The sequence below is a fragment of the Mycobacterium sp. PSTR-4-N genome, from assembly GCF_022348085.1.
Taxonomy (GTDB): domain Bacteria; phylum Actinomycetota; class Actinomycetes; order Mycobacteriales; family Mycobacteriaceae; genus Mycobacterium.
This window is the reverse complement of sequence record NZ_JAKRFN010000001.1, coordinates 625,434-681,622: the sequence shown is the minus strand read 5'-3', so window position 1 is coordinate 681,622 and position 56,189 is coordinate 625,434. Positions and strand designations below refer to the sequence as shown.

56 protein-coding genes and 1 pseudogene (2 of these 57 cut by a window edge) are annotated in these 56,189 nt (G+C 69.1%); 39 read left to right on the top strand and 18 right to left on the bottom strand.

Annotated features, from left to right (window positions below):
- From MHN84_RS03260 to MHN84_RS03235, 6 genes are all read right to left on the bottom strand, one after another.
- Window positions 1–435 carry the 5' portion of a dTDP-4-dehydrorhamnose 3,5-epimerase family protein gene (locus MHN84_RS03260; protein WP_241203174.1) on the bottom strand. The gene continues 174 nt to the left of window position 1, outside the view, so the window shows 435 of its 609 coding nt (coding positions 1–435); the start codon lies at window positions 433–435; its stop codon lies off the left edge, out of view.
- Window positions 432–1,427 (bottom strand): dTDP-glucose 4,6-dehydratase, encoded by a 996-nt coding sequence (gene rfbB / locus MHN84_RS03255; RefSeq protein WP_241203173.1) that lies wholly within the window; start codon window positions 1,425–1,427, stop codon window positions 432–434. Before rfbB ends, MHN84_RS03260 begins: the two co-directional genes overlap by 4 nt.
- Window positions 1,428–1,452: 25 nt before the next feature.
- On the bottom strand, window positions 1,453–2,313 hold the full coding sequence (locus MHN84_RS03250; RefSeq protein WP_241203172.1) for an LLM class F420-dependent oxidoreductase: 861 nt from the start codon (window positions 2,311–2,313) through the stop codon (window positions 1,453–1,455).
- Between the two features lie 45 nt (window positions 2,314–2,358).
- On the bottom strand, window positions 2,359–3,846 hold the full coding sequence (locus MHN84_RS03245) for an ATP-binding protein (RefSeq protein ID WP_241203171.1): 1,488 nt from the start codon (window positions 3,844–3,846) through the stop codon (window positions 2,359–2,361).
- Between the two features lie 76 nt (window positions 3,847–3,922).
- On the bottom strand, window positions 3,923–5,587 hold the full coding sequence (locus tag MHN84_RS03240; RefSeq protein ID WP_241203170.1) for an FAD-dependent oxidoreductase: 1,665 nt from the start codon (window positions 5,585–5,587) through the stop codon (window positions 3,923–3,925).
- 57 nt (window positions 5,588–5,644) lie between these two features.
- Window positions 5,645–6,322, bottom strand: a complete 678-nt coding sequence (locus tag MHN84_RS03235; RefSeq protein WP_241203213.1) for a hypothetical protein — start codon at window positions 6,320–6,322, stop codon at window positions 5,645–5,647.
- A gap of 208 nt (window positions 6,323–6,530) precedes the next feature.
- Between MHN84_RS03235 and MHN84_RS03230 the strand changes: the two genes are divergently transcribed.
- The 7 genes from MHN84_RS03230 to MHN84_RS03200 all read left to right on the top strand — a co-directional run bounded on the left by MHN84_RS03230 (window position 6,531) and on the right by MHN84_RS03200 (window position 13,197).
- Complete coding sequence (locus MHN84_RS03230; RefSeq protein ID WP_241203169.1) at window positions 6,531–7,208, top strand: SRPBCC family protein; 678 nt, start codon at window positions 6,531–6,533, stop codon at window positions 7,206–7,208.
- A 43-nt stretch (window positions 7,209–7,251) separates the two neighbouring features.
- Window positions 7,252–8,094, top strand: a complete 843-nt coding sequence (locus tag MHN84_RS03225; protein ID WP_241203168.1) for a universal stress protein — start codon at window positions 7,252–7,254, stop codon at window positions 8,092–8,094.
- Window positions 8,095–8,131: 37 nt separating this feature from the next.
- Window positions 8,132–8,392 (top strand): hypothetical protein, encoded by a 261-nt coding sequence (locus tag MHN84_RS03220; protein WP_241203167.1) that lies wholly within the window; start codon window positions 8,132–8,134, stop codon window positions 8,390–8,392.
- 79 nt (window positions 8,393–8,471) lie between these two features.
- Entirely contained in the window at window positions 8,472–9,482 is a 1,011-nt protein-coding gene (locus MHN84_RS03215) for a zinc-binding alcohol dehydrogenase family protein (RefSeq protein WP_241203166.1), read from the top strand.
- Window positions 9,483–9,574: 92 nt separating this feature from the next.
- Window positions 9,575–10,336, top strand: a complete 762-nt coding sequence (locus MHN84_RS03210; protein WP_255729892.1) for a sulfite exporter TauE/SafE family protein — start codon at window positions 9,575–9,577, stop codon at window positions 10,334–10,336.
- A gap of 34 nt (window positions 10,337–10,370) precedes the next feature.
- Window positions 10,371–11,717, top strand: coding sequence for a rhodanese-like domain-containing protein (locus tag MHN84_RS03205; protein ID WP_241203164.1), 1,347 nt, complete (start codon window positions 10,371–10,373; stop codon window positions 11,715–11,717).
- A gap of 64 nt (window positions 11,718–11,781) precedes the next feature.
- Window positions 11,782–13,197: a CHASE3 domain-containing protein gene (locus MHN84_RS03200; RefSeq protein WP_241203163.1), complete on the top strand. Its 1,416-nt coding sequence runs from the start codon at window positions 11,782–11,784 to the stop codon at window positions 13,195–13,197.
- 6 nt (window positions 13,198–13,203) lie between these two features.
- On the opposite strand, the gene MHN84_RS03195 is transcribed toward MHN84_RS03200, so the two are convergent.
- Both MHN84_RS03195 and MHN84_RS03190 read right to left on the bottom strand, forming a co-directional pair.
- Window positions 13,204–14,838 carry a cation:proton antiporter gene (locus MHN84_RS03195; protein ID WP_241203162.1) on the bottom strand — a complete coding sequence of 545 codons (1,635 nt, stop codon included), beginning with the start codon at window positions 14,836–14,838 and terminating at the stop codon, window positions 13,204–13,206.
- A 9-nt stretch (window positions 14,839–14,847) separates the two neighbouring features.
- Window positions 14,848–15,720: a universal stress protein gene (locus MHN84_RS03190; RefSeq protein WP_241203161.1), complete on the bottom strand. Its 873-nt coding sequence runs from the start codon at window positions 15,718–15,720 to the stop codon at window positions 14,848–14,850.
- A gap of 147 nt (window positions 15,721–15,867) precedes the next feature.
- Here MHN84_RS03190 and MHN84_RS03185 point away from each other — a divergent pair, with 147 nt between their 5' ends.
- From MHN84_RS03185 to truA, 9 genes are all read left to right on the top strand, one after another.
- Entirely contained in the window at window positions 15,868–16,518 is a 651-nt protein-coding gene (locus MHN84_RS03185; RefSeq protein ID WP_241203160.1) for a response regulator transcription factor, read from the top strand.
- A 210-nt stretch (window positions 16,519–16,728) separates the two neighbouring features.
- The gene (gene infA / locus MHN84_RS03180; protein ID WP_003418601.1) at window positions 16,729–16,950 is read left to right on the top strand and encodes a translation initiation factor IF-1; all 222 of its coding nucleotides are present in this window, start codon (window positions 16,729–16,731) and stop codon (window positions 16,948–16,950) included.
- A gap of 34 nt (window positions 16,951–16,984) precedes the next feature.
- Entirely contained in the window at window positions 16,985–17,098 is a 114-nt protein-coding gene (rpmJ, locus tag MHN84_RS03175) for a 50S ribosomal protein L36 (RefSeq protein WP_003879483.1), read from the top strand.
- Between the two features lie 155 nt (window positions 17,099–17,253).
- Window positions 17,254–17,628, top strand: coding sequence for a 30S ribosomal protein S13 (rpsM, locus tag MHN84_RS03170; protein WP_046362731.1), 375 nt, complete (start codon window positions 17,254–17,256; stop codon window positions 17,626–17,628).
- A 6-nt stretch (window positions 17,629–17,634) separates the two neighbouring features.
- Window positions 17,635–18,048, top strand: a complete 414-nt coding sequence (gene rpsK / locus MHN84_RS03165; RefSeq protein WP_043405918.1) for a 30S ribosomal protein S11 — start codon at window positions 17,635–17,637, stop codon at window positions 18,046–18,048.
- A 22-nt stretch (window positions 18,049–18,070) separates the two neighbouring features.
- On the top strand, window positions 18,071–18,676 hold the full coding sequence (gene rpsD, locus MHN84_RS03160; protein WP_241203159.1) for a 30S ribosomal protein S4: 606 nt from the start codon (window positions 18,071–18,073) through the stop codon (window positions 18,674–18,676).
- Window positions 18,677–18,756: 80 nt separating this feature from the next.
- Window positions 18,757–19,821 (top strand): DNA-directed RNA polymerase subunit alpha, encoded by a 1,065-nt coding sequence (locus MHN84_RS03155; protein WP_241203158.1) that lies wholly within the window; start codon window positions 18,757–18,759, stop codon window positions 19,819–19,821.
- A 74-nt stretch (window positions 19,822–19,895) separates the two neighbouring features.
- Complete coding sequence (rplQ, locus tag MHN84_RS03150; RefSeq protein WP_241203157.1) at window positions 19,896–20,483, top strand: 50S ribosomal protein L17; 588 nt, start codon at window positions 19,896–19,898, stop codon at window positions 20,481–20,483.
- Entirely contained in the window at window positions 20,458–21,381 is a 924-nt protein-coding gene (gene truA, locus MHN84_RS03145) for a tRNA pseudouridine(38-40) synthase TruA (protein ID WP_255729756.1), read from the top strand. Before rplQ ends, truA begins: the two co-directional genes overlap by 26 nt.
- Here the strand turns inward: truA and MHN84_RS03140 are convergent.
- Genes MHN84_RS03140 through MHN84_RS03125 form a run of 4 tightly spaced genes read right to left on the bottom strand, consistent with a single transcriptional unit; the run spans window position 21,378 to window position 24,423 of the window.
- Window positions 21,378–22,007, bottom strand: coding sequence for a cutinase family protein (locus MHN84_RS03140; protein WP_241203212.1), 630 nt, complete (start codon window positions 22,005–22,007; stop codon window positions 21,378–21,380). The genes truA and MHN84_RS03140 overlap by 4 nt on opposite strands.
- A 41-nt stretch (window positions 22,008–22,048) precedes the next feature.
- Window positions 22,049–22,714: a cutinase family protein gene (locus tag MHN84_RS03135; protein WP_241203155.1), complete on the bottom strand. Its 666-nt coding sequence runs from the start codon at window positions 22,712–22,714 to the stop codon at window positions 22,049–22,051.
- 24 nt (window positions 22,715–22,738) lie between these two features.
- Window positions 22,739–23,395, bottom strand: a complete 657-nt coding sequence (locus MHN84_RS03130; protein WP_241203154.1) for a cutinase family protein — start codon at window positions 23,393–23,395, stop codon at window positions 22,739–22,741.
- Window positions 23,395–24,423 carry a DMT family transporter gene (locus MHN84_RS03125; RefSeq protein ID WP_241203153.1) on the bottom strand — a complete coding sequence of 343 codons (1,029 nt, stop codon included), beginning with the start codon at window positions 24,421–24,423 and terminating at the stop codon, window positions 23,395–23,397. The genes MHN84_RS03130 and MHN84_RS03125 overlap by 1 nt, the downstream gene beginning before the upstream one ends.
- Before the next feature lie 88 nt (window positions 24,424–24,511).
- Between MHN84_RS03125 and MHN84_RS03120 the strand changes: the two genes are divergently transcribed.
- Window positions 24,512–25,063 (top strand): CGNR zinc finger domain-containing protein, encoded by a 552-nt coding sequence (locus MHN84_RS03120; protein WP_241203152.1) that lies wholly within the window; start codon window positions 24,512–24,514, stop codon window positions 25,061–25,063.
- A gap of 45 nt (window positions 25,064–25,108) precedes the next feature.
- A complete protein-coding gene (gene eccB, locus MHN84_RS03115) occupies window positions 25,109–26,476 on the top strand; it encodes a type VII secretion protein EccB (protein WP_241203151.1) in 1,368 nt (455 codons plus the stop codon).
- Here the strand turns inward: eccB and mycP are convergent.
- Entirely contained in the window at window positions 26,441–27,745 is a 1,305-nt protein-coding gene (gene mycP / locus MHN84_RS03110) for a type VII secretion-associated serine protease mycosin (protein ID WP_241203150.1), read from the bottom strand. The two genes, eccB and mycP, sit on opposite strands and share 36 nt — an antisense overlap.
- On the bottom strand, window positions 27,745–29,055 hold the full coding sequence (eccD, locus tag MHN84_RS03105; protein ID WP_241203149.1) for a type VII secretion integral membrane protein EccD: 1,311 nt from the start codon (window positions 29,053–29,055) through the stop codon (window positions 27,745–27,747). Before eccD ends, mycP begins: the two co-directional genes overlap by 1 nt.
- Window positions 29,056–29,150: 95 nt before the next feature.
- On the opposite strand from eccD, the gene eccCa reads away from it, so the two are divergent.
- The 15 genes and pseudogenes from eccCa (at window position 29,151) to MHN84_RS03030 (ending at window position 46,616) form a co-directional block, all read left to right on the top strand.
- On the top strand, window positions 29,151–32,654 hold the full coding sequence (gene eccCa / locus MHN84_RS03100) for a type VII secretion protein EccCa (RefSeq protein ID WP_241203148.1): 3,504 nt from the start codon (window positions 29,151–29,153) through the stop codon (window positions 32,652–32,654).
- Window positions 32,651–33,694: a type VII secretion-associated protein gene (locus MHN84_RS03095; protein ID WP_241203147.1), complete on the top strand. Its 1,044-nt coding sequence runs from the start codon at window positions 32,651–32,653 to the stop codon at window positions 33,692–33,694. The genes eccCa and MHN84_RS03095 overlap by 4 nt, the downstream gene beginning before the upstream one ends.
- A gap of 77 nt (window positions 33,695–33,771) precedes the next feature.
- The gene (locus MHN84_RS03090) at window positions 33,772–34,104 is read left to right on the top strand and encodes a WXG100 family type VII secretion target (protein ID WP_241203146.1); all 333 of its coding nucleotides are present in this window, start codon (window positions 33,772–33,774) and stop codon (window positions 34,102–34,104) included.
- Window positions 34,105–34,115: 11 nt separating this feature from the next.
- Window positions 34,116–34,412 carry a WXG100 family type VII secretion target gene (locus tag MHN84_RS03085; RefSeq protein ID WP_241203145.1) on the top strand — a complete coding sequence of 99 codons (297 nt, stop codon included), beginning with the start codon at window positions 34,116–34,118 and terminating at the stop codon, window positions 34,410–34,412.
- Window positions 34,413–34,552: 140 nt separating this feature from the next.
- On the top strand, window positions 34,553–35,851 hold the full coding sequence (locus MHN84_RS03080; RefSeq protein WP_241203144.1) for a GAF domain-containing protein: 1,299 nt from the start codon (window positions 34,553–34,555) through the stop codon (window positions 35,849–35,851).
- A 104-nt stretch (window positions 35,852–35,955) separates the two neighbouring features.
- Window positions 35,956–37,479: an aldehyde dehydrogenase gene (gene adh / locus MHN84_RS03075; RefSeq protein WP_241203143.1), complete on the top strand. Its 1,524-nt coding sequence runs from the start codon at window positions 35,956–35,958 to the stop codon at window positions 37,477–37,479.
- A 173-nt stretch (window positions 37,480–37,652) separates the two neighbouring features.
- Entirely contained in the window at window positions 37,653–39,068 is a 1,416-nt protein-coding gene (locus MHN84_RS03070) for an ethanolamine ammonia-lyase subunit EutB (RefSeq protein WP_241203142.1), read from the top strand.
- Window positions 39,065–39,829, top strand: a complete 765-nt coding sequence (eutC, locus tag MHN84_RS03065; protein ID WP_241203141.1) for an ethanolamine ammonia-lyase subunit EutC — start codon at window positions 39,065–39,067, stop codon at window positions 39,827–39,829. Before MHN84_RS03070 ends, eutC begins: the two co-directional genes overlap by 4 nt.
- 49 nt (window positions 39,830–39,878) lie before the next feature.
- On the top strand, window positions 39,879–40,907 hold the full coding sequence (adhP, locus tag MHN84_RS03060; RefSeq protein ID WP_241203140.1) for an alcohol dehydrogenase AdhP: 1,029 nt from the start codon (window positions 39,879–39,881) through the stop codon (window positions 40,905–40,907).
- A gap of 80 nt (window positions 40,908–40,987) precedes the next feature.
- Window positions 40,988–42,381, top strand: a pseudogene (gene eat, locus MHN84_RS03055) (ethanolamine permease).
- Between the two features lie 162 nt (window positions 42,382–42,543).
- Window positions 42,544–42,987: a 50S ribosomal protein L13 gene (gene rplM / locus MHN84_RS03050; RefSeq protein WP_241203139.1), complete on the top strand. Its 444-nt coding sequence runs from the start codon at window positions 42,544–42,546 to the stop codon at window positions 42,985–42,987.
- A gap of 41 nt (window positions 42,988–43,028) precedes the next feature.
- Complete coding sequence (gene rpsI / locus MHN84_RS03045) at window positions 43,029–43,457, top strand: 30S ribosomal protein S9 (RefSeq protein ID WP_241203211.1); 429 nt, start codon at window positions 43,029–43,031, stop codon at window positions 43,455–43,457.
- A gap of 115 nt (window positions 43,458–43,572) precedes the next feature.
- Window positions 43,573–44,910, top strand: coding sequence for a phosphoglucosamine mutase (glmM, locus tag MHN84_RS03040; protein WP_241203138.1), 1,338 nt, complete (start codon window positions 43,573–43,575; stop codon window positions 44,908–44,910).
- Window positions 44,911–44,952: 42 nt separating this feature from the next.
- Window positions 44,953–45,249 carry a type VII secretion target gene (locus tag MHN84_RS03035; RefSeq protein ID WP_241203137.1) on the top strand — a complete coding sequence of 99 codons (297 nt, stop codon included), beginning with the start codon at window positions 44,953–44,955 and terminating at the stop codon, window positions 45,247–45,249.
- On the top strand, window positions 45,249–46,616 hold the full coding sequence (locus MHN84_RS03030) for a hypothetical protein (RefSeq protein ID WP_241203136.1): 1,368 nt from the start codon (window positions 45,249–45,251) through the stop codon (window positions 46,614–46,616). Before MHN84_RS03035 ends, MHN84_RS03030 begins: the two co-directional genes overlap by 1 nt.
- On the opposite strand, the gene MHN84_RS03025 is transcribed toward MHN84_RS03030, so the two are convergent.
- A complete protein-coding gene (locus MHN84_RS03025; protein WP_241203135.1) occupies window positions 46,594–47,733 on the bottom strand; it encodes an acyl-CoA dehydrogenase family protein in 1,140 nt (379 codons plus the stop codon). The genes MHN84_RS03030 and MHN84_RS03025 overlap by 23 nt on opposite strands.
- 44 nt (window positions 47,734–47,777) lie before the next feature.
- On the opposite strand from MHN84_RS03025, the gene MHN84_RS03020 reads away from it, so the two are divergent.
- Window positions 47,778–48,353, top strand: coding sequence for a TetR/AcrR family transcriptional regulator (locus MHN84_RS03020; RefSeq protein WP_241203134.1), 576 nt, complete (start codon window positions 47,778–47,780; stop codon window positions 48,351–48,353).
- Here the strand turns inward: MHN84_RS03020 and MHN84_RS03015 are convergent, their stop codons facing one another.
- The 3 genes from MHN84_RS03015 to MHN84_RS03005 are packed head-to-tail and all read right to left on the bottom strand — an operon-like array spanning window position 48,354 to window position 50,684.
- On the bottom strand, window positions 48,354–48,776 hold the full coding sequence (locus MHN84_RS03015) for a PPOX class F420-dependent oxidoreductase (RefSeq protein ID WP_241203133.1): 423 nt from the start codon (window positions 48,774–48,776) through the stop codon (window positions 48,354–48,356).
- Complete coding sequence (locus MHN84_RS03010; protein WP_241203132.1) at window positions 48,773–49,810, bottom strand: LLM class F420-dependent oxidoreductase; 1,038 nt, start codon at window positions 49,808–49,810, stop codon at window positions 48,773–48,775. The genes MHN84_RS03015 and MHN84_RS03010 overlap by 4 nt, the downstream gene beginning before the upstream one ends.
- A 19-nt stretch (window positions 49,811–49,829) precedes the next feature.
- Window positions 49,830–50,684 (bottom strand): dienelactone hydrolase family protein, encoded by an 855-nt coding sequence (locus tag MHN84_RS03005; protein WP_241203131.1) that lies wholly within the window; start codon window positions 50,682–50,684, stop codon window positions 49,830–49,832.
- A gap of 67 nt (window positions 50,685–50,751) precedes the next feature.
- Between MHN84_RS03005 and glmS the strand changes: the two genes are divergently transcribed.
- The 5 genes from glmS to alr all read left to right on the top strand — a co-directional run.
- On the top strand, window positions 50,752–52,617 hold the full coding sequence (gene glmS / locus MHN84_RS03000; protein WP_241203130.1) for a glutamine--fructose-6-phosphate transaminase (isomerizing): 1,866 nt from the start codon (window positions 50,752–50,754) through the stop codon (window positions 52,615–52,617).
- A gap of 247 nt (window positions 52,618–52,864) precedes the next feature.
- Entirely contained in the window at window positions 52,865–53,236 is a 372-nt protein-coding gene (locus tag MHN84_RS02995; RefSeq protein WP_241203129.1) for an STAS domain-containing protein, read from the top strand.
- A gap of 22 nt (window positions 53,237–53,258) precedes the next feature.
- Window positions 53,259–54,662 (top strand): NAD(P)H-hydrate dehydratase, encoded by a 1,404-nt coding sequence (locus tag MHN84_RS02990; RefSeq protein ID WP_241203128.1) that lies wholly within the window; start codon window positions 53,259–53,261, stop codon window positions 54,660–54,662.
- A 10-nt stretch (window positions 54,663–54,672) separates the two neighbouring features.
- The gene (locus MHN84_RS02985) at window positions 54,673–56,058 is read left to right on the top strand and encodes a glutamate decarboxylase (RefSeq protein WP_241203127.1); all 1,386 of its coding nucleotides are present in this window, start codon (window positions 54,673–54,675) and stop codon (window positions 56,056–56,058) included.
- Between the two features lie 36 nt (window positions 56,059–56,094).
- On the top strand, window positions 56,095–56,189 hold the beginning of the coding sequence (alr, locus tag MHN84_RS02980) for an alanine racemase (protein WP_241203126.1). It continues 1,057 nt past the right edge of the window; 95 of the gene's 1,152 nt are visible here — the first part of the coding sequence; it begins with the start codon at window positions 56,095–56,097; its stop codon lies off the right edge, out of view.

The following is a 56,189-nucleotide window of genomic DNA, read 5'->3' as shown; positions in this document are numbered from 1 at the left end:
GGTGTGCTCGCGGGCAGGGTCGTAGCCGGCCGAGCACAGATAGGTGACAATCGAATTGTTTTGCAGCGCAAGGAAAGCGTGGCCCAGACCCTCGGACAGGTACACCGCGCGATGGGTTTGGTCGTCCAGCGTCACCGCATCCCACGTCCCAAAGCTGGCCGAACCGACCCTGATGTCCACGACGACGTCGACGACAGCGCCGCTCATGCAGGTCACGTACTTGGCCTGGCTCGGCGGCAGTTGCGCGAAATGCAGGCCGCGCAACACCCCGGGCGAGGACACCGAGCAGTTCGCCTGCCTTAGATTGAGCGAATGCCCCGTCATCGCAGTGAACGAGGTGTCGGTGAACCATTCGAAGAACGCGCCGCGGGAGTCACCGTGCACCGTCGGCGTCAGCTCCCACGCGCCGGGAACCGAGAGCTCGCGCACCTTCATCCTTCGCGCACCAGGTAACGCGCTTCGACCGCATCTTTCAACGGCGCCCACCACGACTCGTTGTCGCGGTACCACGCGATCGTCTCGCGCAGCCCCGCCTCGAAATCCGTGTGCCTTGGCGCCCAACCCAATTCGTCACGCAGCGGCCCGGGGTCGATCGCGTACCGCAGGTCGTGGCCCGCCCGATCGGTGACATGGTCGAAATCGTCGTCGGCCCGGTCCATGAGCCGAAGGATCGTGCGCAACACCGTGAGGTTGTCGCGCTCACCGTTCGCGCCGATCAAATAGGTGCGGCCGATCTCACCGTCGGTGAGGATGCGCCACACCGCGCTGTTGTGGTCCTCGACGTGAATCCAGTCCCGGACATTGGCTCCGGCGCCGTACAGCCGTGGCCGCCGCCCGGTCAGGATGTTGGTGATCTGCCGCGGAATGAACTTCTCGACGTGCTGATACGGCCCGTAGTTGTTCGAGCAGTTCGACAGCGTCGCGGCCACGTCGTACGACCGCACCCACGCACGTACCAGCATGTCGGACGATGCCTTGGTCGACGAGTACGGGCTCGACGGGTTGTACGGCGTGGACTCGGTGAACCTGATCGGATCGCCCAGCGGCAGGTCGCCGTACACCTCGTCGGTCGAGATGTGGTGCAGCCGAACGTTGTTGGCGCGCACCGCTTCGAGCACCGTGAACGTGCCCAACACATTGGTGTGCACGAATGGCGCCGGATCGGCGAGCGCGTTGTCGACGTGCGTCTCGGCGGCGAAGTGCACCACCGCGTCGGACTCGGCCACCAGGCGGCCGACCAGGTCCGCGTCGGTGATGTCGCCCTCGACCAGGCGGATGTCGCCCGCCACGGGTGCGAGCGACTCGCGGCTCCCGGCGTAGGTGAGTGCGTCGAGCACAGTGACGTGCACGTCGTCGCGCTCACGCACCGTGGCTTGGACGAAATTTGCACCGATGAAGCCGGCGCCCCCCGTGACCAGCAATCGCATGGTCGTCGACTCTATCGGGCGGGGATCAGCCCTGCTGAAGACCCAGGGGACGGGCCAGCTCTTCGAGAGTCGACATCAACTCGTCGCCGCCGCCGAGCACCTGGATCGCCACGTGGTCCGCCCCGGCCTGCAGGTGCTCGTCGAGGCGCGCCGCGATCTCATCGGGGGAGCCGTAGGCGACCACCGCGTCGATGAAGCGGTCGCTGCCCGGACGCTCCAGGTCCTCGTCGGTGAAGCCCAATCGCTTCCAGTTGTTGACGTAGTTGCTCAACCCGAGATAGAAGTCCACGGTCTGGCGCCCGACCTCCCGGGCGGTGGCCGGGTCATCGGTGAGCACGACCTTGTGCTCGGGCGCCAGGAGCACCGTCGGGCCGAGCAACTCGCGGGACTGACCGGTGTGCACCGGGGTGGTCAGGTACGGGTGCGCGCCGGCGCTGCGCTGGGCGGACAGTTTCAGCACCTTCGGGCCGAGCGCGGCGAGCACGCGGCGGCTGGTGGGCACCTTCGCGGCGTCGAGCACGTCGAGGTAGTCCACGAGCGCCTGGTACGGCTTGGTGTACTGCTGCTGATGCTCGGGATGGCCCACGCCGACGCCGAGCAGGAACCGGCCGGGGAACGCCTCCTCGATGCGGTGGTAGGACTTGGCCACCTCGTTGGCGTCGGCCGTCCAGATGTTCACGATGCCGGTGGCGACCTGCAACGTCTCGGTCTTCTCGAGGATCGGCTCGACGAATTCGAGGTCCGCGGCGGGCGACGCCCCCACCCACACGGTGCCGTAGCCGAGTTTCTCGATGTCGACGGCCTGCTCCGGGCTGACCGGCTGGCCGGTCCACACCCCGTATCGACCCAGCGCGGGCTTCAGTGACGGGCCTTCGGATTCGGGCACTCGGTTCCCCTTCAAGTCGGTCGTGGCACGTTCTCGCTCAGGTCACTACCCGGTCGCGGGCTCGGTCATGCCGGTGGCAGCCGTTTCGGCAGGCGCCGGCGCCTCCAGCGGCAGGCAGACGATGAACCGGGTGTCGCCGGGCCGCGACTGCACCGACAGATTGCCGTGGTGCTTCTCGACGACGATCCGCCAGGCCAGGTCCAGTCCGAGCCCGGTGCCCTCACCGAACGGCTTGGTGGTGAAGAACGGGGTGAAGATGCGGTCCACGATGTCCTCGGGGATGCCGGGCCCGTCGTCGCAGATCTCCACGCGCACCGTCGACTCGTTCTCGCGCATCGTCCGGATCGTCAGGTTGCCGTGGCCGTTCATCGCCTGGATCGCGTTGTCGATGATGTTGGTCCACACCTGGTTCAGGTCGCCCGGGTAGCAGAGCAGCTCGGGCAGGGTCTTGTCCTTGTCCCAGTGCAGCTCGACCGGCTTGTCCTTGCCCAGCTTGTCGCCGAAGATCGTCTTGACCGTGCTGAACAGGAGCTCGTGGATGTTCGCGCTCTGGTATTCCGCGCGATCCATCTGCGAGTACTGCTTGGCGCCGGCCAGCAGCGCCGAGATGCGCTTGCTCGCCTCGGCGATCTGGTTCATCAGCAGCTCGGTGTCGATCGTGTACTTCAGCCAGCCGATCGCGCCCGGGAGCGTCGCCGAGCAGTCGACGTCGTCGATGGTGGCCTCGACACGCTCCAGCCAGTCGACGTCCAGGCCGGCCTCCACGAACGTCGGCGCGTAATCCCACGCGCTGCCGATGCCGTGCTCCTCGAGCCAGTCGCCGATCTGGTCCTCGCGGTCGGAGGTCTCCAGCGCCGTCAGCTCCTGGGACTTCGACTTGGCCACCTGCTCGGCCACCTCATCCTGGATGCTGATCAGCACTTTGAGTGCGGCCGGGGTGAACTTGCCGTCGGCGAGCATCGCGAGCTTGTGCCGCATCTTGCCGACACCTTCGCGCAGGTCGGCGACCGCGCGGGCGGTGGCACCCGCCGGATTGTTGAGCTGATGGGTCAACCCCGCCGACAACTGACCCAGCGCCAGCAGCTTCTCCCGCTGCCCCAGGATCTGGCGCTGCCGTAGGCCACCGACCATGTGCCCTTCCAGCAGATGCACGGCCATCGGGAATTCTTTCTGCATGAACTCCGCGAACGCGTTGGCGTCGAGGACGAAGAACTTCGACGGGCGGGTCACCCGTACCGACGCCTGATAGACGTGTTCCTCGCCGGGGATGTAGGCCGACCACGCGCCGCAGTACACGCCGCGCTGCGACGTGCGGTTGGTCTCGATGTCGACCCCACCCGAGCGCTTCGACATCACCAGTTCGCCCTCGATCAGGACGTAGAAGCACGTCGCGGGGTCGCCTTCGGTGTGGATGGGGCCCGGTTCGAAGGTCGCGATGTGGCCGTTGGCGCACAGCGTCGACAGCTGCTCGTCGTTCAGGTGCTCGAACAGGAACAGCGTGCGCAACTCGTCGGGAAGGCACTTCTCGCCCATGTCAGGTTCCTCCTGGTGTCCCGATCGGCAGTGACCATATGAAACGCCTGCTGCCCGGAGTTGATTCCACGAACGCCTATGTTTCGGCCAGATACCGGTGCACCAGCATGACCGCCATCGACCCTTCCCCGACCGCCGCGGCGACCCGTTTGGCCGACTCGGAGCGCACGTCGCCCGCGACGAACACCCCCGGCACGCTGGTTTCCAGGTGATGCGGCGGGCGGTCCAGCGTCCAGCCGCTGATGTCGCGCAGGTCCGGGCCGGCCACGATGAAGCCGTGGTCGTCGCGCACGACGACACCGTCGAGCCAGTCGGTGCGGGGTTCGGCGCCGATGAAGATGAACATGCGGCCGCAGGCGAACTCCTCGCGTTCGCCGGTCTCGCGATGCTCGAGGCAGATGCCCTCCAGATGCCCGTCGCCCTTGACCGCGTGGACGACGGTGTTCGGCATCTCCTTGATGTTGTCCTGTGCCCTGATCTGCTGGATCAGGTAGTGCGACATGGAATCCTCGAGGGTGCGGCGGCTGACGATCGTCACCGACTTCGCGGTCCGGGACAGATACATCGCCGCCTGACCCGCCGAGTTCGCACCGCCGATGACGTACACCTCGTCGTCGTCACACTCCGAGGCCACCGAGGTCGTCGCGCCGTAGTACACACCGGCCCCGGTCAACGTCTCGCACCCGTCGGCAGGCAACTGCCGGTACTCGACCCCCATCGCGAGGATGACCGCGCGGGTGCCGATGGCCCGGCCGTCGGAGAGGTGCACGGTGCGGGCGTTGCCGTCCACCTCGAGGGCGACGACCTCGGCGGCGGTGATCAGCTCGGCGTCGAACTTCTCGGCCTGACGGCGGGCACGCTCGGCGAGTTGGGCACCGGACAGACCGTCGGGGAATCCGAGATAGTTCTCGATGCGTGAGCTCTGCCCGGCCTGCCCTCCGGTGGCGGTGCGTTCGATCAGCACGGTCTTGAGTCCTTCGGAGGCGCCGTAGACCGCGGCCGCCAGCCCGGCCGGGCCGCCGCCGATCACCACCAGGTCGTAGAAGTCGCCGGACGGCGTGGTCGTCAGCCCCAACGTCGCGGCCAGCTCGGCATCGGTCGGGTCGACCAGCGTCTCGCCCTGCTCGGTGATCACCACCGGCAGCGTCAACCCGTCCTGGCCGGCCGCGTCGAGCAGCGCGGCACCCTTGGGCTCGTCGGACCGGAACCAGGTGTAGAAGAGCCGATTGCGGGCCAGGAATTCGCGCACCTCGGAGGACCGGGCGCTCCACGGGTGCCCGATGATCTTGGTGTGGGGGATGGCCCGTTCGCCGGTGGCACGCCACGCGTCGATCAGCGCGTCGATCACCGGGTAGAGCTTCTCCTCCGGCGGATCCCAGGGCTTGAGCAGGTAGTGGTCCAGATCCACGACGTTGATCGCGTCGATCGCGGCGTGCGTGTCGGCGTACGCGGTGAGCAGCACGCGTCGCGCCATCGGGAAGATGTCCATCGCCGCTTCGAGGAATTCGATGCCGCTCATCTGCGGCATCCGGTAGTCGGCGACGAACACTGCGACGGTCTCGCCGCGCAGCTTCAGTTCGTTGAGGGTCTCCAGGGCGTCGGGGCCTGATTCGGCTCGCACGATGCGGAACTTCTCGCCGTAGTGGCGGCGCAGGTCGCGCGCGACCGCGCGGGAGACCGCGGGGTCGTCGTCGACTGTCAGAATCACGGGTTTACGGGGCGCAGTGGCCGGGCCTGTCATCGCCTCCAATTATGCGCGGGCTGTCCAGCCGATATGCGCTCAGTCCGATGCGTCCACCTAGGGCACGGGATGCGCGGTGCGTATCCCCTCGACGATCTGTGCGCGGCGAGTGCGCTCGGCGCGTGCGGCGATACCGCGCATCATCTTCTGCTCCATCACGAAGTGGGGGATGTCGAACCAGAAGTGGCCGACCGCCTCGCCGCTGCCGCGCACCAGGAGTCGCGTCCAGGTCTGCTCGGGCCGCAGTACGAAAGACCAACTGCCCAAAGCTTTCTCGCCGCGCTCGAGCCGTTGGTTGTCGGCAGGGGAAACCAGCACCAAATATGATTGCGGTTCGACCGCCGCGACGATCATGGATGCCCGGCGCCCGTAGCGCCGCGCCAGCCAGACGGTGTCACCGACATCGAGCCGCTGCCACTCCGGATGGATCGTGTCAGCGTTGTGGATGTCGGCACCGACCGCGCGCTCGAGCAGTGAGTAGCTGTAGAACCCGCCGCGGTTCTCGCCGAGTTGAACCAGCCACGCCCACACATCGGCCGGCCGGGCGTCGATCGTCACTGCTCGCGTCGTCCGCAGCGCATCGGGGTCGACCAGCTCGTCACCGGGTAGCACCGCCGTCATCTCCTCCCGGCGCGCGCCCCAGGTGTGTATCCAGGGGGCCACGTGGTGGCGATAGAGGGCGGCGACGCCGATCGCGGCCATCGCGTCGGTGAGAAGAGGCCGTTGTTTGCCCATCGTCGGTGTCCTCGGTTGTGCAGTCATGGCGCCCCCTTCCGAACGTGGATGTCCTGCGTGACTCCAGCGGATCACCGAGCAGCAACCACGCACCAGGGTCCGAAGTCCCCGGACACGGTGGTCGATGTGCCGATCGGTCGGGCGCGGGAGTCGCGCGAAAGGACCACCGGCCCTAGTGGATTGCCTGACGGCGAAGCACGCTGAAGCCATGACGCACAGACTGGTGCCGATGCTCGGCGCGGTGGGAGTGCTGTACGCGGCCCGCCGCTATTTCCGTGATTGGGGCACGACCAAGGCCGAGTCCCAGGACGTCCTGCCCGGTGACGAACGGGTGCGGCCGCCGATGCTGCGGACCACCGAGGCGGTCTCGATCGACGCCCCCGCCGAGCAGGTGTGGCCGTGGCTCGTGCAGATGGGCCAGGACCGTGGCGGCTTGTACGGTTTCGAAGCGATCGAGAAAGTCCTCGGGCTGCGGTACCGCAACGCCGATCGAATCCATCCGGAATGGCAGCACATCGCCGCCGACGACGAGATCCGACTGGCGCCGAAGCGGTGGATGAACCTGCCCGACGGTGTCACCGCTCGCGTCGTCACCGTCATCGACGGCCGCGCCATCGTGCTGCGCATCGATGCGCTACGCAGCGTCTGGGATGTGGTGTGGTCGTTCCACCTCGTGCCGCGCGGCGACGACCAGTGCCGTCTGCTGTTGAGATCGCGGCTCGCCCTGCGACATCCGGGCGAGGTGGCGGTTGCGGAGCTGATGGGACCGGCGCGCGCGGTGCTGACGCGCGGCATGCTCGTGGGGATCAAGAGGCGGGTCGAATGTCAGCGTCAAGCCGAGGCGGCCGCTGCGGCGGCCAGCGCGAGCCTGCACCACACCGGCTGATCAGGCCGACGTAGCCATCGCAGCAGACCCCCAGGAGACGACGATGTCCGCACGCCCCTCTTCGCGTGGTGTGCTCGTGGGTGTCGACGGTTCGGCGTCGGCCACCGCGGCGCTGCGCTGGGCTGTCGCCGAAGCACGTGTGCGCGCAACCACTCTGTGCGTCGTCCATGTCGCAGCGGACACCGACGACGTCCTCGACGAGGCAGTGGCGATCGCGACGACTGACACCGTCGACGAGGCACCGCACGTCACCGGCGTCCGGCTGGCCGGGTCACCGGCGGGGGTGCTCGCTCGGCAGTCGCAGGATGCGGAAATGGTGGTGGTGGGCCGGCACGGGGACGCGACGCGGCTTCACCGCCTGCTCGGTTCGGTCACCACCGGAGTGCTGCATCACGCGCACTGTCCGGTGGCGGTGGTGCACGCCGACCCGACCCCAACGGGTGCTTCGATCCACACGAACCGTCAACCGGTGCTGGTCGGTGTCGACGGTTCGCGGTGGTCGGCTGCTGCCGTGGAGGTCGCGTTCGCCGAGGCGTCCGCGCGGGGCGTGGGCGTTCTGGCGCTCTATGTGTGCGACGAGGCGGAGCAGACGCCGGAGGCGAGGCGCCGATCGTCGTTCTGGATCGAAGAGGGTCAGGAGATCCTCGCGCAGGCGTTGGCGCCACTACGGCAAAGGCATCCCACGGTGCCGGTGCACACGCTGATCCGGTTCGAGGACCCGGCCCGTCAACTGTTGACCCAGGGCGAGAGGGCGCAGCTGATCGTCGTGGGGAGCCACGGCCGCGGTGCGGTGGCCGGCTTGCTGTTGGGCTCGGTCAGCACCGCCGTGGCCAGTGAGATGCGCAACCCGGTGATCGTGGTGCGGTGCGGGCACCGCGCGACGTGACAAACGATGGCCCGATACCCCCGAGGAGGAGTCGCGCATGACACCGACCCGACGCGCCGACACGTCTGCGGCTGCGATGGACAAGATCGCGTGGCAGTTCCTGTCGTCCGAGTTCGCGGGCTCTACCTACGCGGATCTGTCGCTGGATCGACGACTCGACATCTTCCTGCGTCACAACGGATACCGGGCTCTACACGACAACGGGACGGCTTATCAGGATCTGCTCGACCACGTCATGGACAACATCTCGGTCGCCGTGCGCAACGGCGCACTTCCGCTGAGGGAAGGCCGGTCATGAGGTCCGCCATCTCGCTCGGGACACTGGACGACGTGATCTCCTTCGTCACGGCGCGCGCTGGTCGTTCAACTTGTCGGCGATGACGACCATGCGCGCGTGGCGGGTCGGGACGCCCGGTCCGGTGCAGACCCGGCCGCTCGAATTCGTGACCGCCGAGGTGCCCGAGCCGGGTGCCGGAGAGCTGCTGATTGCCGTCCATTCCTGCGGCGTGTGCCGGACCGACCTGCACGTCGCGGAGGGTGACCTACCGGTGCACCGAGCGCACGTCACGCCGGGGCACGAGGTGGTGGGCGAGGTGGTGGCCCTGGGTCCCGGTGCCGGTGGGGTCTTCGCCACGGGCGATCGAGTGGGGGTGGCGTGGCTGCGGCACACGTGTGGTCACTGCCGGTTCTGTCTGCGGGGCCGGGAGAACCTCTGTCCGGAGTCTCGGTACACGGGCTGGGATGCCGATGGCGGCTACGCCGAATTCGTCACCGCGCCCGAGGCATTCGTGCATCGCCTACCGGGCGGGTACTCGAACAGCGAACTCGCCCCGCTGCTGTGTGCCGGCATCATCGGGTACCGCTCGCTCCTGCGCGCTGAGCTCCCGGCCGGCGGCCGGCTGGGGATCTACGGTTTCGGCGGCAGCGCCCACATCACCGCACAGGTGGCCCTGGCGCAGGGGGCGGAGGTGCACGTGATGACGCGCGGCGCCGACGCGCGGGAGCTCGCGCTGGCGCTCGGGGCGGCGTCGGCGCAGGGTGCGGCCGATCCGCCACCCGTGAAGCTCGATGCCGCAATACTTTTCGCTCCTGTCGGTGACCTCGTCCTGCCGGCGCTGGAGGCTCTCGATCGGGGCGGCACGCTGGCGATCGCCGGGATCCACCTCAGCGACATCCCGTCGCTCGACTACCAGTCTCACCTGTTCCAGGAGCGACAGGTGCGCTCGGTCACCTCCAACACCCGGGCCGACGCGCGCGAGTTCCTCGAGTTCGCCGGACGCCACCGCATCGAGGTGACGACTCCCGAGTACGGGCTCGATCAGGCCGCCACCGCGCTGGCCGACCTGAGCGCCGGACGTGTCGCCGGTGCGGCCGTGCTGATCGTCTAGCGGGTCGTATCTCGAGACCGACACGTGTACGGTCGATCCTGTCAGATATACCCACGGGGGTATTGGGAGAGGAAATTGTCGTGACCGTCGTGATGACACTGGGCATGGGTGCCGTCATCGGTGTCCTGCTGGGCGTCCTCGGTGGTGGCGGCTCCATTCTCGCCGTTCCCGCGCTGGTCTACGGCCTCGGTTTGACCATCGACCAGGCCATTCCGGTGTCGCTCATCGTCATCGGGGTGGCCTCGGCGGTCGGTGCGCTCCCCAGGATCCGAGCCCGCCAGGTTCAGTGGCGACTGGCCGCGATCTTCGCGGTGGCCGGCGTACCGGGCGCCCTGCTCGGCACGGTGATCGGGCGGCACCTGCCGCAGGCGGCCCTGATGGTCGGTTTCGCGGTGGTGATGATCGTGGCCGGGGCGAGGATGTTGCGGGACGCGTCGTCGACGGGGACGGCCTGCGAGGTCGGCGACGACGGGATCAACTGGCGCCGGTGCGCCCCGCGGTCCATCCCGACCGGGTTCCTCGTCGGACTGCTGACGGGTCTGTTCGGCGTCGGCGGTGGCTTCCTGATCATCCCGGCGCTCGTCGTACTGCTCGGCGTCGAGATGTCCACGGCGATCGGCACGTCGTTGCTGATCATCGTCTCGAACTCGGCGGCGGGGATCGCGTCCCATGTGAACAGCGTGGCGATCGACTGGCGCGTCACGGCGGCGTTCGTCGGCGCCGCGACGGTGAGTTCCCTGGCTGCAGGTCATCTCGGGGCGCGTGCGGACACGAGTCGGCTGCAGCGCTGGTTTGCCGTCCTGGTCTTCGCGGTCGCCGGATACGTCCTCGTCGACACGCTCGTCGTCAGTTGAGTCGATACCTACATCGAGAAGGAGAGCTCGGAACATGGACATCTCGATCATCGAGACGTCGTCATTGGGCGACCGGAGTTATCTGGTGAGCCACACAGGCACCGCCGTGGTCATCGACCCGCAGCGCGATATCGACAGAATCCTGCGTCTCGCAGATGATCTCGGCGTCCGCATCACCCATGTCCTCGAGACGCATCTGCACAACGACTACGTCTCGGGTGGGTTCGAGCTCGCCCGTGTGGTCGGAGCGGAGTACCTGCTGCCGGCAGGCGACCGGGTGGACTACGAGCATCGGGCAGTGTCCGACGGCGATCGGATAGACACCGGCGCATTCCGATTCGGTGCGATGCACACTCCCGGCCACACCCACCACCACATCAGTTACGTCCTGCACGATCCCGCCGACAGGGTGGTCGCCGTCTTCACCGGCGGCTCGATGTTGCACGGCACCACCGGGCGGACCGACCTGCTCGGTGCCGACCACACCGATGAGCTGACCCGGGCCCAGTACCACTCGATCCGCCGGCTGGCCGCCGAATTGCCCGCCGACGCAGAGGTCTATCCCACCCACGGCTTCGGGAGCTTCTGTTCAGCGACGCCTGCCAGCGGTGACTCGTCGACGATCGGCGACGAGCAGCGCACCAATCCTGCGTTGACCCGCGACGAGCGGACCTATGTCGAGGAACTGCTCGCGGGCCTGTCGGATTATCCGGCCTACTACGCACACATGGGAGTCATCAATGCTGCGGGCCCCGCGCCGGTGGATCTGTCGATGCCGCAGCCGTGCGATCCCGACGAGGTCGCGCGCCGCGTCGGGGCGGGGGAGTGGGTCGTCGATCTGCGGAACCGTCGCGCCTTCGCCGCCGGACACCTCTGTGGCACTGTCGGCTTCGAGTTGTCGAACTCCTTCGTGACATATCTGGGTTGGTTGCACAGGTGGGGTGCTCCGTTGACGTTGATCGGCGAGAGCCATGATCAGATCGCCGAGGCCCGGCGGGAGTTGGTTCGCATCGGCATCGACGAGATCACCGGTGCGACGGTCGGTGATCCGCAGAACTGGGCCATAGGCGAGGTGCGGTCCTATCCCGTCGTCACGTTCGAGGATCTTGCGGCGATCATGTCGACCGATCGGATCGCGGTGCTCGATGTCCGGCAGCGCTCGGAGTTCGGCGAGGGCCATGTGCGCGGCGCGGTCAACATCCCGCTGCACGAACTGACCGGGCGTCTCGACGAGGTGCCTTCCGGTGAGGTGTGGGTGCACTGCGGTTCGGGCTATCGGGCCTCGATCGCCGCGTCCCTCCTCGATCGGCGAGGTGACCGGGCGGTCACGCTCGTCGACGACGGCTACGATCGCGCCGATGCGTTGGGACTGACGACGTGACGTCGCGAGCATGGAATCGGCGACCGCGAGGACTGAAGCCGTCGCCTGCGGGAACTCCCCAGTTGTGGGGACGGGGAACCGGCAGCTCTCGCTGCGTCAGCTGATCTGGATCTGCCTGGCAGTGGTCAGTGTCGTGTTCCTCGCCGTGTCGGCGGCCTCTATCCTCGGCCGGGCCACCGTGACCCGCGCGGTCGACGAGCTGGTCGGCCGCGTGGCGCCCCTGCAGGACGAGGTGGAGGCACTGCGACGCGCGTACACCGACCAGGAGACGGGGCAGCGCGGATACCTCCTGACCGGCAATCCGGTGTCGCTGCAGCCGTATGACGCCGGCACCGAGGCCGCTGCGTCTCTGACCGAGACGCTGGCGGCGCGGCTCGCCGGCAACGAGCGGGGTCGCGAACTCCTGGCCGAGGTGACGGCAGCGGCGGCGCACTGGCGGACGCAGGTGGCGCAGCCGCAGATCGCTGCCCGCCGTTCCGGTCCGATCGCGCCCGAGCAGCAGACCGCCATGACGCTGGAGGGCAAGCAGCAGTTCGACGACCTGCGCGCGCCGCTCCGGGATCTGGCCGGATACAGCAGCGAGATGGCTCAGGCCCAAGTGCGCAGGATCGAGGACGCCCAGCGGGTGGCCAATGTGATCCAAGGCGTCGGCGTGGTGGTGCTGGTCATCGTCATCATCGGTGGGCTGACGCTCGTGCATCGCCGCCTCACCCGACCGGTAGAGGACCTGTTGGTCGAGGTCACAACCGTCGCCGCCGGCGACTACGACCAACCGATCCACCCCACCGGTCCCCGGGAGACCGCCGAACTCGCCCGTGCCGTCGAACAGATGAGGCTGAGCCTGCGGGCCAGCACCAACGTGCTCATCGACGGCGAACTGCGCGACGAGCAGGCACGCATCGCGGCCGACCTGCACGACCGGGTGATCCAGCGGGTGTTCGGTCTGGGGCTGGGTCTGACCTCGGCTGCGGCCCGGCGCAACCCGGACCTCGAGGGCTTCATCGACGAGACCGATGCGATCATCCGCGACCTGCGAGAGGTCGTGTTCAATCTGCATCAATCCATCTCCGCGCCGGTGCGGTCCAGCCGCCTGCGGTCGGCGATCATCGACGTCGTCGAGGGCAGTGTGGGGGCACTGGGTTTCACCCCAGCATTGCAGTTCGAGGGGCCGGTCGACGACGCGCACGTCCGTCCCCCGGCGCACGCGGCTGCGTTGGCCGTGGTGCGCGAGGCGCTGAGCAACGTGGCGCGCCACGCCCGAGCCAGCACCGCGTCGGTCACCGTCGCGGTGACAGGTCTGGATCTACGGATCATCGTGCGGGACAACGGCATCGGTATCTCCGACAACAACACGATGGGCCACGGCAGAGCGAACATCACAAGCCGGGCTGTCACTCTGGGCGGTAGCGCCAAGATCTACAACGCCAGTCCTGGCCCTGGGGCCGTCGTCGAATGGGCGGTGCCGCTCGATCTCCCGTGAGTACCGTCAATCCCCGGCGGTCAGTATGCGGTGCAGAGCATCGGAGGTGGTGTCGGCCGCGGAGGCGAACGGCTCGAGTACGACCTCGACGCCGGCGGCGCGCAACTGCTGGGCGTCGTGGCCGGTGTGCGCGGTGAGCGCGACAGTGCCGGAATAGCCGTGATGGCGCAGACCGTGCAGCAACGCGAGGTTGGTCCTCAGCACCGGAATGGCGCTGATGACGTACTTCGCCTGCGCCAGCGGCAGTGCGTCGAGTAACGCTGCGTCCTCGGCGCTGCCGAATGTCGCGACGACGCCCCGCTCCCGATGCCTCGCCACCTCATGGGGATCGAAATCGACACCGAGGACACGGTGTCCGGCACCGATCAACCGCTCGGCGAGATGAGACCCGAACCGGCCCAAACCGAACACGACGACGTCGATGGCATCGCCGGACGCGTTGTCCTGCACGCGGATGCCGTGCCGACGCTCCAGCTTCGACAGCCACCGCTGCAGCCGGGCGTAGAGCTGCTGGTCATAGGTCGTCAGGTAGGTCGACGCTGCGATCGTGATCAGACCGACGACGGTGATCAGGCTGACGGTGGCATCGCTGATGTGCCCCAGCGCCGATCCCAGCGCTGCCAGAATCAGCGAGAACTCAGAGATCTGTGCCGCCGGCACACCCACCTGGAAGCCGACCTTCACCGGATAGCGCATCACCGCCATGATCGCGATGATGATCAGGGGCTTGATCAGCAACACGAACGCCGACAGCACGAGTGCTGAGGTCAGTTGCGCTGCCACGTCGGTGAATTGCAGGCCCGATCCCAGCGTGATGAAGAAGAACAGCAACAGGAAGTCCCGCAGGCTCACCAGCCGGGCACCCAGAGCGTCCCGAAACGGGGTGCCGGCCAGGGACACTCCCGCCAGAAACGCTCCGACCTCGGCGCTGAACCCCAGCCACTCGCTGCCCGCGGCGACCGACACCGCATACGAGACCCCGAAGAGCACCAACAGCTCCTGGGAGCGCGCGATGTGAGGCATCAACCGTGGCAGGAGCAGACGTGTGAGGAGCCACAACATGAGCAGCAGCGCAGCGCCTTTGCCGATGACCGCAGCGATGCCCGCGCCGACGCCCGCCGGCTGCCCTTGTCCGAACGCGGTCAGCCCGATCATCACCAGCACCACGACCATGTCCTGCACGATCAGCAGGCCCACCACGATCCGCCCTTGCAACTGGTCGAGTTCATGCTTGTCCGACAGCAGCTTGACGATGATGATCGTCGACGAAAACGACAGCGCTACAGCAACATACAGAGCTGACACCGGGTCGATGCGGAGGGCGAGCGCAGTCAGGAAGCCCAGGACGGTCGTGATCGCGACCTGTCCGAGCCCGATCGCCACCGCCACCGAACCTGTGCTGCGTATCATGTGCAGGTCCAAGCGGAGGCCGACGAGGAACAGCAGGACCGCCAGGCCGACTTCGGCCAGCAATTCCAGCGTGTCGGCGGTGGACACCCACCCCAAGCCGACCGGGCCGACCGCGACTCCGACCAGGATGAAGGCGACGATCAGCGGTTGGCGCAATCGCGTCGCGACGAGGCCGGCGACCGTCGCGATCAGCAGGATGAGCGCCAGGGTCGGGAACTGGGGCAGATCCACGTCGCGCCGTCAGTCCGGGCGGGCGACGATCACCGGGACGCGAGCTGCCTGCACGACCGCGCTGCTGACCGAACCGAGCAGGGTGCTGGCGATGGCTCCCTCCCCGCGGCTGCCGACCACGATGAGCTGTGCTGTGTCCCCACGTTCGGCGAGCCGGCGCGCCGGCTGGTCAGGGACCGCCACCGGCTCGACTTGCACCTCGGGATAGCTCTGCTGCCAGGTGGTGAGGTGCTCGCCGAGTTGGCGTTCCACCCCCGGACGCATCTCCTCCCAGTCGAAGCCGGGGAATTCGAATGCTCCGGGCGACCACCAGGCATACATCACCGTGAGCGTGACGCCCCGTCGGGCGGCTTCGGCGAACGCGATCTCCACGGCCGCTCGCGAGTCGGCCGAGCCGTCGAATCCTACGACGACAGGCGCATCGGCCGCGGGTTTCGCACCGTCGTGGACCACCGCGACCGGCCCGTGCGCGCGGTGCACCAGTCCGGTGCTGACGCTGCCGAGCATGGTGCGGGCCAGCGCTCCGCGTCCCCGCGACCCCACCACGACGAGCTTCGCCGTCCGGGACGCCTCGACCAGTCCCGCCGTCGGGGTAGCCGCGGTGAACTCCGACTTCACCGGCACCGACCCTCCGGTGATGTCCTTCGCGATCTGCTCCGCGTCGGCGAGGATGTCCTTCCCGACCTGCAGCTGCCACTCCAGCAACCCCGCGGGTACGGAGGCCGCCGGCCAAACAGACACCGGTGGCGGCGCGGCGTAGAGCAGGGTCAGAGGTGCGCCGTGCAGCCTCGCCTCCTCGGCAGCCCATTCCAATGCGGCCTGCGAGGACGGTGAATCATCAACTCCGACAACGATTTCAGATCCTCGCGCAGGATGGCTCATCGCGGTTCCTCCCCGTCGTGTGGACAAGACGGAACCTTACGGCCGGCGGCTGGGCGGGCCAAGAGGCCTTCGACTCTTTCCGCCGACCTCGCAGCGATGCGCCGCAATCCTGTCTGTCCGCGGCCGCGAAGTCGCCATACTGATGAGATGGTCCGTGTCTTCCTGGTCGACGATCACGAGGTGGTGCGACGCGGGTTGATCGACCTGCTCAGCGCCGACGAGGAGCTCGAGGTCATCGGTGAGGCCGGTACGGTGGCCGAGGCGCTCGCCCGCGTCCCCGCCCTGCAGCCCGACGTGGCCGTGCTCGACGTGCGGCTACCCGACGGCAACGGCATCGAATTGTGCCGCGAACTGCTGTCCCGGCTGCCTGAACTGCGCTGCCTGATGCTGACGTCGTTCACCTCCGACGAGGCCATGCTCGACGCGATCCTGGCCGGCGCCAGCGGCTACGTCATCAAGGACATCAAAGGCATGGAGCTGGCGAAGGCCGTCAAGGAGGTGGGGGCGGGGCGTTCGCTACTGGACAACCGGGCGGCTGCGGCGTTGATGGCCAAGCTGCGCAGCGCCGCTGACCGCTCCGATCCGCTCTCCGGGCTCAGCGACCAGGAGAAGGTGCTGTTGGACCTCTTGGGAGAGGGACTGACGAACAAGCAGATCGCGGCGCGGATGTTCCTCGCCGAGAAGACGGTGAAGAATTACGTGTCGCGGCTGCTGGCGAAACTGGGTATGGAGCGGCGCAGTCAGGCCGCGGCGTTCGTGTCCCGGCTCGACCGCCCTCACCGGCCGGAATCCGATTGACCGGTAGGGTCAGCACGCTGGGCGATTCGGCGATTTTGGGGCTGCTCGCCGAGCGAGTAGTATGGATCGGCGGTGCGGTTTGCGCGCCGACTTCTTGCGTGTCCTGTCGGGAATTCCCGAGCTCCGGCCCACGTTGCTAGTCGGACCTGAGCTGTACCAAACCAGGCCAGCACTCCCATACGAAACGAAAAGCAAGGATCGCTAACCAGTATGGCCAAGAAAGACGGTGCCATCGAGGTCGAAGGCCGCGTTGTCGAACCTCTGCCCAATGCGATGTTCCGCATTGAGTTGGAGAACGGACACAAGGTCCTCGCCCACATCAGCGGCAAGATGCGGCAGCACTACATCCGCATCCTCCCCGAGGACCGCGTCGTGGTGGAGCTCTCTCCCTACGACCTGTCCCGTGGCCGCATCGTGTACCGCTACAAGTAAACGCAACCGACGAGAAGAAGGATCGACGACAGCCGTGAAGGTGAACCCGAGCGTCAAGCCGATCTGCGACAAGTGCAGGGTGATCCGCCGGCATGGGCGAGTCATGGTGATCTGCTCCGATCCCCGCCACAAGCAGCGGCAGGGCTAGTTCGCAGTAACAGCCCGCACCACAACTGAATGACGAACTCCCAGCACCACTGAAGGCATACGGCCTTCGATCGCGTCCGGCACGGAGGCCGGACCCCGCCAAGAGCGCGGGAACGGGCTGGGACCAGACCTCCGCATAGAGAAGGAAACACCCCTGTGGCACGTCTCATGGGCGTCGATCTGCCGCGCGACAAGCGCATGGAGATCGCGCTGACCTACATCTACGGCATCGGCCGTACCCGCAGCCAGGAGATCCTGGAGGCGACCGGTATCAGCCGGGACCAGCGCACCAAGGACCTCACCGACGATCAGGTGAGCCAGCTGCGCGACTACATCGAGGGCAACCTCAAGGTGGAGGGTGATCTGCGCCGTGAGGTGCAGGCCGACATCCGCCGCAAGATCGAGATCGGCTGCTACCAGGGCCTGCGGCACCGTCGCGGCCTGCCGGTGCGCGGCCAGCGGACCAAAACCAACGCGCGCACCCGTAAGGGCCCGAAGCGCACCATCGCCGGCAAGAAGAAGGCCAGGTAACCCGAGATGGCACAAGCCAAGAAGGGCGCGCCCAAGAAGGGTGCCGCCAAGACCCGCCGCCGGGAGAAGAAGAACGTCCCGCACGGCGCCGCGCACATCAAGAGCACGTTCAACAACACGATCGTGTCGATCACCGATCCGCAGGGCAACGTCATCGCGTGGGCCAGCTCGGGTCACGTGGGCTTCAAGGGCTCGCGCAAGTCGACGCCGTTCGCCGCCCAGCTCGCCGCCGAGAACGCTGCCCGCAAGGCGCAGGAGCACGGTGTCAAGAAGGTCGACGTGTTCGTCAAGGGCCCGGGTTCGGGCCGCGAGACCGCCATCCGCTCGCTGCAGGCTGCCGGCCTCGAGGTGGGCGCGATTTCCGACGTCACCCCTCAGCCGCACAACGGTTGCCGTCCGCCCAAGCGGCGCCGGGTCTAAGGGATAGGGAGAACTAGAACTCATGGCTCGTTACACCGGACCCGTCACCCGCAAGTCGCGCCGCCTCGGCGTCGACCTCGTCGGTGGAGATCAGTCGTTCGAGAAGCGCCCCTACCCGCCCGGCCAGCACGGCCGCGCGCGGATCAAGGAGAGCGAATACCGCACCCAGCTGCAGGAGAAGCAGAAGGCCCGCTTCACCTACGGCGTCATGGAGAAGCAGTTCCGTCGCTACTACGAGGAAGCGGTGCGTCAGCCCGGCAAGACCGGTGACAACCTGCTGCGCATCCTCGAGAGCCGGCTGGACAACGTCGTCTACCGGGCCGGCCTGGCCCGCACCCGCCGCATGGCGCGTCAGCTGGTCAGCCACGGCCACTTCACCGTCAACGGCGTGAAGGTCGACGTGCCCAGCTACCGGGTGTCGCAGTACGACATCATCGACGTCAAGGACAAGTCGATCAACACCCTGCCCTTCGAGGTGGCCCGGCAGACCGCCGGCGAGCGCCCGATCCCGGGCTGGCTGCAGGTGGTCGGCGAGCGTCAGCGCATCCTCGTGCACCAGTTGCCCGAGCGCGCGCAGATCGACGTGCCGCTCACCGAGCAGCTGATCGTCGAGCTCTACTCGAAGTAAGACATCCGCGGGACCAACCGGTCCCACGGATCACCTAACGGCATCAAATAGCGGTTGCCGAGAAGGAGAAAAGAAACACCATGCTGATTTCTCAGCGCCCCACACTCAGCGAAGAGGTCATCGCCGAGAACCGGTCCCAGTTCGTCATCGAACCGCTGGAGCCCGGATTCGGTTACACCCTCGGCAACTCGCTGCGTCGCACGCTGCTGTCGTCCATCCCGGGCGCAGCGGTGACCAGCATCCGCATCGACGGCGTGCTGCACGAGTTCACCACCGTCCCAGGAGTCAAGGAAGACGTCACCGACATCATCCTGAACCTCAAGGGCCTGGTCGTGTCCTCGGAGGAGGACGAGCCGGTCACCATGTACCTGCGCAAGCAGGGTCCGGGTGCCGTCACCGCCGGCGACATCGTGCCGCCGGCCGGCGTGACCGTGCACAACCCCGACATGCACATCGCGACGCTGAACGAGAAGGGCAAGCTCGAGGTCGAGCTCGTCGTCGAGCGCGGCCGCGGCTACGTGCCCGCCGTGCAGAACAAGGCCTCGGGTGCCGAAATCGGCCGTATCCCGGTCGATTCCATCTACTCGCCGGTCCTGAAGGTCACCTACAAGGTGGAGGCCACCCGCGTCGAGCAGCGCACCGACTTCGACAAGCTGATCCTCGACGTCGAGACCAAGAGCTCGATCACCGCGCGTGACGCGCTCGCCTCGGCGGGCAAGACGCTGGTCGAATTGTTCGGTCTGGCACGGGAACTCAACGTCGAGGCCGAGGGCATCGAAATCGGACCCTCGCCGGCCGAGGCCGACCACATCGCCAGCTTCGCGCTGCCGATCGACGACCTGGACCTGACGGTGCGTTCGTACAACTGCCTCAAGCGCGAAGGCGTGCACACCGTCGGCGAGCTGGTGGCCCGCACGGAGTCCGACCTGCTGGACATCCGCAACTTCGGCCAGAAGTCCATCGACGAGGTGAAGATCAAGCTGCACCAGCTCGGTCTGTCGCTGAAGGACAGCCCGGCCAGCTTCGATCCGTCCGAGGTCGCCGGTTACGACGTCGCCACCGGCACCTGGAACGGCGACGCCGGTTACGAGTCGTCCTACGAGGCCGACGACAACACCGACTACGCCGAAACCGAACAGCTCTAACCGGGTCTGTTCCCACCCAAACCGTCCCGGCCCTACCTGATACGGGGGTCGGCCCCACATAGGAGACAGTCGCAATGCCCAAGCCCACCAAGGGACCCCGCCTCGGCGGTTCGTCGTCGCACCAGAAGGCGATCCTGGCCAACCTGGCCACCTCGCTCTTCGAGCACGGCCGCATCAAGACGACGGAGCCCAAGGCGCGGGCGTTGCGTCCGTACGCCGAGAAGCTCATCACCCATGCCAAGAAGGGCTCGCTGCACAACCGGCGTGAGGTGATGAAGAAGATCCGCGACAAGGACGTCGTGCACATCCTGTTCGCCGAGATCGGGCCGTTCTTCGCCGATCGTGCCGGTGGCTACACCCGCATCATCAAGGTCGAGAACCGCAAGGGCGACAACGCGCCCATGGCGGTCATCGAGCTGGTGCGGGAGAAGACGGTGACCAGCGAGGCCAACCGCGCTCGCCGCGCCGACGCTGCGCAGAAGGTCGCGGCGGCTGCCGCCCCGCAGGCCTCCGTCGAGCCGGAGGCTGCTGAAGGTCCCAGCGCTGACGAGGTCGAGGCCGTCGACGAGACTCCGATCGCCGACGAGTCCGATGTCGAGGTCGAGGCCCAGGAGGCCGCCGAGGCCGAGGCCGCCGATGGGGAAGCCGACGACAGCAAGTAGTAGCAGTTCCGTGAACGAGCCCGTCATCGATCCCGATGGCGGGCTCGTCACATCTGTCCGCCTGCGCCTCGACATCGCCTACGACGGAACAGAGTTCGCGGGGTGGGCGACGCAGGCCGGGCAGCGCACCGTGGCCGGCGTCATCGACGAGGCACTGACGACGGTGTTCCGCACTCCGGTGCAGACGCGTGCTGCGGGCCGCACCGATGCCGGCGTCCACGCCACCGGTCAGGTCGCACACGTCGACGTTCCCCCACAGGCTGTTTCGCATGCCTACCCGCGCACCTCGCGTGCCGGTGAGCCCGAATTCGGGCCGCTGGTGCGCCGACTCGGCCGGCTTCTGCCGCTTGACGTTCGGGTGCTGCAGATCGCCCGTGCTGCAGCGGGTTTCGACGCGCGGTTCTCGGCGCTGCGCCGGCACTACATCTATCGATTGTCCACGGCTCCGTGGGGGGTGCTACCCGCGCATGCACGAATCGTGACCGCGTGGCCGCGCCCGCTGGACACCGAGGCGATGTCGGCCGCCTCGCGAGAATTGTTGGGGCTGAGAGACTTTGCGGCGTTCTGTCGTCATCGCGACGGCGCGACCACGATCCGCGACCTGCAGCGGCTCGACGTGGTGCGCACGGGAGACGAGATCTCGATCCATGTCAGCGCCGACGCGTTCTGCTGGAACATGGTGCGCTCGCTGGTCGGCGCGCTGCTCGCGGTGGGGGAGCATCGCCGCGACGCCACCTGGTGCGCAGCGCTGCTGGCCGAGACGCGACGCTCCAGCGATTTCGCAGCGGCACCGGCGCGGGGACTGACGCTCGTGGGGGTGGACTATCCGCCCGACGAGGAACTGGCAGCGCGCACCACCGTCACCCGGGATCTGCGCAGTATCGACGAGGTCCGTTAGAGCCGACCCGCGACGAAGTCGGCAGCCTGGGTCACCATGCCGGCCTTGATGTAGGCCGGGGCGAGGTGTTGGGGCCAGTAGTCCTGCCAGTTGTTGGGGTCGGTCGGATTGCAGATCGGGTCATCCCCGTGGCACAGCTCGATGATCTTGTCGCGCAGCGCCGGGTTGGTGAAGTTGGCGATCGGGCCCACCCACTGGCTGCCGTTGCCGAACAGCGTGATGGCGGCGATGTGCTGATCCGCGCCGTCGGGCATCGGCCGCTTGAACCCGAACGCGGCGATCGGCACCGCCACCACCACGTCGGTGACGGCAGCACCGAGTGAGTAGCCGCCCAGCACCAGCCGGGTGTCGGGGCAGGTGTCCGTCATGTAGGAGATGCGCCCGCTCATGTCGTTGGCGCCGATGTCGACCTCGGTGTCGGCGGGGTAGTTCACCGCGTAGAGACGGATGTTCTTGCCGGTCTTGCTCCGCAGCGCCGAGGCGAGCGCGTTACCGATCTGTCCGGCGCCCGGCGACTCGAGGCGTCCACGCGCGAAGATCAGCTCGGCCTGCGGGCACGACTCGGCCGACGCGGCGGGGGCCGCCGGCCCCACGAGCCCCGCCACCAGGGCAGCCGCCGCCGAGATGGCGGCACGGCGGAGCGAGACGGTCACCTTGCGATGATAGGTCAGACCCGGGCTGCGGCGAACCCTGCAGCTTGGCCGATGAACGGTGAGGTCTCGTAGTGGGTGTGCGCGAACGGGTTCCGGCCGTCCGAGCAGATCGGGTCACCGTCAGCGCAGAGGTCGATCGCCTTGCCGGCGAACGCCCCGGCGCCCGAGACCGGGTTGCCGAACTTCGCGGCGGGGTTGCCGAACACCGCGACGGCGTCGACGTTGCCGACCAAGCCGGACGCCAGCGGAGGGGCCGAACCGATCTCCCCGATCTTGTTGCCCAGCGGTGGAACCCCGGCGAGCATGTCGACCACTGCGGCGCCCTGCGAATACCCGCCGAGCACGATCCGGGTGTTCGGGCACTGCGCCGCCAGCGAGGCGATGCGGCCCGCGGCGTCGGTGGCGCCCACCGCGGTGTTCAGGAAGTCGTAGCTGGCGGGGTAGTTGACCGCATAGGTGCTGACCGAACGACCGCCCAGCTGGGTGTTCAGCGCATCGGTCAGCGCCTGCCCCACGCGCCCGATTCCGGGCGGCTCACTGGTACCCCGGGCGAAGATCACCTCGACGTCCGAGCAGGGTTGGGCCGAGGCGGCGGGGACGGGCAGGACAGCGGAGCCGGCCAGTGGCAGGGCTGCCGCGGCGGCGGCCACGACGAGGCGGCGCAGTCGATCGGATCGCACAATGCACCGTAACGTATAGCTGGTCTACAAAAGTCCCGCGACGAAGGCGGCGGCCTGATCTGTCAGTCCGGACGGTCCGTAGTTGCTGTGCGCGGGGACGTCGTTGCCGCCCGAGCACACCGGGTCGTTGGGCGTGCACAGGTCGATGGACCGGCCACCCCAGACGGGGCTCGAGGTCAGCGGGAGCCCGATCTTCGTCGATGGATTGCCGAACACCGCTATCGCGGCCACATGGTCGGGGGCGTTCGGGGGCAGCGGCGCGGTGAAGCCGGCACCCGGCACCGGGACCGCGGCGATGACGTCGATCACCGCAGCGCCTTGTGAGTAGCCGCCCAGCACGAGCCGCGTGCCGGGGCAGTTGGCGATCATGTACTGGATGTGCCCGCTCGCGTCGTTGGCGCCCGCGGCGACCTGCAGGAAGTCGAACGACGCCGGATAGTTGACCGCGTAGGTGCCGACGGAACGGCCCCCGACGCGATCCCTCAGCGAATCGACGAATGCGCCGCCGACACGGCCGAGTCCCGGCGGCTCGTCCGTGCCGCGGGCGAAGACCACTTCGATGTCGGGACAGCCCTGGGCGGCCGCGATCGGCGCGGTGAGGGCCGGTGCCGCGACCATGGCCGCCCCGGCGACGGCGGTGGCGACGAACCCCGCCACCCGGCGCACATCAAGATCGATCATCACCTCGACGATGTTAGTTCACCGAGCGGGGCGTCCGGCCAGGTCGCGGCATTCGCCGTCGCGAGTTCACCGCGGTCACCCTGACGGGCCAGCGCCAGTCCGGCGAGCACGATCGCACCGCCCACGGCCTGGGTGGCGGTCACCGCTTCCCCCACCAGCACCCACGCCGCCAGCACGGCGAACATGACCTCGGACAGGCCCACCAGCGACGCGAATCGCGGCTTGAGCCGGGCGATGCTCACGATGCCCAGGGTGTAGGCGATCGCGGTCGGGAAGAGGGCCAGCGCGATCACCGGGAGCACCCATGACATGGTCATGCCGGCCACCACGGTGTCGTTGGCGGTGAACCTCATTGGCATCACACCGGTGACGCCGATGAGCGCGACCGCGGCTGCGCCGACGAACAGGCCCGCCGTGGCCAGCGTGATCGGGTGCAGCGGGGTGTCGGCGTCGCCGTCGGTGTCTGTTCCGGACACCCTTTCCGACATCACGAAGTAGCAGGCCGCGCACACGGCCGCGGCCAGGCCGAACGCGACGCCGACGAGATCGAAGTGCACCGGAGAGAAGCCGTGGGGGCCGACCAGCCCCAGCACAGCGGTGATGCCGGCGATCGCCAGCACCACGCCGGAGAACGTCAGTACGCTGGGCCGCCGCCGAGTGGTCGCCCACAGCCAGCCCACGACCAGGATCGGCGCCGTGTACTCGAGCAGCAGCGCGACGCCGACCGTCAGGTGCGCGACGGCGTTGTAGTAGAACAGCTGCGCACCCGCGATGGGAATCAGGCCGTAGGCGACGATCGTGCGCACATGGTGACGCGCGTCGCGCAACCACCCGGGATGTGCAACGGTGGCGAACACGGCCATCGCCAGCGCACCGCCGGCGAGCCGGGCGGTGACCGCGGCCGTAGGGCTCCAGCCTGCGGTCATCAAGGCTTTGCCGAATGGACCCGAGCAGCCGAAGGCGAACGCCGAGGCGACGGCGAAGAGGAGGCCGCTACGGAACCGCGAGCTCGGCGTCAGCACGGCCATGAGTGCACCTCCGCAATTCTGATCTGCGATGACATGAGTAAACTGAACTTCGGTCGTGACGCTACCGCCGGAAGGAGTCACGAGTCAAATGCTTTTCAGTCATGACACCGAGCTGACGCTGCGGGCGGCGGCCGTGCTGATCAACTCCGACAGGGTCGACGGCGAGCAGCTCGCCGACCTGCACGCGCTCGACGAGTACCTGGACAGTTTCGGCTGGACCGGACGGCGGGACCGGGATGTGGCCGAGCTGGAGTCGGTACACCGCCTGCGCGCGCGGCTGGGCCTGATCTGGGAGACCGCCGACGACGAGGCCCGGGCCGTGGGCCAGGTCAACGCGCTGCTCGCCGATACGCGGGCGGCGCCGTGGCTGACCCGCCACCCCGAGATGCCCGAGTGGCACCTGCACCTGGCCTCGGTGCACGATCCGCTGTGGCAGCGCATGGGCGCGGAGATGGCCATGGCGCTGGCGGATCTGATCCGCGCCGGCGATCTGCGGCGGCTCAAGATCTGCGCCGCACCGGATTGTGAGGCGGTGCTCATCGACCTCTCGCGCAACCGGTCGGGAAAGTTCTGCGACACCGGTAACTGTGGCAACCGCCAGCACGTCGCGGCCTACCGGGAACGGCGCTCCAACAAGTGATCTGACCCCCGTCGGCGGCTCGCTAGGCTGGCCGACGGGGGTGTCATGCGTCAACCGACGACACGGCTGCAGGTCAGCGGCCACCGCTTCACGATGCGCCGCATGTCCCACGCGCTGGTTCGGGGCGATGCCAGAATGCTCGACGATCCGCTTCGCGCACAATCGCTTTCCCTCACCGCCGGAGCGGTGCTGGCGGTCGCCGGAGTGGCGGTATCCGCCGTCATCGGGCTGATCCAACCGGCCGCGGACATCGGGGACGCGCCCGTCGTGATGGTCCGCGACACCGGGGCGCTCTACGTGCGCATCGACGACGCTCTGCACCCGGTGTTCAATCTGGCGTCGGCGCGGCTGATCACGGGCCGGTCGGAACCGCCGCGGGTGGTGTCGCAGTCCGCGGTCGATGCCCAGGCCCGAGGTGCTGTCGTGGGCATCCCCGGAGCGCCGCAGGACATGTCGCCGGCACCGCCCGCGGACTCGGCGCTGCTGTGCGACGACGGCGGAAGAACCACGGTGATCGTCGGGGCGCCGACCCCTGCCGTCGCGGTGCCGGAGCGGGCTCTGCTCGTCACGCCCCGCGGCGCGAGCCCCGCGCTGACCTATTTGCTCTACGGCGGTCACAAGGCGCGGGTGGACCTGCGCCACCCCGCCGTCGTGCGCGCACTCCACCTCGACGGTGTTGCGCCGCTGCCCATTTCCGAGGCCGTGCTCGCCGCGCTGCCCGAGGCGCCCGCTGTCGTCGCCCCGCACATTCCGGATCGCGGCGCGCCGGGGCCGCGCCCGTTGAGCGACCGCCCGGTCGGAACGGTCGTCACCGTGTCCGGCACCGACGCGCAGTACGTGGTGCTGCGCGACGGGCTGCAGCGCATCGGCGCGGTCACCGCCGATCTGATCCGCTACACCGACGGTCGGGTGGGCTCCGCGGCATCGGTGGTGACTCCTGATGTCCTCGGCACGCTCGCCGTCGTGGACTCGCTACCGGTCACGACATATCCCGATCGTGCCGGGGTGCGGTCCGCTCGAGTGGTGTGCGCGCAGTGGCGGTTCCGTGCCGACGAATCCGGTGATCACAGCGCCGTCGTGATCGCCGACGCCGCACCCGCATCCGGTGCCGACCTGGCCCAGGCCGACGCCGCCGGACCCGCCGTCGACGCGGTCGCCCTGTCCGGCGGTGGCGCGCTGCTGGTGCGATCGGTGCCGCTGGGTGGCGGCACCGGGGACGCCGGACCGCTGTTCCTCCTGGCCGACTCGGGGGTGTTGTTCGGCATCGAGACCGTAGACGCGGCAACGCGATTGGGTCTGACCCCGCCGGGTTCGCCGATTCCATGGGTCTTCCTGGCGGGCCTGCCGCGGGGGCCAGAGCTGAGCGTGCGGGCCGCGTCAGTCGCTCGCGACGTCCTGGCCGCGGGGTCGTGACCGGCGCAGCGCCGAACCGATGACAGCCACCGCGCCGATGAGACCCGCGCACAGCAGCACGGCACGCACCGGCGAAGCAGACTCGTGCCGACGCGGCTCGGTAGGCATGTCCGAGATCGCCGTGGTCGCCAGAGGTGCTGGAGACGCCACACCGTCGCCCACCGCGGCCAGGACATCGACGACCCCACGACCGACAGCGGGGGACCAGCCGCCCGCCGTCGGGCGCGCGGTGTCCTCGATGCGGGCCATCACCTGCCGGGCCGTCAGCTCGGGATGCCAGGACCGCACCAGCGCGGCGATGCCCGAGACCAACGGCGCCGCGTAACTGGTGCCGGACAGCGGAGCGCCGCTGACCGAGGAGTCCACCAGGCCGTCGGCCGCAGACGCCAGGGACGCCACGTTCTCGCCGGGTGCGGCGACGTCGACCCACGGCCCGGCGAGGCTGAACTCGGAGGCGGACCCGTCGGCGCGCGACGAGCCGACCGTGAGCACGTAATCGTCGTACCAGGCGGGGCTGGCCACCACCGTCACGTCGCCGCTGTTCTGGTGAGGGCACTGCCCGGTGCCACCTACGTTGCCCGCCGCACTGACGACGACGGCGTTGGCGACATCGACGGCATAGGCCAAGGCCGCGCCGAGGGCGCGATCGTCGAGGTCTGCGGTGGCGGGCAAGCAGGCCACCGACGAGATGTTGATGACCGTGGCGCCCTGGTCCGCTGCGAGCCGGACCGCCGCGGCCAGGGTCTCGACATCGCCTACACCCGATCCCGCAGAACCGCCGTCTCGGGTGCCGGAGACGTCGAACTTGTTGCTGGACTGGCGAATCGACAGCAGGGACGCATCGGGTGCCACGCCGGCGAAGCCGTCCGACGGATCTCGGCTCGCGCCGATGATGCCGGCGACGATCGTGCCGTGGCCGTCACAGTCCGCGGTCCCGTCGCCGGTGCTGACGAAGTCACCGCCGGGAACGAGGTGGGGCAGGCGGCGATGGCGGGCCACCCCGGTGTCGATGACCGCCACCGTCTGACCGGCACCACGCGTGAGCGGCCACACCAACGAGATGTCCTCCAGGACGCGGCCTTTCGTCGTCGCCGCTCGCACGGCCACGCAGTCGACCCGCTGCTCGGTCGGTTGCCGCGGACGTGCGGACCCCGCAGGCGGGAGCCGGTGGTCATCGATCGGAGGAGGGGAGACCGATGCGCCGGCGGGCGCGATCGGGGTCATCCCGACGGCAAGCGCGGTCACTGCCAGCAGTCGACCGACACGCATCACGGCAGATCCACCGTAGAAATCGCGTCGTACGCACCGATGAGCCAGGCGCACAGCGGGACGAGGGCGACCGTGGCGACGTACTCGAGCCCGCGAAGCACACTGTGTACAAGTGGATTCCATTCTCGCCGGGACAGCGACAGCAGGGCGGCACCGGTCATCGCCACACCGCAGCACCACCACGGCGCCGTGGGCGGGTCAGTGGTCACCGCGACGACCAACGCGATCACCAGGGTCGCGGCACCCGCCCCGCTCAGCGTCCTTCGACGGACGGGATCGGTGTGCACCCTCTGCCGCAGGATCAGCAGGACTCCCAGCACCACCGCGAAGATGCCTGCCGCTGCACGGGTTTCGTCCGCGGTGGCGGCGACGAGCGCGCAGCCGGCGACCGCGGTCCCGGACCAGCCCGCCGTCAGGCCCGTGAGCGCTCGGTGCGCCGCCCGGGCGCGGCGCGGGCCGACGGCTCGTCGCGTCGGCCCGATCCCGGTCACCGTCATCGCCATCGGAGCGGCAGCCCCGAGGGCGGCCACCGAGAAACCGGTCAGCAGGGCGCCGATCACCCCGGCGTCGTCGGCGGCCCACACCCCGACGGCGCCGGCGAGCACAGTCGCGCCACCTGCCGCCGCGCATCCGGCGAGCACGGAATCCAGCCGGGAACCGTTGTGCCCCTGCAATATGTACAGGCACACCGCCATGGCCGTGGCAGCAGCGGCAGCGAAGGTGACCACGACCGCCCCGGCGGAACCTGCTGCGGCGAGAGCTCCCGCGACGGCCGAGTGGCTCACCGCTCCGACTCCGAGGGCACTCGAGAGCGGAACTGCGACCCGGCCCCCGACGGCCGCCACCGCCGCGGCCACCGCGATCGCCGCACCCACCCACAGGGCCGATTCCTGACCCCCGGCGCATCCCGTCCACCCGAGAAGCGCTGCGAGCACGAGGAGTGCGATGGCCGCGACCGCCGCCTCCCATCCACCGTCGCCCGGGACGGGCTCGCGGCAGGCGGTGATGATCGCAGCGGTGGTGCCGCCGGCGCGTACCCGCGGCGACGGCATCGGATGGTCGGTCAGGAGCATCAGGTCACCGTCGCGAATACCGTTGTCGTTCAGACTCTTTGCCGGATCGAGCGGCGGCCCTGCGGCGGGAGCCAGGTACCACCGCGCCGCGTCCGTCTCGTGCGCGGCTTCGCCCACGACGCTGTCCACCAGGGCGGGCAGGAGCAGCGCGACCGGGCACGCGGCCGGCAGTACGAGATCTGCGCTGAGCTGTTGCCGGGGCAGGTGGACGGCCACCCGGCGCACCGTATCGGTCACCACAGCAACGTAACTGGCATGCGCGGGGTGGTGACGCACCGATAATTCTGGTCACCGGAGGGAACCGCGCAGCGTGGTGATGCGTCTGTTCCTACATGGAAGCTCTGCGCCGGCCGGGCGTTCGGATCGCCCTCGACGCGCCTCCGCCGCTGCCCGAGGCGACACCGGTCAGCCCGCTGGCCCGGTTGATGCCGATCGCGATGGTCGTCGCCGTGGTCGGCATGAGCGCGTTGTACCTGCGGTCGGGCGCATCGTCGTCACGCAGTCCGATGTTCCTCGTGCTTCCCGCGATGATGCTGGTCTCGGTGATCGGGATGCTGACCCACGGCGGTCGTGGCGGTGCCCGCACCGCCGAGATCAACTCCCAGCGGGCCGAGTATCTGCGTTACCTCGACACCATCGATGCCGCCCTGCAGGCCGGCGCCGCTGACCAGCACTCGTGGTCGCACCGCCACCACCCTGACCCCGCGGCGCTCTGGCCGCTCGCCGGCACGCAGCAGATGTGGCAGCGCGACGACACCCACCCCGAATTCCTCCAAGTGCGGCTGGGAATCGGTGACGCCGCTGCGACGACGTCGGTGGTCCTCCCCGATCTCGGGCCCGACGACGGCGCCGACCCGGTGACAGCCACGGCGGTGCGTGAACTCGCCACCCGACGGTTGTCAGTGCACGACGTGCCGGTGCTGGTGTCGTTGTTGCAGGCCAGAGCGGTGACCATCACCGGTGAGCCCAGCGCATGTCGTGCGGTGGTCCGGGCGCTCGTCTGCCAGGCTGCCATCGCCCATTCGCCCACGGTCCTCAGCATCGCGATCGCTTCGGGGGACAGCGCCGACTGGGACTGGCTGACATGGCTTCCGCACACTCGCTCGACCGACGCGGTGCGGCACCGGCTGGTCGTCGCCGACGGCGGTGCGCCACCGGTCGCGGACGGGGTGACCATCGTCCGCGTCCGTGCCGCACGCTCACCGGTCGTCGTGGACGCCGACGGCGTCGTGATACCCGCCCGTCACGACCTGCTCTCGCGACCGGAGGCACTCGCCTGCGCCCGCCGCGTGGCCCGCTGGTCGCCGCAGCGCGCATCGTCGCGCCGGGACGGTTGGCCAGCGCTGATGGGCATCGGTGATCCGGGCACCTTCGACCCGATCGCCCGGTGGTCGCAGCCCACCGGTGCGTCGCTGCGTGTGCCGATCGGGGTGGGGGAGGACGGATCGGTGGTCGAACTCGACATCAAGGAGGCCGCCGCCGGCGGCATGGGGCCGCACGGATTGTGCGTCGGGGCGACGGGCTCGGGCAAGTCGGAGTTCCTGCGCACCCTGGTGCTCGGCATGATCACCGCGCACCCGCCGGACGAGCTGAACCTCGTCCTGGTCGACTTCAAAGGCGGCGCAACGTTTCTCGGCCTTGAGACCGTCAACCACGTCTCGGCGGTCATCACCAACCTGGCGGACGAGGCACCGCTGGTGGCGAGGATGCGCGACGCGTTGTCCGGGGAGATCACCCGCAGACAGGAGCTGCTGCGCGCGGCGGGCAACCTCGCCGACCTCACCGCCTACCGCGATGCCCGCACCCGCGACCCCCTGCTGGCGCCGCTGCCGTCGCTGTTCGTCGTCATCGACGAGTTCTCCGAACTGCTCAGCCAGCATCCCGATTTCGCCGATCTGTTCGTCGCAGTGGGCCGGCTCGGTCGCTCCCTCGGTGTGCATCTGCTGCTGGCCAGTCAACGCCTCGACGAGGGCCGGCTGCGGGGACTCGAGGCGCACCTGTCCTACCGGGTCTGCCTGAAGACGTTCTCGGCGGCCGACTCTCGCGCCGTCCTCGGCGTGCCCGACGCTCACCAGCTTCCCGCCCGACCCGGCGCCGCGTTCCTCAAGACCGCCGCCGGGCAGCTGACCCGCTTCCAGGCGGCCTTCGTCTCCGGACAGGTGCCCGTCGCCGCGCCGATGTCGGAGAGCAGGCGCATCGTGGTCCGCCCTCTGACATCGGGGTGGGCGAATCCCGCGGAGCAGACGGAGCAGTCGCGGCCATTGCTGACGACCATGCTGGCTGCGCTGCGGGGATGCGGCCCCGCGGCGCACCGCGTGTGGTTGCCGCCGCTGCGCCGCTCCCCGCTCCTCGACGACCTGCTCGACGGATTCGAGCCGAGTGCACTGCGGGTGCCCATCGGTCTCATCGACCGCCCGTTCGAGCAGCGATACGAGCCGCTCGTCGTCGACCTGTCGGCAGCCGCGGGCAACGCCGCGATCGTCGGTGCGCCCCAGTCCGGCAAATCGACCGCGCTGCGGACGCTGGTGACCGCACTCGCCACCCATCACGATGCTGCGGCCGTGCAGTTCTACTGCCTGGACTTCGGCGGCGGAGCGCTGACCACGCTGCGGGACCTCCCACATGTCGGGTGCGTGGCCGGCCGGCACGAGGCTGATCTGTGCCGTCGCACCGTCGCCCACCTCGAAGCCGTCCTGCGCGCCCGAGAGGGTCGCTCCCCGGCCGGCAACGATCCGGACGTGTTCCTCGTCGTCGACGGATGGTCCACGGTACGCAGTGAATTCGAGGCGCTCGACGCCGCGATCACCGGACTCGCGACACGCGGGCTGTCCTACGGTGTGCACGTCGTGCTGGCTGCCTCTCGGTGGGCGGATCTCCGCCCCGCGCTCAAAGACCAGATCGGCACGCGGATAGAGCTGCGCCTCGGGGAACCCGCCGAGTCGGAGATGGATCGCCGCCGAGCTCGCGAGTTGAGCACCGCCCCAGCCGGGCGCGGCCTGACCCGCAGCGGTCACCAGATGGCGATCGCGGTGCCGGGCGCCGCCCACGTCCGCACCCACGCCGATGGGCAGCGTGCCCCGCGCGTCGAATTGCTGCCCACCACAGTGCATCACGACACGATCACCGCCCCGCCGCGTCCTCGTGGCCACGTGCTCGTCGGCCTCGGCGAACGTGAGCTCGGCGCCGTGACCCTCGATCTCGCCGAGCACCCGCATCTGCTGATCCTCGGCGACGGCGAATCCGGCAAGTCGGCCCTGCTGCGCACCCTGTGCACCGATCTGGTCCGATCGCACTCGCCGGCGGACGTGTCACTGGAGCTCGTCGACTATCGCCGGACACTGCTCGGCGTCGTCGAAAGCGGCCATCTCGCCGGCTATTCGGCGTCTCCGGTGGCGCTGGAAGCCCGACTGGGCGCACTGACCTCCCGGCTGACCGCACGTATGCCCGATGAACACGTCACCCAGCGCGAGCTGCGCACGCGGTCATGGTGGTCCGGGCCCGACATCTACGTCGTCGTCGACGACTACGACCTGGTGGCCGGAGCCACCGGCAATCCGCTCACTGCACTGGCCGATTTCCTGCCCCATGCCAAGGACCTCGGCCTGCACGTCGTGGTCGCCCGTCGATCCGGCGGTGCGGCCCGTGCGATGTTCGACCCGGTGCTGACGCGTCTGCGCGAGATGGGTTGCAGCGGCTTCCTGATGAGCGCCTCGCCGGAGGAGGGAACGCTACTGGGCAGCACCCGGCCTGCACCGCTGCCGCCCGGGCGGGGAGTGCTGTCGGTGCGCGGCCGCAGCGACGAGCTGGTCCAGGTGGGGTGGCTCGACCCGCCGTGACACCGGTTGTCGTCGAGGTCGGGCCGGTGACGGTGCGGGGGCCGGGCAGTCTGCCGGCGGGGTGGGCCGAGGCGGCCGTCGCGGGGCTGGGTGACCGGCTCACCGTGGTGGACGACCGCGTGGTCGAGGTGGCCCACGTGCTGCGTGACGTCCTCGTCACGGCGGCAGGCGGGCGGACGCGATCGCTGGCCGTGGTGGTGCCCAGCTGGTGGTCGGCCCGGTGGACGGCCACCGTCGCCGCTGCTGCCCGCACGGTTGCCGACGACGTCCGGCTGTATCGGCGAGGGCCGCTGCTCAGTGCTGCTCTGCAGGTGACAGTCGCGGAGATCGGCATCGACATCGTCGCGATCGCAGAACCGGGCCGGCCGGTGCGCGTGCACGGCCGCGACGTTGTTGCGCTGCCGGATTCGGCCCTGATCGATGTACCGCCCGGGGTCGTCATCCCGTCCTCCACCACCACCGACCGGTTCACTCGGCGAGACGACGTGGAGGCCGCGGTGAGCGAGACGCTGGCGAGGGCGCGGCGGCGAATCCGGCGACCTGCGACCGTCGCCCTGGCTGCTGCCGTGGCGACCGCGTGCCTGCTGCCGTGGGTGCCGCGGGACCGGGCACCGGGGCAGTGGAGAGTCCTCACCGAGGGCCGTGCCGCGATCGAGGTGCCTGCTGACTGGGCCGCGGAGCGCATCACATCGGGGCCGGGTTCGGCCAGGGTGCGGATCTCCGCCCCCGGCGGGCTCCCGGCGCTGCACCTCACGCAGTCTCTCGGGCCGCCCTCGCTCGGCGCCATCGCCGAATCTCTGCGCCGGGCAATGACGTCCGCTCCGGCGGAAGTGTTCGTCGACTTCCGCGCCGACGGTGCGGTCGGCGATCGCGCCGCGGTGACCTACCGCGAAGTGCGCGACGGCAGCCAGACACAGTGGGCGGTGGTCGGCGACGGCGAGGTCCGCATCGCGATCGGGTGCCAGAGCGCGCCCGGAGACGCCGACGCGCTCGCCACGGTGTGTGCCCGCGCGGTACTCAGCGCCCACGCCGTGCGCTGAGACGGAACCGATCGGCGGTCTGATGCGTCCAATCCTGTAGAGAGCCAATCGAACCGAACACCAAAGGAGGGTCTGCCATGCCGATCCCGTCAGGAGCCACCGGTGGGGCGCTCGCCACCGACTTCGACCTCATGGCCGCGGTGGCCGGCACAACCGATGCCCGTAACGAGGAGATCCGCGCCATGCTGGCCTCGTTCATCGGTCAGATGAGCAGTGTGCCCGCCTCGGTGTGGGGCGGCGTCGCGGCCGCCCGCTTCCGCGACGTGGTCGACCGCTGGAACGCCGAATCACTACGGCTGCACGCGGCGCTCCAGCGCATCGCCGAGACCATCCGCGACAACGAGCGCACCCTGCGCCACGTCACCGACAGCCACGCCCAGGCCATCGGTTCGGCGACCGCCCACCTCTAGGAGACTCCGACATGGACCCGATGCTGTCCTACGATTTCGCCGCGATCGAACACACGATCCGCCAGCAGATCCACGCGACCTCGGCTCGCTTCAACGCCGCGCTCGACGATCTGCGAACGCAGATCGCTCCGCTGCAACAGGTCTGGACCCGCGACGCCGCCGAGGCCTACCGGGTGGAACAGGCCAGATGGGAGCAGTCGGCGGCCGCGCTCAACGACATCTTGTTCCGGCTGGGCAATGCGGTGCGCGACGGCGCCGATGACGTGGCGGCCACCGATCGCAGCGCCGCCGCGGCCTGGGGTGCATGACGCACCCCACCACACGCTGTGCGACCCCCGCGAGGAGGGGAGCCGACCGGGGGTCGCACAGTTCTGGACCCTGCCGTCATGCCTGGTGGGATAAGGTGGTGGCCAGTGTGATGGCGGACACAAAGGATCGCCGCGTGGCAATGTCGAAGACAACGAACGGTCGGGCGGGCTCGCGCCCGTCTCCGGCGACCCTGCGTACCGTCCACGAACTGTTCATCGCCGGCGAGGTCGACGCTCGCGACCTGGATTCCTCGGTGCGGCCGGTCGTCGCGCAGAGCTGGGAGCGCAGTCTGGCCGTCGGCGTCGACCCTGATCTGAACGGCGCCCGGCCCGCTGAAGCCGTCGCCGCGATCGCGCGACTGCGCGACACGCACCCTCTGGCGCCGGCGCTGCCGGTCATCCGTCGGCTGCTGGTCAACGACGCGATCGATTCCGGTGTGGTGGTCGCGGTCAGCGCAGCCGATGGCACGTTGCTCTGGGTCGAGGGTGACCCGAACGCCTGCCGCCGGGCCGAGGCGATGAACTTCGTGCCCGGCGCCGACTGGAGCGAACGCGGCGCCGGCACCAACGCCCCGGGAACGGCACTGGCGCTGGACCGGGAACTGCAGATCCACGGCTCCGAGCATTTCTCCCGCATCGTGCAGCCGTGGAGCTGTACCGCAGCCCCCGTGCACGACCCGACCACCGGCGCTCTGCTCGGCGCGATCGACCTGACCGGTGACGCCCAGGTCGCGTCGTCGCAGACCCTGGCGCTGGTGCGGGCCACCGCCGTCGCGGTGGAGAACCATCTCGCACTGCTGCGGGTCGCCGGCATCGGCCCCGAACCCGCGGCGCGCAAACCGCACCTGGTGGTCCTGGGAGGGGATCGACCCCGCTGGGTGACCTCGGATGCGTACGGGCACCTGCAGGCCACCTACCTGACGGGCCGGCACGCCGACATCCTCGTGCTGCTGAGCAGGCACCCCGAAGGGTTGTCCGCCGACCACCTCGCGGTCCTGCTCGACGACAAGGACCTCGACGTCGTCACCGTGCGCGCGGAGATGTCGCGGCTGCGCAAGGTGATCGGCGCCGAAAACCTGGGCTCGCGGCCCTACCGGCTGCTGGCGCCGATCACCAGCGACGTCGGCGAGGTGTTCGACGCGCTCGATGCCGGCGACGTCGCGACCGCGCTGGACAGATATTCGGGACCGCTGTTGCGGCAGTCGGTGTCCCCGGCGGTGGCGCGCCTGCGCACCGCACTGTCGACCACACTGCGCGAGGCGGTGCTGGCCGAGAGTCGCCGGGGTCGCGCCGACCTGCTGCGGCGCTGGCTCGATCTGCCCGAGGGCCGCGACGACCGCGACGGCTGGCAGGCGCTGCGGGACTGCTCGGGGCTGAACGCCGTCGCGCGGGCGCAGGCGCGCGGGCATCTCGCCGGTATCGACTACGAACTCGGCTGACGTTCCGGCCGAGGTGCCGGTCGATGCAACCGTGCTGCAACGGTGATGCGCGTAGGTTGCGGTCAGGTCCAGTGACGCACACCACACGAGCAGGAGTTACCACCATGACTGTGTACGCCCGACCGGGGACCGACGGCTCGCTGATGTCGTTCAAACCCCGCTACGAGAACTTCATCGGCGGCCAGTGGGTGCCGCCGAAAGCGGGTCGCTACTTCGAGAACCCCACGCCGGTCACCGGTGAGGCGTTCACCGAGGTGCCGCGCTCCGACGAGTCCGACATCGAAGCCGCCCTCGACGCCGCGCACGCCGCCGCCCCCGCATGGGGCAAGACCTCGGCCGCCGAGCGCGCGGTGATCCTCAACAAGATCGCCGACCGCATCGAGGAGAACCTCGAGTCGATCGCGCTGGCCGAGTCCTGGGACAACGGCAAGCCGATCCGCGAGACGCTCAACGCCGACATCCCACTGGCCGTCGACCACTTCCGGTACTTCGCCGGATGCATTCGCGCGCAGGAGGGTTCGCTCTCGGAGGTCGACGACGACACCGTCGCCTACCACTTCCACGAGCCGCTCGGCGTCGTCGGCCAGATCATCCCGTGGAACTTCCCGATCCTGATGGCGACCTGGAAGCTCGCCCCGGCCCTGGCGGCGGGCAACGCGGTGGTGCTCAAGCCCGCCGAGCAGACTCCGGCGTCGATCCTCTACCTGTTCGAGGTCATCGGCGACCTGCTGCCCGCCGGTGTGGTCAACATCGTCAACGGGTTCGGCGTCGAGGCCGGCAAGCCGCTGGCGTCGAGCAACCGGATCTCCAAGATCGCGTTCACCGGCGAGACCACCACGGGCCGGCTGATCATGCAGTACGCCTCGCAGAACCTGATCCCCGTCACGCTCGAGCTCGGCGGCAAGAGCCCGAACATCTTCTTCAACGACGTGATGGCCGCGGCCGACAACTATCAGGACAAGGCGCTCGAGGGCTTCACGATGTTCGCCCTCAACCAGGGCGAGGTGTGCACCTGCCCCTCGCGTTCGCTGATCCAGGCCGACATCTACGACGAGTTCCTGGCGCTGGCCGCGATCCGTACGAAGGCCGTGCGTCAGGGAGATCCGCTCGACACCGAGACGATGATCGGCGCGCAGGCGTCCAATGATCAGCTCGAGAAGATCCTGTCGTACATCGAGATCGGCAAGAGCGAGGGCGCGCAGCTGGTCACCGGCGGTGAGCGCGCACAGCTCGGTGGCGATCTCAACGGCGGCTACTACGTGGCGCCGACGATCTTCACCGGCCACAACAAGATGCGGCTGTTCCAGGAGGAGATCTTCGGGCCCGTCGTCGCCGTCACCTCGTTCAACGATTACGACGAGGCGATCAGCATCGCCAACGACACGCTGTACGGCCTGGGTGCCGGGGTGTGGAGCCGCGACGGCAACACCGCCTACCGCGCCGGCCGCGACATCAAGGCGGGCCGCGTCTGGACGAACTGCTACCACCAGTACCCGGCGCATGCTGCGTTCGGCGGCTACAAGCAGTCCGGCATCGGCCGCGAGAACCACAAGATGATGCTCGACCACTACCAGCAGACCAAGAACTTGCTGGTCAGCTACAGCGACAAGGCGCTCGGCTTCTTCTAGACCGGCATCAGCCGGCAGGTCGGACCCCGGCGCGGAGAAATCCGTGCCGGGGTTTTTCCGGCTATCTTTTATGGTCGGATAACCGACCTTTAAAGCTCCCGAAACACGAGACGGATAGAGGTAGACGTCATGCCGCAGAGTGCGATGTTCGACCCGGCCGAAGGCCGACTGACGTGAGATTCCACCAACAGGTTTCGGGAACGACCTACAGCTTCCACGGGCTGGTCGACCTGCTGGCCAAAGCGACCCCGCTGCGGTCGGGCGATCAGCTGGCGGGGTGCGCCGCCGGCAGCGACGCCGAGCGTGCCGCAGCGGCCTGGGCGTTGGCCGATCTCTCGCTGGACGTGTTCCTCACCGAACTCGTCGTACCCTACGACACCGATGAGGTCACCCGGCTGATCATCGACAGCCATGAGCGACAGGCTTTTTCGGCGATCTCCCACCTCACCGTGGGCGGCCTGCGGGACTGGCTGCTCGACGCCGCGGCGCGTGACGACGGTGCGGCGCGGATCGCGGCGATCTCGCCCGGGCTCACCCCCGAGATGGTGGCGGCGGTCAGCAAGATCATGCGGAACCAGGATCTGATCGCGGTCGCCGCTGCGACCGAGGTCAGTTCCGCGTTCCGCACCACCGTCGGCGGCGCCGGCACGCTGGCCACCCGGCTGCAGCCCAACCACCCGACCGACGATCCGCGCGGCATCGCCGCCGCGGTCCTGGACGGGCTGCTGATGGGCTGTGGCGACGCCGTCATCGGCATCAACCCGGCGACCGACTCGCCCCACGCCACCGCCGACCTGCTCCACCTGCTCGACGCGATCCGCGCCCGCTACGACATCCCGGTGCAGTCGTGCGTGCTCTCGCACGTCACCACGACGATCGGTCTGATCGAGCAGGGTGTGCCCGTCGACCTGGTGTTCCAGTCCATCGCGGGCACCGAGGGCGCGAACACCGCATTCGGTGTCGACCTCGCGGTGCTGCGCGAAGGCAACGAGGCGGCCCGCTCACTCGGGCGCGGCACCGTCGGCGACAACGTGATGTACCTCGAGACCGGACAGGGTTCGGCGTTGAGCTCCGGTACCCATCTGGGCACCGGTGGCCGGCCCGTCGACCAGCAGACTCTGGAGGCGCGGGCCTACGCGGTGGCGCGGGATCTGCAACCGCTGCTGGTCAACACCGTGGTGGGGTTCATCGGTCCGGAGTACCTCTACGACGGCAAGCAGATCGTGCGTGCCGGTCTGGAAGACCACTTCTGCGGCAAACTGCTCGGGCTCCCGATGGGTGTCGACGTCTGCTACACCAATCACGCCGAGGCCGACCAGAACGACATGGACACGCTCCTCATGCTGCTCGCCGCGGCCGGGGTGGCTTTCGTCATCACCGTGCCGGGCGCCGATGACGTGATGCTCGGCTACCAGAGCCTGTCGTTCCACGACGTCCTGGTGACCCGACGCACGCTGGGGCTGCGGCCGGCGCCGGAGTTCGAGCACTGGTTGCAGTCGGTGGGCATGATGGACGACGCGGGCCGGGTGCTGCCGCTCGACGTCACCCGCTCGCCGCTGCGTGCCCTGGCCGCCGCGGAGACCTCATGAATTCGGTTGCCGCTCAGGCGTTCTGGGACGAGCTGCGCGCCACGACCCAGGCCCGGATCGGCTTGGGACGCGCGGGTGACGCCATGCCCAGCCGCGAGGTCCTCCAACTCGCTGCGGCGCATGCCGCGGCCCGCGATGCCGTGCACCATCCGCTGGACGTGGACGCGGTAGCAGCCCAGGTGCGTGTCGTCGGTATCGGAGAGCCCGCGGTGGTGTCGAGCCGCGCCAGCTCCCGCGCCGAGTATCTGCGCCGGCCGGACCTCGGCCGCCTGCCCGCCGACGTGTCGCACGTGCGGCGCACCGGCGCCGACATCGGCATCGTTCTCGCCGACGGCCTCTCACCCACCGCGTTGGCTCTGCACGGCCCGGCGTTGCTCGGCGCGCTGGTCACTGCGCTCGCGCCACGCCACACGCTGGCACCGCCGGTCATCGCGACCCAAGCCCGGGTGGCGCTCGGCGACCACATCGCCGTCGCGGCCGGCGTCCGGACGGTACTGGTCGTCATCGGGGAGCGCCCCGGCCTGAGTGTGGTGGACAGCCTGGGCATCTACCTGACGCACCTGCCGCGTCTGGGACGCACTGACGCCGAACGCAATTGCATCTCCAACATCCACCCGCCGGGCGGACTGGGCTACGTCGAGGCCGCACGTATCGCGGCCGGCCTGGTCGACGGCGCGGTGGCGTTGGGGCGTTCGGGCGTCGACCTCAAGGACACCTCGCGCGGGGTCGCGGTCGAGGGGGGCCGGACGGCGCTCGGGTGAGGGCCAAAGTCCCCTGTCGCGCAGTGCTTTCCTCCCGTGGGATGAAGGCATGACCGAGAACACGATGCGTGCCGCCGTTGTCCACCAGCTGGGTTCGCCGCTGACGATCGACGAGCTCGACCTGCCCAAGCCAGACGACGGCGAGGCCCTGGTCAAGCTCGAGACCTCCGGGGTGTGCCACACCGATCTGCACGCCGCACACGGTGATTGGCCGGTGAAGCCGACCCCGCCGTTCGTTCCCGGGCACGAGGGCTACGGCACCGTCGTGGCCGTCGGGAACGGAGTGGACGACCTCGAGGTCGGGGACAAGGTCGGCAACGCGTGGCTGTGGTCGGCATGCGGCCGATGCGAGTACTGCCGCACAGGCTGGGAGACGCTGTGCGAGCACCAACGCAACGGCGGCTACACCGTCAACGGCAGCTTCGGGTCCTACATGCTCGTCAACGCCGCGTACGCGGCACGCATCCCCGACGGAGTCGACCCGATCGAGGTGGCGCCGATCCTGTGCGCGGGCGTCACCGTCTACAAGGGGCTGAAGGTGACCGACACCCGGCCCGGACAGTGGGTGGCGATTTCGGGCATCGGCGGGCTCGGCCACGTGGCCGTGCAGTACGCGATCGCGATGGGGCTGCGTGTCGTCGCGATCGACGTCGACGATGCCAAGCTCGAACTGGCCACCCGGCTCGGCGCGGAGGTCGCCGTCAACGCCCGCACCGCCGACGTCGTCGCCGAGGTGCAGAAGGCCACCGGAGGAGCACACGGTGTTCTGGTCACCGCCGTGCACCCGGAGGCGTTCGGTCAGGCCATCGGGTTGGCGCGCCGCGGCGGCACGATCGTGTTCGTCGGGTTGCCGCCCGGGGACTTTCCCGCGTCGATCTTCGACATCGTGCTCAAGGGCCTCACCATCCGCGGATCGATCGTCGGAACGCGCCAGGACATGGTCGAGGCCATCGACTTCTTCGCCCGCGGCCTCATCCACCCGACCGTGCACACCGCCACGCTGGACGAGATCAACGACGTCTTCACCCGGATGGAGCAAGGGCGCATCGACGGCCGGGTGGTCATCGACTACCGCTGATCTCGCCGGGGGGTTTACTCGCAGACGGTTTTGAGCAATCTCACAGCGGAGACTCAGAAACCGAGGCGGGGAGCGCACCCATGTCCGAGCAATCCGAGGATTATCTGGCCCAACGGCAGCTGAAGACCGGGAGCGCGGGATGGCTGCTGCTCGCCGGTCTCGGTGTCGGCTACGTCGTCTCGGGGGACTACTCCGGCTGGAACTTCGGACTCGCCCAGGGTGGGTTCGGTGGCTTGGCGATCGCGGCGGTGATCATCGCCGCGATGTACCTGGCCCTGGTGCTCGGTATGGCGGAATTGTCGTCGGCGCTGCCCGCCGCAGGCGGCGGCTACACGTTCGCCCGCCGCGCGCTCGGGCCGTGGGGCGGGTTCGCCACCGGCACCGCGATTCTCATCGAGTACTCGATCGCCCCCGCCGCCATCGCCACGTTCATCGGCGCCTACGTCGAATCACTGAACCTGTTCGGCATCAGCAACGGCTGGTGGGTCTACCTGGCGGTCTACGCCATCTTCATCGGTATCCACCTGGCCGGGGTCGGCGAAGCCCTGAAGGTGATGTTCGTGATCACGGCCGTGGCGCTGGTCGGTCTGGTGGTGTTCGCGATCGCGGCGGTGGGGCGCTTCGATGCGGCCAACCTCACCGACATCCGGTCACCGACGCCGCCGGAGCGTCGTCGGTGTTGCCGTTCGGCTACCTCGGCGTCTGGGCGGCGCTGCCGTTCGCGATCTGGTTCTTCCTGGCCATCGAAGGTGTGCCGCTGGCGGCCGAGGAAGCGACCCGGCCGGAGCGCAACGTGCCGCGCGGGATCATCGCGGCGATGGGCGTGCTGCTGGTCACCTGCGTGACCGTGCTGGTACTGGTTCCCGGCGTCGGGGGCGCCGAGGCGATGTCGCAATCGGGCAACCCGCTGGTCGAGGCTCTCGGCAGCACGACCGCGGCCACAGTCGTGAACTACATCGGCCTCGCCGGTCTGATCGCGAGCTTCTTCTCGATCATCTACGCGTACTCGCGGCAGCTGTTCGCGCTGTCGCGGGCCGGCTACCTGCCGACTGCACTGTCGGTGACCAACCGGCGCAAGGCGCCGACGTTGGCGCTGATCGTGCCCGGGCTCATCGGTTTCGCGCTGTCGCTGACCGGGCAGGGCGATCTCCTGCTCAACATGGCGGTGTTCGGGGCCGCGCTGAGCTACGTGCTGATGATGGTCAGCCACATCGTGCTGCGGCGGCGCGAACCCGACATGGCCCGTCCCTACCGGACGCCCGGGGGCACGGTCACGACGGGTTTCGCACTGGTCATCGCCTCGCTCGCGGTGATCGCCACGTTCCTGGTCAACGTCGTCGCCGCGCTGTGCTGCCTGGGCGTGTTCGCCCTGTTCATGCTGTACTTCGCGGTCTACAGCCGGAAGCGGCTGGTGTCGAACTCTCCCGACGAGGAGTTCGCGATGGTCGCCGCGGCCGAGGACACCCTGTCCTGACCGTTTTGACCTGCGACGACGGCCGCGGGTAAGCTGCGTCGTTGGCGTGCGCTGCGCTTGCCGGAACCTCGGGTCTCCGTCGGTCGCCGAGGCAACGAGAGCGTACGCCTGACCGGCACCCGGAACCCCGGGATCCACGCGAGAAGAAACAGAGGTAGCGCTGTGCCCACGTACACGCCGAAGGCGGGTGACACCACGCGCACGTGGTACGTCATCGACGCCACCGACGTGGTCCTCGGCCGGCTCGCCGTCGAAGCAGCCAAGCTGCTGCGCGGCAAGCACAAGCCGACGTTCACGCCGAATGTCGACGGCGGTGACTTCGTCATCGTCATCAACGCCGACAAGGTCGCCATCAGCGGCGACAAACTGACCAAGAAGTTCGCCTACCGCCACTCGGGTTATCCCGGCGGTCTGCGCAAGCGCTCCATCGGCGAACTGCTGCTCAAGCACCCGACCCGGGTCGTGGAGAACGCGATCGTCGGCATGCTGCCGCACACCAAGCTCAGCCGTCAGGTGCAGAAGAAGCTGAAGGTGTACGCCGGCCCGAACCATCCGCACGCCGCGCAGCAGCCGATTCCGTTCGAGATCAAGCAGGTGGCCCAGTGACCGAACCCGAGTACACGACCGAGAGCGTCGAAGCGGACGTCATGACCGAGGCGCAAGACGCCCCGCGTGAGCCCGTGATCATCGACCGTCCGATCCAGACCGTCGGCCGCCGCAAGGAGGCCGTCGTCCGCGTCCGCCTGGTGCCCGGCACCGGCCAGTTCCATCTGGACGGCCGCACGCTGGAGAACTACTTCCCGAACAAGGTGCACCAGCAGCTCATCAAGGCGCCGCTGGTGACCGTCGACCGGCTGGAGCAGTTCGACGTCTATGCCCACCTCGACGGTGGCGGCCCGTCGGGTCAGGCCGGCGCGCTGCGCCTGGCCATCGCCAGGGCGCTCATCCTGGTCCAGCCCGAGGATCGTCCCGCGCTCAAGCGTGCCGGCTTCCTCACGCGTGACCCGCGCGCCATCGAGCGCAAGAAGTACGGTCTGAAGAAGGCCCGCAAGGCGCCTCAGTACAGCAAGCGCTGATCAGTCCGCTCGCAGGCGCCCGGTTGCTCTTCGGAGCGGCCGGGCGCCTGTCTTTGCCGTGTGAGCGTCCGCGGGGCATTAGGGTGCTCGCAGAATCGTGTGAGAGGTTGTCACCATGGCTCGACTGTTCGGCACCGACGGAGTGCGCGGCGTCGCCAACCAGGACCTGACCGCCGAGCTGGCGCTGGCACTGGGCGCGGCGGCGGCGCGCCGGTTGACCAGGTCCCATTCCGCGGGGCGGCGGTTGGCCGTCGTGGGGCGCGATCCCCGGGCCAGCGGCGAGATGCTCGAGGCGGCGGTGATCGCGGGCGTGACCAGCGAGGGCGTGGACGCGCTGCGCGTCGGTGTGCTGCCCACCCCGGCGGTGGCCTTCCTGACCGCTGCCTATGACGCCGAGTTCGGCGTGATGATCTCCGCCTCCCACAATCCGATGCCCGACAACGGCATCAAGATCTTCGGCCCCGGTGGGCACAAGCTCGATGACGACACCGAGGACCGCATCGAGGAGCTGGTGCGCCAGGGTCCCGGCGAGCGACCGACCGGCTCCGGGGTGGGCCGCGTGATCGACGCCGAGGATGCGCTGGAGCGCTACATCACTCACGTCGAAACGGCCGCGCGCGCACGACTCGACGGGCTGACCGTCGTCGTCGACTGTGCACACGGGGCGGCCTCGGCCGCGGCTCCGCTGGCCTACCGGGCCGCGGGGGCCAACGTGATCCCGATCAACGCCGATCCCGACGGGTTGAACATCAACGACGGCTGCGGCTCCACCCACATGGATTCGCTGCGCTCGGCCGTCGTGTCCTACGGGGCGGATCTCGGCCTGGCCCACGACGGCGACGCGGATCGCTGCCTGGCCGTCGACGCGCACGGGCGCGTCATCGACGGGGACGCCATCATGGTCGTGCTTGCGCTGGCCATGCGGGACTCCGCCGAGCTGACACGCAACACGCTGGTCACCACGGTGATGAGCAACATGGGATTGCACCTGGCCATGCGGGAGGCCGGCATCGAGGTCCGCACCACCGGGGTGGGGGACCGCTATGTCCTCGAGGAATTGCGCGCCGGAGCGTACGCACTGGGCGGGGAACAGTCCGGCCACGTCGTGCTGCCGGCGTTCGGCACCACCGGCGACGGCATCGTGACCGGGCTGCTGCTGATGGCCCGGATGGCGCAGACCGGCCGCTCCCTGGCCGACCTCGCGGCGCCGATGCAGACGCTGCCGCAGGTGTTGATCAATGTCGCCGTGGCCGACAAGGCGACGGTCGCCGATGCCCCCTCGGTGCGTGACACCGTCGCCGAGGTCGAGGCGCAGCTGGGTGACACCGGCCGAATCCTGTTGCGTCCCTCCGGAACCGAGCAGGTGGTACGGGTGATGGTGGAAGCCGCCGACGAGGACACCGCACGCCAGCTCGCGGCGCGGGTCGCGCAGTCGGTCAGCGCCGAGTCCTGAGGGCAGGGAACCGCTGCGTCGTCCCGTGCGTCGAAATGAAGTATGGGGAGCACAGGTGTCGACGTCGCCGCGCTGCGCGCGGCCGCGCGGGAGTACGAGCGGGCCGCCGAGATGGTCGATCGATCGGTGCGAGACCATCTGTGCCATCTGGCCTTCGGTGCCTCGACGGCCGGACGGGCGTACGTCGCCCACGGTGAGGCGCTGCAGGCCGCGCTGCGGAGCCTGACGAGTTCGGTGTCGGAGTGGTCCCGCGCGGCCGGTGAGATCGCGACGGCCCTCGACGTCTCGGTCGACCGGTATGTCGACGCCGACGAGCGTGTCGCCGAGCGGGTGGGGTAGTGGCCGACACGTCCGACGTGCCCGGCCGGTTGGCGCAGGGCCGCCCGGCGGTCGAGGCGATGTCGGAGTATGTGTGGGCGGCTCATCAGATGGGGTTCACCGACCCCGATCTGACGTTGCATCCGGGGCAGATGCGTGACTGGTACGGCACCGAAGACGGGATGGATTTGGTTGTGCTGCAGCGTGATTGTGCAGCCCTCGATGCCGCGGTGCGCGCGACGCGGGAGGCGCTGGCCATCCAGGAAGATCAGGCCGGGGTGGTGTCGGGCGCCTGGTACGGCTCAGGCGCGCAGGCGGCGCGGCAGTTCCTGCACCGCCACGGCGTGGCGTCGGCGTCCGTCGCCGAGGCCCTCGCCGGCGCGGCCGCGACTCTGCGCCGCACCGTCGAGCAGTTGTGGCGCGCGGTGGATGCCAAGGTCGAGACGACCGTCGCCATCGAGTCCGAAGTCGGTGCGGCCCGCGAGCAATGGTTGACGGCCGCCACCACGGTCACCTCAGGGGTGGGTGACCGCGTCGCGGCGGCCGAACTGGTCGACACCGCGGTGAAACCGTTCGTGCAGAACAGGATCGGCGCGGAATGGCTCACCGCCGTGCAGGCCACCGGCGCGAGCGTGGCGGAGGCCTACCGTGCTGCCACCGCCGAGATCGGCGGCCGCGCCCCGGCCGTGTTCGAGATCCCCGGCGCGCTCGGTCCGACTCCACCCACCATGCCGATCGCACCGGCGCCGCCGGCCCCACCCGCTGTGCCGGCACCTGCCGCTGCGGCGCCCGCAGCAACGGCGCCCGCGGCATGGACAGCGCCCGTTCCGTCGCCCGCCCCGCCGCCTGCGACCCCGCTGCCGCCTGACCCGTCACCTACGACCCCGCTGCCGGCCGCTGCGCCGCCGCCGCTCGCACCGCCGGCGGCGCCGCTGTCGGATCTCGGTGGCGGTGGCGGAGGGGCGATACCGGCTGTGGGACAACGGTTCGCCGACGCCCTGAGTGGATTGCTGGGCGGTGGCACCGGAGACGAGGCCGTGGGTGGTGCGATCGACCCGCCGGTCGACATCGACCCACCTGAGCCGCCCGAGCACGACGACGACGAAGTGGAGGACGACTCCGAGGACGGCGAAGCAGAGGACGAACCCGAAGACGACGAAACGGACGAGGCCCCGGACGACGAGCCGGCAGAGGAACCCGAGGCCGAGCCGGGCGCAGAGGAGCCAGAACCCGAGGCTGCCACGCCCCCGGCGCCCACGCCCCCGCCGCCGCCTGCCGAAGCACTGCCGCCCCCACCGCCGGCCGATGAGCGCACACCCTGTGACATCGCCGCCGACGAGGTGCCGCAGGTCGGCCCGCCGCCGGCTACCGGGCCAGGTGGCGGCTGATCACCAGGCGTTGAATCTGGTTGGTGCCCTCGAAGATCTGCGTGATCTTCGCCTCGCGCATGAACCGCTCGACCCGGTAGTCACGGGTGTAGCCCGCGCCGCCGAGCACCTGCACGGCATCGGTGGTGACTTTCATCGCGGCGTCGGTGGCGATCAGCTTCGCGACCGACGCCTGCCGCGAGTAGGTCAGCCCGGCGTCGCGGCGTCGGGCCGCATCGAGGTAGGTGGCCCGCGCCGAGTCGACCGCGGCGGCCATGTCGGCCAACACGAACGCCAGCCCCTGATGGTCGATGATCTTGCGGCCGAACGTCGTTCGCTCCTGGCTGTAGACGACCGCCGCATCGAGTGCCGCCTGCGCCAGCCCGACGGCGACGGCCGCGATGCCGAGCCGTCCGGCATCGAGCGCGCTGAACGCGATCTGCAGACCCTGACCCTCGGCGCCGATCCGCCGATCAGCGTCGAGAAATGCACCGTCGTAATGGGCGGCGGTGGTGGGCACGGCATGCAGGCCCATCTTCTCCTCGGGCCTGCCGAAGGTCAGGCCGTCGAGGTCGCCCGGCACCAGGAAGCACGAGATGCCTTGTGAGCCTTCGCCGGTGCGGGCGAACAGCGTGTAGAAGTCGGCGACTCCGCCGTGGGTGATCCACGCCTTCTCGCCGGTGATGCGGTAGCCGCCGTCCGCGGCGGTCGCCCGGCAGGTGAGCGCGGCCGCGTCCGAGCCCGCCTGGGGTTCGGAGAGGCTGTAGGCGCCGATCGTAGACCCGCCCAGCATGTCGGGCAGCCAGCGCGAACGCTGCTCGTCGGTGCCGAAGGTCATCAGTGGGTGGCAGGACAGACCGTGCACGCTCACGGCGACTGCGACGGCCGCCCATCGCGCGGCGAGTTCCTCGAGCACCTGCAGGTAGACCTCGTAGGGCTGACCGCCGCCGCCCCATTCCTCGGGATACGGGAGGCTGAGGAGCCCCGCCTCCCCGAGCGTGGCGAACACGCCGTCGGGGTAGCTCTCGTCCTTCTCGTGCTGGTCGACGACGGGGTCCAGCACTTTGTCCGCGATCGTGCACGCGAGATCGATGAGGTCGCGGGCCTCGTCGGTGGGCAGCAGCCGATCCACTGGCATACGTGGGACAGTACTACAGGACCAAGTGCAGTACTATCGGCTCGATGAGCACGCCGACATTCGCCACTGCGCGGCGCTCCGAGCTCTTCGATGCCCTGGTCTCGCTGTTGCTGGCCGAGGGCTTCGCACATCTGACGCTCGACGACATCGCCGCACGGCTGCGCTGCTCGAAATCGACCCTCTACACGCTGGCCGCCAGCAAGGAACAGCTGGTCACGGCCGCCACCGTGCACTTCTTCCGCACGGCGACCGATTCCGTGGAAGAACGCGTCGCCACCGCCGACGGTGCCCGCGAGCGCGTCACCGCGTATCTGCACGCGGTGGGCGAGGCACTCGATCCGGCGTCAGATCAATTCATGGCCGATCTGGACGCCTTCGCCCCGGCGCGCGACATCTACGAGCGGAACACCCGCATCGCGGCACGGCGGGTGCAGGAGTTGATCGCGGCGGGGGTGGCAGCCGGCGAATTCCGGGATGTGCACGCCGCGTTCGCGGGGGAGCTCGTCGCGACGATGATGGTGCGCATCCAGCAGCGCGCGGTCCGCGACCGCGCCGGGCTCGACGACGCGGCGGCCTACCGCGAGCTCGCCGCGATCCTCACCAGCGGAATCCAGGCGTGATCAGTTCGCCAGGTCGAACGCCTTGAGAACCTTCGTCGGGGTGACGCGGACCAGCAGTTCGCCCGGCACGCCGTTGCGTCGGCCGAACTCCTCGGCGCGCTCGGCTCCCATGTACCGTCCGCCGATGCGGGTGGCGAAGGCACGCACCTCGTCGACATCCTCGCTCGTCGTCGCGGTGCCCTGCACCTGGACGAAGGAGAACGGGGGCCGGTCGTCGTCGCAGCACAGCACCACCCGCGGATCGCGCGCCAGCGCGCGGCCCTTGGCGGTGTCCTTGCCGGTGTTGAAGACGAGCTGGCCGTCGTCGACCACGAACCACACCGGGGCGACGAGCGGCCGGCCGTCGGCGGCGACGTATCCCAGCTTCGCCGTTCGCGTGCCGTGGGACAGAAACGCGATCACGTCGTCGGTCAGCTCGGTCATAGCAGCGACTGTAATTCCTCCACGAAGGCGACGGACTCGCGTCGGTCACCGGTCAACGGATGCACCAGCAGGGTCGTGACGCCGGCCTCGGCGAACGCCGCCACTCGCTCGGCGACGAAGCCGCGCGGCCCCACCAGTGACACCTTGCGCACCAGGTCGTCGGGCACCGCGTCGATCGCCTCGGCCTTCTTGCCGGCAAGGTAGAGATCCTGGATGTGATCGGCCACCTCGCCGAAGCCGTAGCGCGTCGCGAGGTTGTGGTAGAAATTGCGGCCGCGGGCGCCCATCCCGCCGATGTAGAGCGCCAATTGCGGTTTCGCCCAAGCCAATCGGTCCTCGACGGCATCGCCGATCGCCAGGCTCGCGCTGACCATCACGTCGAGCGGGCCCAGTTCCGGATCGCGTCGGGCCGCACCGGCGCGCAGCGCTGCACCCCACACGTCGTCGGCTTTCTCCGGATAGAAGAAGACCGGCTGCCACCCCTCGGCGATTTCGGCCGTCAGCTCGACGTTCTTGGGGCCGAGGGCCGCGATGGTGATCGGAATACGTTCGCGGACAGGCTGATTGATGATCTTCAGTGGCTTGCCCAGCCCGGTGCCGCGGTCGGGCGGCAACGGCACCTGGTAATGCTTGCCCTCATGGGTGAGGCGCTCGCGCCGCCACACCTGCCGGCAGATCTCGACGACCTCGCGGGTGCGTCCGAGCGGCGCGTCGAACGGCACACCGTGGAAGCCTTCGACCACCTGCGGTCCCGAGGTGCCCAGTCCGAGGCGGAACCGGCCGTCGGAGACGTAGTCCAGTCCGGCGGCCGTCATCGCCATCAGCGCCGGGGTGCGGGTGTAGATCGGCACCACGCCGGTGCCGAGCTCGATGCGCGAGGTGCGCGCGGCCAGGAACCCGAGCTGGCTGATCGCGTCGTAGGAGTAGGCCTCGGGCACCAGCGCGATGCCGATGCCGATCTTCTCGAGTTCGACGACCTCGTCGACCGCCTCGAGGAACCCACCCGCGTAGTTGAGGAAGATGCCCGTGCGCATGCCCTAGATACTCACACGATCACGGTTTGAGGAGCGCAACCACCTTGTTCTCGAGGTCCACCGGATCGTCGGCGAAGGGGTCCATGATCTGCGTCTTCGGCAGCGCCCCGTCGGGGTCGGCAAAGGCGCGGTAGGGCCCCTTGTCCTTCTCGCCGGCCAGCATGTGCAGCAAGTAGCCCGTCATCAGGGCCCGCACGATCCGCTGGGTGCCCTTGTCGGCCCCGGGAAGCCCGACGGCCGTCGCGAGGCGTCTGCCCTCGACCAGCCCGCCGGCTTTCGTCTTCGACGTGGACCGCAGCGTGGCCGGCTTCCAGGCGCGGGCCAGCTCCACGGCGTTGGAGCGCAGCGTCATGGGGTCGCCCGGATCGGCGAGGATCAGCCCCGGCACCGTCAGTCCCGCGGCCGGCTTCTCGGCGGGCGGGCTGCTGACCAGGGGATACGCAGCGACGACGGCCTTGACCTTGCTCGGCATCCCGGCGGCCGCGAACACCGCTGCCGACGCGCCGAACCCGTGGCCGGCGACGCCGAGCTTGCCCGGATGCACGCTGATGTCACCGCCGCCCAGTCGCACGCCGGCGATGATGTCCAGCGCGGTGCCCAGGTCGTATGCCAGTGACAGCACCGACGGCGCGAGTGACGTCTCGGTGTCGGGCGCCGCCGCGACGATGCCCCACGACGCCAGGTGCTCCAGCGTCCCGCGGTAGCGCCCGGCGGATGTGATCCAGTCGTGGCCGAACGCCACACCCGGCAGGTTCTTCCCGCTCGCCGGGGTGTAGACGATGCCGGGCAACCCGGCAAAGGCCAGGTCACCGCACAAAACCTTGTGCGGCCCGCGGCGGGTCAACGCGCGGAAGAGCTTCTTCGTGCTGGCCACCCGACGACCGTATCCCACCCGGCATCCCGACCGGCAGACGACGTCGTCTGCCGTACCCTGGTTGGCTATGTGCGGAATCGTCGGCTACGTGGGGCAGCGCCCCGCCTGCGACATCGTCGTCGACGCGCTGCGGCGGATGGAGTACCGCGGCTACGACTCCTCGGGAGTGGCGCTGCTCGACGGGCGTGGTGGGCTGACGGTGCAGCGCAAGGCGGGCCGGTTGGCGAATCTGGAGGCGGCGCTGGCCGAGCAGGGTCGCGAGAATCTGGTCGGGTCGACGGGGGTTGGGCACACCCGCTGGGCCACCCACGGACGGCCGACCGACCGCAACGCCCACCCGCACCGCGACGCCACCGGCAAGGTCGCCGTCGTGCACAACGGCATCATCGAGAACTTCACGGCGCTGCGCGCGGAGCTGGAAACCGCCGGTGTCGAGTTCGCCAGCGACACCGACACCGAGGTGGCTGTGCACCTGGTGGCCCGCGAGTACGACGCGGGCGAGCACGCCGGTGATTTCCCGGCGGCGGTGCTGGCGGTGCTGCGCCGGTTGGAAGGCCACTTCACGCTCGTGTTCGCCCACGCCGACGATCCCGGCACGATCGTGGCGGCCCGGCGGTCCACGCCGCTGGTGGTCGGGGTCGGCGAGGGCGAGATGTTCGTCGGCTCCGACGTCGCGGCCTTCATCGAGCACACCCGCGAGGCGGTCGAGCTGGGGCAGGACCAGGCCGTCGTGGTCACCGCCGACGGATACCGCATCACCGACTTCGACGGCCGCGAGACCCAGGACTACCGCGCGTTCCACATTGACTGGGACACCTCGGCCGCCGAGAAGGGCGGCTACGACTACTTCATGCTCAAGGAGATCGCCGAGCAGCCCTCGGCGGTGGCGGACACCCTGCTGGGTCATTTCGCCGACAACCGCATCGTCCTCGACGAGCAGCGCCTCTCCGATCAGGAACTGCGCGACGTCGACAAGGTGTTCGTGGTGGCCTGTGGCACGGCGTATCACTCGGGGCTGCTGGCCAAGTACGCGATCGAGCACTGGACCCGGCTGCCCGTCGAGGTCGAGCTGGCCAGCGAGTTCCGCTACCGCGATCCGGTGCTGGACAGCCACACCCTGGTCGTGGCCATCTCGCAGTCCGGGGAGACCGCGGACACCCTCGAGGCGGTGCGCCACGCCAAGGAACAGAAGGCCAAGGTGCTCGCGGTGTGCAACACCAACGGCAGCCAGATTCCGCGCGAATGCGACGCGGTGCTCTACACCCGCGCCGGCCCGGAGGTCGGGGTGGCCTCGACCAAGACGTTCCTGGCGCAGATCGCGGCGAACTATCTGGTCGGCCTCGCGTTGGCGCAGGCGCGCGGCACGAAGTACCCCGACGAGGTGGCTCGTGAGTATCGCGATCTGGAGGCCATGCCCGAGCTGATCTCCCGGGTGCTGGCCTCCAGCGAGCCGGTCAGGGCGCTGGCCACCCGGTTCGCGGCCGCGCAGACGGTGCTTTTCCTGGGCCGCCACGTCGGCTACCCGGTGGCGCTCGAAGGTGCGCTCAAGCTCAAGGAGCTGGCCTACATGCACGCCGAAGGGTTCGCCGCCGGTGAGCTCAAGCACGGTCCGATCGCGCTGATCGAAGACGATCTACCGGTCATCGTGGTCATGCCGTCGCCGAAGAACTCGGCGACCCTGCATGCCAAGCTGCTGTCGAACATCCGGGAGATCCAGGCCCGCGGCGCGGTCACGATCGTGATCGCCGAAGAGGGCGACGACACCGTCGCGCCGTATGCCGACCATCTGATCGAGATCCCGGCCGTCTCCACGCTGATGCAGCCGCTGCTCTCGACCATCCCCATGCAGCTGTTCTCCGCCGGTGTCGCCCAGGCCCGCGGCTACGACGTCGACAAGCCCCGCAACCTCGCGAAGTCGGTTACCGTCGAGTAACCTTCTGACCAGCGCGATTATGACTCTCCTGTCAATTTAAGGAAGAATTAAGGGCGCTCTGTTAACGCCGTCCTCCCCGGGACCGATAAACCGAGTAACAACCGTTCTGCAAGCAGCGGTCGCCGGAGCCACGCGCCCGGCGCACGACGGAAATCCCCGTCACTGCGGCCCACTGCCGCATGAAATACAGGCACGCACGGTCTTCACGGCTGTGCGCTGGTGCCTGTCCGACCCTCGGGGGCACAGGATGAACGTGCAAGAACATCACCGCGGCCGCTTCGTGGTCCGCCCGCAGCGCGACGGCACGACGGTCGTCCTGCAGGTCGAGGGCGACCTCGACGTGCTCACCGCACCCACCCTGGGCACGCACCTCGACGTCGCTCTCTCCGATTCCCTGACGTTGTTGATCGTCGACATCACCGGTGTCGGCTTCCTGTCGTCAGCCGGTATCAGCATGCTGGTCGAGACCCATCGCCTCACCGAGAAGGCGGGTATCTCACTGCGCGTCGTCGCTGAAGGACCCGCGACCGCCCGCCCACTGCGGATGATGAAGATCGACGAGATCATCGACCTCTACCCGACGCTGTCGGACGCCCGCAGCGGCACGAAAGCGCAGTAGCCGCACGACGTACCGTGGGGCGATGCGGCACTACTACTCCGCCCAGCAGATCCGCGACGCCGAGGCACCGCTGCTCGACGCATTGCCCGACGGCGTGCTCATGCGCAGGGCCGCCTTCGGGCTCGCCACCGCGATCGTCCGCGAGCTCGGTGCGGTGTCCGGCAAGACGGTCTGCGCCGTGGTCGGTTCCGGGGACAACGGCGGTGACGCGCTGTGGGCCGCCACGTTCCTGCGACGCCGCGGTGCGGGCGCGTCAGCGGTGCTGTTGAACCCCGACCGAGCGCACGCCGCGGCGCTGGCCGCCTTTCGCAGAGCCGGCGGTCGCATCGTCGAAAAGGTGCCGCCGGCAACCGATCTCGTGATCGACGGGGTGGTGGGTATCGGTGCCACCGGACCGCTGCGCCCCGCCGCGGCGGAGGTGTTCGCCGGCACCGACGCGCCGGTGGTGGCGGTCGACATCCCCAGCGGGGTCGACGTCGCGACCGGCGCCGCCGACGGTCCGCATGTCAGCGCTGCCGTCACGGTCACGTTCGGTGGCCTCAAACCAGTGCACGCGCTGGGGCCATGCGGCCGTGTGGAACTCGTCGACATCGGCCTCGATCTGCCCGCCGCCGACATCCGGGGATTCGAGGCCGCGGACGTGGCCGCCCGCTGGCCGGTGCCGGGCCGCAGCGACGACAAGTACACCCAGGGCGTGACCGGTGTGATGGCCGGTTCCGCGACGTATCCGGGCGCGGCGATCCTGTGCACCGGGGCAGCCGTGGCCGCTCACTCCGGCATGGTTCGCTACGCGGGAACTGCTGCGGCCGAGGTGGTTTCGCACTGGCCCGAGGTGATCGCGACGAAGGACTTCACCAGCGCCGGACGTGTGCAGGCGTGGGTCGTCGGCCCCGGCCTGGGTACCGACGCAGCCGGTGAGGCCGCGCTGGCCTTCGCACTCGGCACCGACCTGCCCGTGCTCGTCGACGCCGATGGTCTGACGATCCTGTCGACCCATCCCGATCTCGTCGCCGGCCGGGACGCCCCGACCGTGCTGACCCCGCACGCCGGCGAGTTCGCGCGCCTGGCGGGCCACCCGCCGGGCGATGGTCGCGTCGCCGCCGCCCGCGGGCTGGCCGACCGGCTCGGTGTCACCGTTCTGCTCAAGGGCAACGTGACCGTCATCGCCGAACCGGACGGCCCGACCTATCTCAACGTCGCAGGACAGGCGTGGGCGGCGACCGCGGGTTCCGGTGACGTGCTCTCCGGGGTCATCGGGGCGCTCCTGGCCGCGGGTCTGCCGCCCGGTGAGGCCGCCGCCGCAGCCGCGTTCGTGCACGCGCGCGCCGCCGACCTCGCCGCCCGCGATCCCGGGCCCGCACCCGCGCCGACGTCGTCCTCGCGCATCCTCGCTCATCTGCGAACGGCGCTCGGCTCGATCCTCTAGAAAGGACCACATGCCCAACGTCTCGCGCCACTCCTCGCTGACCCCCGCGTATTGCGGCCGCCTGTCGACCTCCCCGATCCCGGCGCTGCGCCTGCCCGACGAGTCGATGGATCCCGAGCAGACCTACCGCTTCATCCACGACGAACTGATGCTCGACGGCAGCTCCCGGCTGAACCTGGCGACCTTCGTCACCACGTGGATGGACCCCGAGGCCGGGCAGCTGATGTCGGAGACGTTCGACAAGAACATGATCGATAAGGACGAGTACCCGGTCACGGCCGCGATCGAGCAGCGCTGTGTGTGCATGGTGGCCGACCTGTTCCACGCCGAGAACCTGCGCGACGACGATCCGTCCAGCGCGATCGGCGTGTCGACGGTGGGCTCCAGCGAGGCGGTGATGCTCGCCGGCCTGGCGCTCAAGTGGCGGTGGCGGCAGAAGCTCGAGGCGGCCGGGCAGGACTGGAAGGGCCGCACGCCGAATCTGGTGATGGGATCCAACGTCCAGGTGGTGTGGGAGAAGTTCTGCCGCTACTTCGACGTCGAGGCGCGGTACCTACCGATGGACCACGGCCGCTACGTGATCACCCCGGAGCAGGTGCTCGACGAGGTCGACGAGAACACGATCGGCGTGGTGGCGATCCTGGGCACCACGTTCACCGGCGAGCTGGAACCCGTCGGCGACATCTGCGCCGCACTCGACGGGTTGGCCGCCGACAAGGGCCTCGACATCCCGGTGCACGTCGACGCGGCCAGCGGCGGCTTCGTGGTGCCGTTCGTGCATCCGGACCTGGTGTGGGACTTCCGGTTGCCGCGGGTGGTGTCGATCAACGTCAGCGGGCACAAGTACGGGCTGACCTATCCCGGCATCGGCTTCGTCGTGTGGCGCAACGCCGACCACCTGCCCGAAGAACTGGTGTTCCGCGTGAACTACCTCGGCGGGGACATGCCGACGTTCACGCTGAACTTCTCCCGGCCCGGCAACCAGGTCGTCGGGCAGTACTACAACTTCCTGCGGCTGGGCCGCGACGGCTACGCCACCGTGATGCACTGCCTGTCCGACACCGCGCAGTGGCTGGCGCGGGAGCTGGCCGCGATGGATGTCTTCGAGGTGATCTCCGACGGGTCGGCCATCCCGGTGGTGGCGTTCACGCTGGTCGAGGACACGCAATTCACGGTGTTCGACGTGTCGGCGCTGCTGCGCAGCTACGGCTGGCAGGTGCCGGCCTACACCATGCCCGACAACGCCACCGACGTCGCGGTACTGCGCATCGTGGTGCGGGAAGGGTTCTCGGCGAACCTGGCCCGCGCGCTGCGCGACGACATCGTCGAGGTGCTCGAGAAGCTCAACCGCACCGGCGTGGGCGGGTTCTCCGACGAGGCTCACTTCGCCCACTGACCCACCGCCGGCAACGGCCTGGGAGAATCGGCGACGGTGATCAACGCTCCGAACACGACCCAGCATGTGCCGACGGCGATCGTCGATCTCGACGCCATCGCGCACAACATCTCCGTGCTGCGCGAACGCGC

Bases quoted from the DNA above. Each gene is read 5' to 3' on its own strand.
- MHN84_RS03215 (WP_241203166.1), top strand. From the start codon at position 8,472: ATGACGACCATGCGCGCGTGGCGGGTCGGGACGCCCGGTCCGGTGCAG.
- MHN84_RS03120 (WP_241203152.1), top strand. From the start codon at position 24,512: ATGCTTTTCAGTCATGACACCGAGCTGACGCTGCGGGCGGCGGCCGTG.
- eccB (WP_241203151.1), top strand. From the start codon at position 25,109: ATGCGTCAACCGACGACACGGCTGCAGGTCAGCGGCCACCGCTTCACG.
- MHN84_RS03240 (WP_241203170.1), bottom strand. From the start codon at position 5,587: ATGACAGGCCCGGCCACTGCGCCCCGTAAACCCGTGATTCTGACAGTC.
- glmS (WP_241203130.1), top strand. From the start codon at position 50,752: ATGTGCGGAATCGTCGGCTACGTGGGGCAGCGCCCCGCCTGCGACATC.
- adh (WP_241203143.1), top strand. From the start codon at position 35,956: ATGACTGTGTACGCCCGACCGGGGACCGACGGCTCGCTGATGTCGTTC.
- MHN84_RS03245 (WP_241203171.1), bottom strand. From the start codon at position 3,846: ATGGGCGAGAAGTGCCTTCCCGACGAGTTGCGCACGCTGTTCCTGTTC.
- MHN84_RS03080 (WP_241203144.1), top strand. From the start codon at position 34,553: ATGTCGAAGACAACGAACGGTCGGGCGGGCTCGCGCCCGTCTCCGGCG.
- adhP (WP_241203140.1), top strand. From the start codon at position 39,879: ATGACCGAGAACACGATGCGTGCCGCCGTTGTCCACCAGCTGGGTTCG.
- glmM (WP_241203138.1), top strand. From the start codon at position 43,573: ATGGCTCGACTGTTCGGCACCGACGGAGTGCGCGGCGTCGCCAACCAG.
- MHN84_RS03085 (WP_241203145.1), top strand. From the start codon at position 34,116: ATGGACCCGATGCTGTCCTACGATTTCGCCGCGATCGAACACACGATC.
- MHN84_RS03225 (WP_241203168.1), top strand. From the start codon at position 7,252: ATGTCCGCACGCCCCTCTTCGCGTGGTGTGCTCGTGGGTGTCGACGGT.
- rfbB (WP_241203173.1), bottom strand. From the start codon at position 1,427: ATGCGATTGCTGGTCACGGGGGGCGCCGGCTTCATCGGTGCAAATTTC.
- MHN84_RS03130 (WP_241203154.1), bottom strand. From the start codon at position 23,395: ATGATCGATCTTGATGTGCGCCGGGTGGCGGGGTTCGTCGCCACCGCC.
- MHN84_RS03220 (WP_241203167.1), top strand. From the start codon at position 8,132: ATGACACCGACCCGACGCGCCGACACGTCTGCGGCTGCGATGGACAAG.
- rpsK (WP_043405918.1), top strand. From the start codon at position 17,635: ATGGCACAAGCCAAGAAGGGCGCGCCCAAGAAGGGTGCCGCCAAGACC.
- MHN84_RS03155 (WP_241203158.1), top strand. From the start codon at position 18,757: ATGCTGATTTCTCAGCGCCCCACACTCAGCGAAGAGGTCATCGCCGAG.
- MHN84_RS03235 (WP_241203213.1), bottom strand. From the start codon at position 6,322: ATGGGCAAACAACGGCCTCTTCTCACCGACGCGATGGCCGCGATCGGC.
- rplQ (WP_241203157.1), top strand. From the start codon at position 19,896: ATGCCCAAGCCCACCAAGGGACCCCGCCTCGGCGGTTCGTCGTCGCAC.
- MHN84_RS03035 (WP_241203137.1), top strand. From the start codon at position 44,953: ATGGGGAGCACAGGTGTCGACGTCGCCGCGCTGCGCGCGGCCGCGCGG.
- MHN84_RS02995 (WP_241203129.1), top strand. From the start codon at position 52,865: ATGAACGTGCAAGAACATCACCGCGGCCGCTTCGTGGTCCGCCCGCAG.
- MHN84_RS02990 (WP_241203128.1), top strand. From the start codon at position 53,259: ATGCGGCACTACTACTCCGCCCAGCAGATCCGCGACGCCGAGGCACCG.
- MHN84_RS03185 (WP_241203160.1), top strand. From the start codon at position 15,868: ATGGTCCGTGTCTTCCTGGTCGACGATCACGAGGTGGTGCGACGCGGG.
- MHN84_RS03015 (WP_241203133.1), bottom strand. From the start codon at position 48,776: ATGACCGAGCTGACCGACGACGTGATCGCGTTTCTGTCCCACGGCACG.
- MHN84_RS03125 (WP_241203153.1), bottom strand. From the start codon at position 24,423: ATGGCCGTGCTGACGCCGAGCTCGCGGTTCCGTAGCGGCCTCCTCTTC.
- eccCa (WP_241203148.1), top strand. From the start codon at position 29,151: ATGGAAGCTCTGCGCCGGCCGGGCGTTCGGATCGCCCTCGACGCGCCT.
- rpsD (WP_241203159.1), top strand. From the start codon at position 18,071: ATGGCTCGTTACACCGGACCCGTCACCCGCAAGTCGCGCCGCCTCGGC.
- MHN84_RS03230 (WP_241203169.1), top strand. From the start codon at position 6,531: ATGACGCACAGACTGGTGCCGATGCTCGGCGCGGTGGGAGTGCTGTAC.
- MHN84_RS02985 (WP_241203127.1), top strand. From the start codon at position 54,673: ATGCCCAACGTCTCGCGCCACTCCTCGCTGACCCCCGCGTATTGCGGC.
- MHN84_RS03210 (WP_255729892.1), top strand. From the start codon at position 9,575: ATGACACTGGGCATGGGTGCCGTCATCGGTGTCCTGCTGGGCGTCCTC.
- MHN84_RS03205 (WP_241203164.1), top strand. From the start codon at position 10,371: ATGGACATCTCGATCATCGAGACGTCGTCATTGGGCGACCGGAGTTAT.
- MHN84_RS03025 (WP_241203135.1), bottom strand. From the start codon at position 47,733: ATGCCAGTGGATCGGCTGCTGCCCACCGACGAGGCCCGCGACCTCATC.
- eutC (WP_241203141.1), top strand. From the start codon at position 39,065: ATGAATTCGGTTGCCGCTCAGGCGTTCTGGGACGAGCTGCGCGCCACG.
- MHN84_RS03020 (WP_241203134.1), top strand. From the start codon at position 47,778: ATGAGCACGCCGACATTCGCCACTGCGCGGCGCTCCGAGCTCTTCGAT.
- MHN84_RS03190 (WP_241203161.1), bottom strand. From the start codon at position 15,720: ATGAGCCATCCTGCGCGAGGATCTGAAATCGTTGTCGGAGTTGATGAT.
- MHN84_RS03010 (WP_241203132.1), bottom strand. From the start codon at position 49,810: ATGCGCACGGGCATCTTCCTCAACTACGCGGGTGGGTTCCTCGAGGCG.
- infA (WP_003418601.1), top strand. From the start codon at position 16,729: ATGGCCAAGAAAGACGGTGCCATCGAGGTCGAAGGCCGCGTTGTCGAA.
- mycP (WP_241203150.1), bottom strand. From the start codon at position 27,745: ATGCGTGTCGGTCGACTGCTGGCAGTGACCGCGCTTGCCGTCGGGATG.
- truA (WP_255729756.1), top strand. From the start codon at position 20,458: ATGGGGAAGCCGACGACAGCAAGTAGTAGCAGTTCCGTGAACGAGCCC.
- rpsI (WP_241203211.1), top strand. From the start codon at position 43,029: ATGACCGAGGCGCAAGACGCCCCGCGTGAGCCCGTGATCATCGACCGT.
- MHN84_RS03090 (WP_241203146.1), top strand. From the start codon at position 33,772: ATGCCGATCCCGTCAGGAGCCACCGGTGGGGCGCTCGCCACCGACTTC.